Source organism: Ralstonia sp. 24A2, assembly GCF_051783885.1.
Lineage (GTDB): Bacteria > Pseudomonadota > Gammaproteobacteria > Burkholderiales > Burkholderiaceae > Ralstonia.
In genome coordinates this window covers 1889695-1947365 of record NZ_JBPVZD010000002.1, presented here as the reverse complement: position 1 = coordinate 1947365, position 57671 = coordinate 1889695, and the positions used below count along the sequence as shown (strand labels likewise).

Here is a 57671-nt window from a genome sequence, read left to right as displayed (position 1 = left end):
AGACAAACTCGCCGGCGTGGATATCCAGCGTGGTGTTCTGCACGGCGGTGTAGCGCTGGCCCGGTTTGTCGGGCGAGATAAAGGTGCAGGTGATCTGATCGAACGAAAGCGCGGGATGGGACATGGTGTCTGCCTGATGGCTACCAAGAATGCAATGCGCCCGGCTGAACCGGGCGCAGGATGGAAGTCCGCTGGACTCAAAACCAGTTCATGATCCGTAGCGAGCGGCCCGAGGTTGCCCCGAGAAGCGCAACCGTACGTGAGTACGGAGAGCATCGCAGGGGCAAGATCGGGACGCGCAGTAGGATCATGAGCTGGTTCTAGTGGTACTTGGCGTTGGCCTTTTGCACGAAGGTGTTGGTGAAGGTCTGGTCGAGCTTGATCTGCTTGCCCTTCACTTCGGCATCGAATTCCGACAGCGTACGCAGCGCCGTAGTCGGGCCGTCGGCAGGCATTGCGCCGTCCGGCGAGATCGCCTCGCGCACCTTGTCCCACGCGGCCAGATACAGCGCGCGATCCCCCAGCAGGTAGGCTTCTGGCACGGTCTTGACGATGTCCGACGGGCCCGCCTTCTGCAGCCACTTGAGCGCACGCACCATGGCGTTGGTCAGCGCCTGCGTCGTGTTCGGGTTCTTCTGAATGAACGCGGTGGAGGCATACAGGCAACCAGCCGGCATGTTGCCGCCGAAGACCGCCTTGGTATCCGCCAGCGTGCGGGTGTCGGAGACGACGCGCACTTCGTTCTTCTGCGTGAGCATCGACATGACTGGGTCCAGATTGGCCAGCGCGTCGATCTGCCCTGCACGCACGGCTGCAATGGCACCGTTGCTCGGGCCCACACCAATGATCGACACCTCGTTCGGCTTGATGCCGGCACGCGCCAGCACGTAGTTGACCATGATGTTGGTCGACGAGCCCGGAGCCGTCACGCCAATCTTCTTGCCCTTCAGGTCGGCGATCGACTTGTAGTTGGGCATCGTTTTGTTGTTGACGGCCAGCACGATCTGCGGGGCACGGCCTTGCAGCACGAACTCCTGATACATCTGGCCCTTGGCCTGCAGCACCAGCGTGTGTTCGTAGGCGCCACTCACCACGTCAGCACTGCCGCCCACCACAGCCTGCAGGGCCTTCGCACCGCCGGCAAAGTCGACGATCTCGACGTCCAGGCCTTCGTCCTTGAAGTAGCCCAGGCGCTCGGCAATCGTCAGCGGCAGGTAGTAGAACAACGCCTTGCCGCCCACGGCGATGGTGACCTTGTTCTTCTCTGGCTTGCCCTGTGCCAGCACGGCGGGGCTGGCTGCGAGCAGGCTCGTCGCGCACAGCGCTGCGCCCATCCATTTTGCCCAGCGGCTGATGCCTCGTGTCCCCATGCTTGTCTCCTGAATGCGTTGTTCTGCAGCGTTCGCTGCCTTGGCGGCGATATTACCGCAACGATTCTCTACACAACATGCGGGATCGTCCTAGCTCTTTAGCCCGCCACCTCGGCAATCACACCTTGCGCGGCAAGCGTGTCGATCTGTGCGTCGGTCAGGCCATAGCTGCGCAGCACGTCGCGTGTGTGCTGACCCAAACGCGGTGCGCTGGCCTGTACCGCACCAGGCGTACCGGAGAGCTTGGGCACCACGCCGGGCATCTCGACATCGATGCCCGATTGCGCACGCACGGTCTCGATCACGCCACGCGCGCGGTAGTGCGGGTCGGCGGCAATGTCGGCGATGGTGTAGATCGGCCCGCTGGGCACGTCGGCCTCTTGCAGCGCAGCCAGAACCTCCGCAATGGGAAGCGCTCCCGTCCATGCATTGATGGCGGCGTCGATCTCGTCGACGCGGGCGGCGCGGCCATCGTTGCGCGCAAGGCCTGGATCATCGGCCAGGTCCGGCCGGCCCATGCGCTGCATCAGGCGGCGGAAGATGTTGTCACCGTTGGCGGCGATCAGCACATATTCGCCGCCCGCGCAGCGGTACGCATTGGATGGTGCAATGCCTGGCAGGGCCCCGCCCGCCGGCTGGCGAATCGTGCCAAACACCGAGTACTCCGGCAGCAGACTCTCCGTCAGGTTAAAGACCGACTCATACAACGCCACGTCGATCACCTGCCCCTTGCCGCCGCGCGCGTCGCGTTCATACAGCGCGAGCAGCACGCCCAGCGCGCCGTGCAACCCGGCAATCGTGTCGCCCAGCGACAGCCCAGCGCGCGCAGGCGGGCGCCCCGGCTCACCGGTCAGGTAGCGCAGGCCGGCCATGGCTTCGGCAATGGCCGCGAAGCCCGGTTCATCGCGCTTGGGGCCAGTCTGCCCGTAGCCCGACACGCGCAGCATGATCAGCTTCGGGTTGATGGCGGACAGCGCTTCGTACGACAGCCCCCACTTCTCCATCGTGCCGGGACGGAAGTTCTCGATCAGCACGTCGGCCTCGGTGGCCAGCTTGCGCACCACCTCCTGGCCCTCGGGCACACGCAAATCCACGCAGACAGACTGTTTGTTGCGCGACTGCGCCTCCCACCAGACCGAGGTGCCCTCATGCAGCATGCGCCATTTGCGCAGCGGATCGCCCTGGCCCGGCGGCTCGATCTTGATGACTTGCGCGCCGAAATCGGCGAGCGTCTTGGCGGCAAACGGCCCGGCAATCAATTGCCCGAGCTCAAGCACGCGGATGTTCTGCAAAACCTGTGTCGACATGGTCGTACCGAGAACGTTGAATTCAGAGCGCGGCGGGATTGCCGAGCAGATGCGTCATCAGCAGACGCGCGGAACTGGTCAGCGCATCTGGGTCGCGCACGCCGACCAGCAGGCGGCGATGCGCCCATTCATCTTGCAGAGGCACCAGTGCAAGGCCCGCACCCGGCAGGCTCGACACATGCCCTTGTGCAGCAATGCGCGGTAGCACGCCCACGCCCAGGCCCGAGGCCACCATGCGGCAGACGGCTTCAAAGCTGCGCACCTGGATGCGCAGGCGCAGCGGCTTGCCCAGGCGCTGGCTTTCTTCCAGCAGTTGCGCGGCCAGCGACGTGCCTGGCGGCAGACTGACGAAATCGAACTCCACCGCATCAGCAAAACTCACCTGCTTGCGACCGGCCAGCGGATGGCTGCGCGGCGTGACGAGGGCAAGATCGTCCTCGCGGTAGTCGAACGATTGCAGTCCATCACACGGCGTGCCAGCGGCGAAGATGCCCAGGTCTGCGCGATTCTCACGCAGCGCGGCAACGATATCGCCACTGTCCTGCTCTTCCAGCGCGATGCGGATGGCCGGATTGGCCAGCATGAACGCGGCCAGGTCGTCGGCCAGGAACTGCGTGATTGACGAGGTGTTGGCCCACACACGCACCTGCCCACGCGTGCCAGCCGCAAAATCCGACAGCGCGCCGGCCATGCGTTCAACGTCCTGCAGAATGCCCACGGCGTGGCGGAAGCAGGCCTGGCCGGCCTCGGTCAGTTCCACGCCGGCGGCATGGCGGTACAGCAGCGGCGCCCCCACGGCGGCTTCCAGATCGGAAATCCGCTTGCTTGCAGCGGCCACCGCCAGGTGTGATTGCCGCGCCCCTGCGGAAATGCTGCCCAGCCGGGCCACCGCCACAAACAGGCCGAGGGTGACGAGATCGAAGCGGGCAAGGTTCATCGTTGGAGCCATCTGGCGGAGTTGGAGAAATGCGACAGGTCTGTGCAACCAGGCCGGTTTTCACCGTCTGGTCATGACGCGGCGTTTACTATCGCCGGGTTTTTGCCTATTCCGAGCGCACAAGCTCGGAATTCTAGCGGCTGCCCTCTCTGTTGCGCCCATGCCTTCGTCGTCTCCTCGCCTCGAATCTCGGTCTTTTCTCCGCCGCGCCAAGCGTGCCAGCACCGCACGGCATGTCCTGACGGCCATCCTGCTTGCGCTGGGCGTGCAAAGCGTTGCCCTGGCAGCAGACGCTGATGCTCCCGGGGCGCCCAACACGGACATCCCCGAACCGGAACGGTGGAACATCCACGGGCAGTTCACCAATGTGACGCAGTGGCACCCGTCGTTCCGCTCGCCTTACAGCGGCACCAACAGCCTGACGGCCGACAATAACAACAAGGAAACGACCGACGTCACGCTCTATCTCGGCCTGCGTCTGTGGAAGGGTGCAGAGCTGTATGCCAACCCGGAAATCGACCAGGGTTTCGGCCTGAGCAATACGGTGGGCCTGGCCGGCTTCTCCAGCGCCGAGGCCTACAAGGTCGGCAAGAACGATCCGTATCACAAACTGCCGCGCCTGTTCCTGCGGCAGGTGATTGACCTGGGCGGCGAACAGCAAGCCGTTGAATCGGGGCCCAACCAGCTTGCCGGCAGCCACTCGGCTAACAACCTGACCATCACCGTCGGCAAGTTCTCTGTGGTCGACATCTTTGACACGAACACCTATGCGCACGACCCGCGCGGCGATTTCCTCAACTGGGCGGTAGTCGACGCCGGCGCGTTCGACTACGCCGCTGATGCCTGGGGTTATACGCGCGGCCTGGCGGTCGAATGGACGCAGTCCTGGTGGACGTTGCGCGGCGGCCTCTTCGCTCTGTCGAAGGAACCCAACAGCGTGACCATCGACACGACGTGGAAGCAGTATCAGTGGGTGGGCGAATTCGAGGCGCGCCAGAACTGGTTCGGCCGCCCCGGCAAGGTCAAATTGCTCGCCTTCGCAACGCGCGGCCGCATGGGCGGTTACGGCGACGCGGTGAACCTCGCACAGCAGACCGGCAACACGCCGGACACCGGCCTCGTACGGCGGCTCGCCTGGCGCCCCGGCATTGCGGTGAACCTGGAGCAGGAAGTCACCGACGACCTGGGCGTCTTTGCCCGCGCTAGCATGAACGACGGCAGCAAGGAAACCTTCGAATTCACCGACATTAACCAGTCGGTATCGGCCGGGCTTTCGCTCAAGGGCACGCGCTGGGGGCGCCCGAACGACACGTTTGGCGCCGCTGTGGTGGTGAATGGCTTGTCAGGCGCGGCACGCCAGTACTTCGCGGCCGGTGGCATGGGCGTGCTGATTGGCGACGGTGCACTGAACTACGGCACCGAGCGCATCGCCGAGCTGTACTACAACTTCGCCGTCATCAAGCACCTGACGCTTGGCCTGAACTACCAGTACGTCGTCCACCCTGCATACAACCGGGATCGTGGCCCGGTGTCCATCGTGGGTGCACGCATCCACGCCGAGTTCTAAAGAGCGCATCGATAGATCAGAGCTGGCGCCGGTCCAGCACGGCGCGGGCGATGGTGCCCGCATCGACATACTCCAGCTCACCGCCCACGGGCACACCGCGCGCCAGGCGCGTCGCCTTGATGCCACGCGCCTTGAGCATCTCGCCGATGTAGTGCGCGGTGGCCTCGCCTTCGCTGGTGAAGTTCGTGGCGAGGATGACCTCGGTGCATGGCCCGCCCAGCGCAGGATCGGTCGCGCGAGCCAGCAGGCGTTCGAGATGGATTTCCTTCGGACCGATGTTGTCCAGCGGCGAGAGCCGCCCCATCAGCACAAAATACTGTCCGCGATACGTGAGCGTCTGCTCGATCATCATCTGATCGGCGGGTGTTTCCACCACGCACAACACGGAGGCATCACGACGCGTATCGAGGCAGGTTTCGCAGACTTCCTGCTCGGTGAAGGTATTGCAGCGGCTGCAGTGGTGGATCGATTCGGTGGCCTCGCTCAGCGCCTGCGCCAGGCGTTCGGCACCATCGCGATCATGCTGCAGTAGGTAATACGCCATGCGCTGCGCAGACTTGGGGCCAACGCCCGGCAGCACGCGCAGGGCCTCGACCAGCATCTGCAGCGCCGATGGCGTGCCTGGGCCGCCGCGCGTCATGCCTGCTCCACAACCAGCGTATGGTGCAGCACTTCCGGCATCGGATCGTAGAAGTGATGCAGCAGCGCACGCCAGCGCTGATACTCGGCGGACTGTCGGAAGCCAATGGTGTGGTCCTCCAGCGTCTGCCACTGCACCAGCAGCAGGTAATCGCTCGGTTTCTCCACGCAGCGCGAGAGCGTCAGCGAAATGAAACCCTGCATCGCACCGATGATGTGGCGGGCCTCGCCGAAAGCAGCCTCAAAGGCGGCTTCCTGGCCAGGCTTGACGTGCAGTAACGCAGATTCCAGCACCATGGCGCGATCCTGATTGGTCTAGCTTGGGCTTAGAACGGCAGCTTGAAGCCCGGCGGCAGCATGCTCGCCATGCCGCCCAGACCGGAGGTGAGCGAACCCATCTTCTCCTGTGCGGTGGCCTCAGCCTTGCGCACGGCATCGTTGAACGCAGCTGCGACGAGATCTTCCAGCAGTTCCTTGTCTTCGCCCTCGGCCAGCAGGCTCGGATCGATCGACACACGCTTCACGTCGTTCTTGCAGGTCATGACCACCTTCACGAGGCCGGCGCCGGACACGCCTTCCACCTCGATGAGGGCAAGCTGCTCCTGCGCCTTCTTCATGTTTTCCTGCATCTGCTGGGCTTGCTTCATCAGCCCGGCGATCTGGCCTTTCATCATGGTCGTTGCTCCTTGCAATGGGTCATACGAGGCGCGCCGCTTGATTGGGCGCGCCGGTGTTCAGTGTGGGATGGCGATTTTAGTGCGCGTGCGGTTGGATCGAACCCGGGACGACCTGCGCGGCAAAGTCCTGCACCAGTGCCTGTACGAACGGGTTGGCAGCGATGGCGTCTTCAGCGTCACGCTGGCGCTGGGCACGCAGCTCGGCATCGGCAGCAGCGGCTGTCGCACGTGCTGCGCCAATGTCACACGCCACGCGTACAGGCGTGCCGAAGTGTTCCGTCAGTGCAGCCTCCAGACGCTCCACGACACCCGCTTCGGTCAGTGCTGGCAGCGGCACGCGCAGGCGCACGGTGACGCCCTCCACGGCCACCAGTTCGCTCTGGTGTGCAAGCTGCTGGGCCAGACCGCGCATCGGCAGACGTGCCGCCAGCTTGGGCCAGTCGCCATCGAACGTGGTGAGGCTGCTGGCACTCAGGTCGGGCGGCGTGGCGGCAACCGCAGGCTCCGGCGCGACAGGCTTGGCCTGCTCCGGCTCCGGCACAGCAGCGGGCGACTCGACCTGCGGAGAGCGCACTGCAGATGCGGCCGGCGCCGAAGTGCCAGGGCGCGCATTCGAAGCCGAGTCCCAACCAGCGAACGCGGCGTCTATCTCTTCCAGCGACGGCGAAGCAAATTCGCCGGGCATTTCATCCCATGGTGGCGGGCCATCATCGGCGGATGCCATCGACGCAACTGGTGCCTCACGACGCTGCGGTGGCGACGCAGGCGCAGCCGCCGGATTCGGGCGTGGCCCCGCAGCAGCAACAGGGCGTGCGACTGGTGCGGGAGCGGCCACCGGCGTAGCGGCAGGTGCCGAAGCGCCACGACCGCGGCTCGACGCTTGGCGGGCTGCAGCCAGCGCCTCCATGGCCGGCGAACGGCGGGCCGGCGGGCTGGCGGGTGCTGCAACCGGCGTCGCGGGCGTTTCAGCGGCCGGCGCAGGCGGCGTAACTTGATACGTTGCTCGCGGCGTCTCAACCACCGGCTCCGGACGTGCCAGAGGTGCTGCCTGCGCGACCGGCACCGCCATGGGTGCACTTGCGGCCATGGTCGGACGCGGCGACGCAACCGACGCACCCGCCGACGGCACGACCCGCTTGCCACCGCCACCCGAAGGCGGCGCCGCATCCCCGCCCGACTGCCCGGGCTGGAACGCCAGCATGCGCAGCAGCGTCATCGTGAAGCCAGCGTATTCGTCGGGCGCCAGGGCCAACTCGTTGCGGCCGAGATTTGCGAATTGATAAAACAGTTGCACCGACTGCGCGTCGAAGCGCTCGGCTAGGCGACGCACATCGTCGGCTTCGGGCCAGTCGTCCTGCACGGCGGCCGGCACGACCTGTGCCAGCGCAATCTTCTGCAGCAGCGACGCCAGATCCTGCAACGCCCCCGAGAAGCTCAGGCTGCGCCCTGCCATTTCGTCGGCAATCTCGACGAGCACTGCGCCGTTCTCGTCGGCCAGCGCATCGAGCAGACGCACGAGGTAGCTCTGATCAATCGCGCCAAGCATGCCGCGCACCGCGGCTTCGCTCACCTCACCGGCGCTGTAGGCGATGGCCTGGTCCGTGAGCGACAGCGCATCGCGCATCGACCCCTGTGCGGCGGCAGCCAGCAGGCGCAGCGCATTCGCTTCGTGGGCGATGTGCTCCTCGCCCAGGATGCGTTCCAGGTGCGACACGATGTGCCCCGGCGGCATCTGCTTGAGGTTGAACTGCAGACAGCGCGACAGCACCGTCACCGGAATCTTCTGCGGGTCGGTGGTCGCGAGGATGAACTTGACGTGCTCGGGCGGCTCCTCCAGCGTCTTCAGCATCGCGTTGAAGGCGTGGTTGGTCAGCATGTGCACTTCGTCGATCATGTAGACCTTGAAGCGACCAACCGTGGGCGCGTAGACCGCGCGGTCGAGCAGCTGGGCCATCTCGTCGACACCACGATTGGACGCGGCGTCCATCTCGATGTAATCGACAAAGCGCCCGGCATCGATCTCGGTGCAGGCACGGCACACGCCGCACGGTTGCGCGGTGATGCCGCCCTGCCCGTCTGCGCCGACGCAGTTGAGCGATTTGGCGAGAATGCGCGACAGCGTGGTCTTGCCGACACCGCGCGTCCCCGTAAACAGGTAAGCATGGTGCAGGCGCTGCTGTTCGAGCGCATGCGTAAGCGCGCGCACCACGTGTTCCTGACCAACCAGCGTGGTGAAATCGCGAGGGCGCCACTTGCGGGCGAGCACTTGATAACTCATGCGGCGGATTGTAGCAAAGCGAGGTGGATTTCCGACGAGCTTTCCGAGGGTTCAAACACGGTGCACGCCGAGTGAATTGCAAGGATATTCAGGTGGGGATGCGTGAGTCGGTTACAATGCCGGTCGGACGGGCCTCCTCGCATGGTGGCGCGGTCAACCTGGTCAGGTCGGGAACGAAGCAGCCACAGCCGTTTTCCGCCAGTGCCGAGGGTCAGGCTCGTCCCCCTTCTCTTTTCTCGTCTGCATTGCCCCTCCCCTGTTTGCTTGTGTCGCCCGCGTCAGAACAGCGCGCCCTGACTGTCGTCATGTGACGTTCTTGCTGGCTTGGGTAGCGACTCCAGATCGATCCATTCTCCCTGAGCAGTCGCTACACCGGCACGCACCGTGCGACCCGGGTACATCGGCGTGACGGCAGCCACATAGCCGCGCAGTTGGTCAGCGTAGGCTGCACGCTCGATCGGCAGCAGGTGCAACTTGTAGTCCACTACGAGGATGTCATCACCACGCTCGATCAGGCGATCGATGCGCAGCAATGCGCCGTCAGGGCTGAACAATTCGATCTCGTTGTGGGCTGCGTCGAAGTGCGCCGGGTTGAACACGTGTGCCAGTGCATCGGCGGATAGCATACGGCGCACGGCTTCGGCAGCGCGGGTAGCATCAGCGTCTGTCACACCGGTCGCGCCGAACCAGCGCGCGATGGTTGCCGTGTCCGGTGCCTGCTCTGGCACACCGCGACGCGTCAGGCGCTCCAGTACGGCATGCAGCAGTTCGCCTTGCGCAACAGCCCCCTGATCGAAGACGGGATCGGCAGCTCCTTCCGCCTGCGCAACGGCGCCCCCCACTCGTACCGTTACCGTGAGCGGCGCACGGAAATCGTGATACGAGACAACCTCGGCCTCTGCAGCAAAGACGTCCGTATTGGCGGCAGCCTCAAGCACCGGCGCGGGTGAAGCCACACCCGCCGTTGCCAGCAACGTGTACCAGCTTGCAGTGCCATCCACGTCCGGCACGTCGCCCTCGTCCGTTGCCTGCGCGGCAGCCGTGTCGCGCTTGTTGGCGACGCCGGACACAATCAGCGCTTGCCGTGCGCGCGTCATTGCCACGTACAGCAGGTTCCAGTTCTCGCGGGCGGCAAGGTCGTCTTCCTGCTTGAACAGTGGGTCGCGTGCACGGCCACGTTCAGCCGTCTTGCCGAAGGCGGAGAAGTGCGTAGGCGCCTCGGCGCCGGGCGGCCAATCGATCAGGATGCCGGCGCTGTCGGCGCGCGTGTCGCTATGGTGGGTGTCGAGCAGCACCACGAAAGGTGCCTCCAGCCCCTTCGACGCATGCACGGTCAGAATCTGCGCGGCATCCAGGCCTTCGCTCGCGAGTTCCGCGTCGATGGCATCCGGCGCGTCGGCAGCATCGCTCTGCATACCTTCGTCGGGGCTTTCATCCTCGTCACCCTGACGAATCGCGCGCAGTTCGGCCATGAACTTGGGCAAACTCGGGTAGCGGCCACCATCCAGGTCGAGCGCGAGCTTAAGGAACGCATCAAGGTTGGCGAGCACCTGTTCGCGGTTGGCGGCGGGCGCGCATTCGGCATAGCGGCGCTTGAGTTCGCCGGTGTACACGATGTGGTCGAGCAAGTCGTGCACAGGCAGCGTAGGTGCCACCGCCAGCCAGCGAGACAGCATGCGATGCGCCTGGCGCAACGTCGGGGCAGTCTCAGCCCGCGGCGCCAGCGCGGTCAGGCGCTCCCACCATGTGCCATCGGCAGTTTGCGCAAGCTGGATCAAGTCATCGTCAGTCGCCCCAACAATCGGGCTGCGTAGCACATGTGCGAGTGACAGGTCGGCTTGCGGCGTCATCAGGAAATCGAGCAGTGCGCACAGATCCAGCGCTTCGAGCGTTGCCAGCAGGCCACCCCTGCGTGGGCTCAGGTATGGCACACCACCATCGCGCAGTGCCCGCTCGTAGTCGGCCAGGTAGCGCTTGCGGCGAACGAGCAGTTGGAAATCGCTCCAGCGTACGGGGCGTTCAACGCCGTTCTCGCGAATGTGCTCTCCGGCGTGCAAGGCGCGCAGGCACGCCGCAACTTGGCGGCCTTCTTCATAGCGCTGCGAATCGCCAGCGTCTTCGCGCGGCTCGGTGAGCGTGTCGCGCGGCGTGGTCTCGTCGACTTCTGCCGCCTCATGCACCGGCACCAGCGGCAGCAGCAACGCCTGCCCGATGGGCGCATTGACAGCAGTGCCTTGCTCCGCGTAGATCGGATAGTCGCCGCGCGCGCGCGCTTGCAGGAACACCGCGTTCACCCACTCCAGCACGGCCGGTGCATTACGGCGCGTCCGGTTGGTGCGCAGCACGGTGGCGTTAAAGTCCGCGACGAGCATCGCGCGCGCGGCGTCGAACAAGCGCGCATCTGCACGGCGAAAACGGTAGATCGATTGCTTCGGGTCGCCCACCAGAAACACGCTCGGCTGCGTGCCGGTGCCTGCGTAACCCGCGAGCCAGCCTTGCAGGATGCGCCACTGCATCGGGTTCGTATCCTGAAACTCGTCGAGCAGCAGATGCTTGTAGCGCGCGTCGAGTCGCACCTGCAGGTAAGCCGCCGTATCTTCGTCCTGCATCAGGCGGGCGGCTTCCCATTCCAAGTCTGTGAAATCCATCGCGCGCGCCTGGCGTTTGTAGGCTTGATAGCGGTCGATAAGCGCATCGCCCAAGGTGAAGAGCGCTGCGTTGACGGCGCGCACGTGCATCTCTTGGCGGCGTGCCTGATAGACGGTCAGCGTCTCGCACACGGTGGCATGCAAAGTAACCAAGGTTTGCGCCTGGTCCTCGCCAATCGTCTTGATGAGCGCCTTGGTCGGTTTGCAAGCGCGTGCCTTGCCAGCTTGTGTGTGGAACGCGCTGAACAGGCCATCGAAGGCCTGCGTGCGGGCGGATTCATTCGATACGTCGATCGAACGCGCAGACGTGACCGCCATTTCAATCTGCGTTGCGCGCTTGCCTTCGGTGGCGCCGCCCTGCCCCAACCAGCCGGAGACACGCAGCATGTCAGCCAGCAACGTTTGGTCTTGCAGCGCTTCGATCAGCGGATCGGTATGTGCGTCGTCGCCAAGCAGGTCATCGAGCGGACGCAACGGATGCTCGCCCGCTTGTGCCTTGTAGGCCCACCAGTCACTGCGCTGGTGAAACATCGCGTCGAGCAATCGCCCCGCCTGAAAATCGCCCACTAAGTCCGCAAGCGTCTCATATACCTTGCGCAACTCAGCGTGATCTTCGGCCAGCAGGCCGCGCCAGAACGGTGCCCAGGCCTCACGGCGCAACCGCCCGGCATCTTCACGCAGCGATGCCCCTTGCGGCACGCCAGATGACAGCGGTGCCCCGCGCAGCAACGAACCAAACCAACCGTGGAACGTATCGATCGCCATGCGCTGCGGGGATTCCAACACCCGCGCATACAACCCACGCGCTGTCTCGATCAGCGCTAGGGCATCGCGCTCGTCGACCGTGCGAGCGATCAGCTCGCGCACAACGCCTTCGTCGTCGGCGCTCGCCAGCTGTGCAAGGATGTCCAGCAAACGCTGACGCATCTCTTCGGCTGCCTTGCGCGTGAAGGTGATGGCGAGGATGTCCGATGGCGCCGCGCCGGCCAGCAGCAGGCGCAGCATGCGCGTGACCAGCAGCCACGTCTTGCCGCTGCCTGCACAAGCCTCCACCACGACCGAGCGCAGCGGATCGCACGCAGCGCGTGAGAAATCTTCGGGTGAAACGGGGGCGCCATCGCGCTCGTAGGCGTGATCGCTCATGCTTCGCTCCCGGGCTCGCGCTGCGCACCTTCGGTCCAATACCCCTTGCGGCACAGGCCACGCGCTGCGCAATAACGGCACGCCGACTCATCGCCGAAGGCCGGTAACGGCGCGCCGGCAGCCAGGGCGGTCATGTCCTTCTCCATCTGTTCGAGCAACCAGTCCACCACCTGCGTGAAGTCCGGCAGGGCAACATCACGCTTATCGCCACGGGCCTCGCCGTCGAGCGAGACCCAGCCACCCGCGTCGGCACGCGCATCGAGCACACCGTAAAACGGCAACTGGCAGTCTTCAAACGGTGTCTTGGCGCGACGTACCAGCACCATGGGCGATTGCGTCTTGTAATCCAGCACCGCCACGCCGTGCTCGTCATGCACGTCAACGCGATCGATGCGGCCACGCAAGCGCAGCGGGCGCTCGCCCGGTAACGTGATCGACGTATCGACATCGACCTCGCCGGCTTCAAAACGCCAACCGTCCGCCTCGCGCGCAGCCTGCCACGCCAGATACGACGGCATCACGCTCTGCCAGCGGCGATAGAAGCGCAGCGTGTTGCCATCCTCTGCCAGCATCGGGCCGAACTGCGCATCGGTAATGGTTTGCAGCAGCGCCAGACGATCCGCCGGATCGTGCACGGGCATATCGAGCAAGTGCCGATGAAAGCGGTGCAGGATCGCGTGCAGGACCTCACCAATGTCGCGCTTCTCCAACTCGTCGGACACCTCTTCCAGCTCTCCCAACCGCAGCATGCGCCCAACAAAGAACTGGTACGGACAGCGGCGCAGGCTGTTGTAGGCAGCAGCACTGAGCGTGGACGGCACCAACGCAGGCGCTGCCGGTGCAGGCATGTCGGTCGGTTGACTGCGGGTCTGCAGGTTCGGCAAAGCGACCGGCATGTCGATTCGCACGCCTGCCACAGCCAGCCGCCGCTGCAGACGTTCGAGCCAGCCCGAGAGGCGATTGGGTTCACCGCGCCCGCCGTGGCGCTGCCAGGTCAGCACAACTTCCGGCTGATTGAGCAGCACCTCCGCCAAGTCGCGCGCCTGTTGAGCAAAACGCTGCGCGCGGTCCGGCAATCCCAGCTCACGGCGCACGTCGTTCGAGAAGAACAGCCACTCGGGCTGCGCCGACGGCAACTGCGCATCGTCGCAACCGACCACCACCACGCCGTCGAAACGCCGCATGCGTGCGCCGTTCAGCGGCAGGATGACGACACGCCGATCCGACGGTGGCGCCGGTTCGCTGAAGACCGCCGATTCAAGCAGCATCGACAGCAGCGCGCGCCACTCCGTCAGTGAGAAGCGCGCTCCCGCATCGGTACTGCCGTGCACGGACACACGCAGCCGGTCGACCCAGTCGAGCAGTTGGCGACCCGCATCATCGTTCTGCAGGCCGGTGCGCATGTGCAAGCGATCGAGCGTGCCGACCAGCAACGTGACCCACGCCTCAAGCGTGGCGTTGCCGGCACGGCGCCATAGCGCGGCTTCGTCGGCCAGCAGGCCAAGGCGGTCCGACAGGCGGCTGACTTGCGGTTCCCCGCTGGCCTCCTCGGCGGGGCGGTCTGCCACCAGCCGGCGCAGCCGACCCCAGCCGCCTGACACGTTGTGCCTGCGGATGCGGCGCTCCAGCTCGGCAATCCACGCGGGCGTGGCCGTACCGGCATCCGCATCACGCAAACAGAATGGGCTCTTGATGAGGTCGAGCAAGGCTGCGGTATCGCCGTCGCCCTGCACCACGTCCACCCAGCGCATGAGCGCCGCGGCGGCGCGTGTCGTGGAGAGCTTCCAACCGGTTTCATCACGCACGGGCACATTCACGCGCGCCAGCAATGCCCGCACGCGCCGCGCGACGATGCGGTCCTGCGCCACCAGCGCAAGCGAGCGCCGCCCCGCATTCAGCCAATCGACCAGCGTGTGCGCGGCAAAGGCCGCCTCATCCTCAAAACGCGCCGCGCCTGCGATGTGCAGGACCGGTGCGGGAAGCTCAGTGTCGGAATCCTCGTGCGCAGCCAACGCCGGCGTGGCGCACTCGGGCCAGGCGTGCAGCAGCAGATCGCGAAAGTCCGCATGTGTGGCAGGACGGGCTGCCGACGCAACTTCCGACGCATTCCAGTCGTAACCGATGGTCAACACCGGTACGTGTTCGGCGGCACGTTGAAGGAAATCGAGATCAACGGCTTCAGGGTCGGTCGGGCTCATCCAGACTATCGGCCCGTGCAATGCATCCAGCAGACGTCGCATGGCATGCAGCCGCACCGGAATCGGGTCAGCCGCACCGGAGAGCAAGCGCCAGAACGTCAGCACGATGCGCGATTCGGTCCCGAGAAAGCGCTCGGACAACTGCGCGTACGTGCGCTCCAGCGCCTCGGCCAAGGCAGCTTCCAGCGCGTCGGGGCGCTCTTGTGCATCACTGTCGGCCGCATCCAGCGTGAGCCATCGCTGCGACAGCTCGTCCGACACGGTGACCATCACCTGCGCTACGCCCCATAGCGCTGCATCATCCTGCGCACCGAGGGCCTCGCGCAGCCATGCTTGTGTCTTGAGCGCCTGCTGCACAGCCAGCAGCCGCGAGAGCGTCGTGCGCGCCGCAGGCAAACCCGGCTCGGGCGGCAGATCGAGCAGCCAGTGGCCGAGCGTCAGAATGCGCGGCAGCAGACGTGGCGTGCCGGACGCCTGCGCGCTGGCATGCAGGGCGCTGCGCACACCCGGGATCTGTGCGGCAGTCGGTACAACAACGGTGCCTGTACCGGACGACTGCGCGTGCGCGTCCAGAAAGCGCCACGTCGCATCGGCGGCACGAGAGAGAAATGCTGGGCCGGGCGCAAAGGCAAACATCTGCATGCGGCGAGGGAAATGGGCGATGAACTGCGGCCGTGACTATCAGCGTGATAGCGACAATCAACGGTTGAAAATGGGGGCGCCGGTACTATATCAGCAGCATCCGCACTGGCAGTGGCCGTAATGCACGCCGGCTCGCGTAATCGTGTAATGTATGGGTTCGGCGCACGCCGCCAGCTTTTACGAAATAACAGAGGTTCCCGCCATGAGCGAACAGATCAAGTATGTGAGCGACGCGTCCTTCGAGGCCGATGTGCTCAAGTCCGACAAACCCGTGCTCGTCGATTTCTGGGCTGAATGGTGCGGTCCGTGCAAGATGATCGCCCCGATCCTGGACGAAGTCTCCAAGGACTACGGCGAGAAGGTGCAGATCGCCAAGATCAACGTCGATGAGAACCAAGGCGTGCCGGCTAAGTTTGGCATTCGCGGCATCCCGACGCTGATCCTGTTCAAGAACGGTGCGGTGGCCGCCCAGAAGGTGGGCGCTTTGTCCAAGTCGCAACTCACCGCATTCCTGGATAGCCACCTGTAAGTCGATATTCGACCGCGGCGCGGAGCGCATCCCGCCGCAAATGCACGCGCTGGCAATCTTCCGCCTGGAAGCCCGCCAGCGTTGTGCTAAGATTGCAGCCAATCTGTTTCCCCGAGCGTTCGCTCGACCTTTTCCCCCTCCCCCCGTTTCTCGTTTCGCTGCCCGTTCGGGCCCTTCCCATTCTTTCGTCTATGCATCTGACAGAACTGAAATCCCTGCACGTGTCCCAATTGCTGGAAATGGCGGGACAGCTGGAGATTGACAACGCCCAGCGCATGCGCAAACAGGAATTGATGTTTGCCATCCTGAAAAAGAAGGCGAAACAGGGGGAAACGATTTTCGGCGACGGCACGCTCGAAGTGCTGCCCGACGGCTTTGGTTTCCTGCGCTCACCAGAAACTTCGTACCTGGCCAGCACCGACGACATCTATATCAGCCCGTCGCAAATCCGCCGCTTCAATCTGCACACCGGCGACACGATCGAAGGCGAAGTCCGCACGCCCAAGGACGGCGAGCGCTACTTCGCGCTGGTGAAGGTCGACAAGGTCAACGCACAGCCTCCTGAAGCGGTCAAGAACCGCATCATGTTCGAGAACCTGACGCCGCTGCACCCGAACAAGCCGCTCACGCTCGAACGCGACATCAAGGCCGAAGAGAACATCACCGGCCGCATCATCGACATGATCGCCCCGATCGGCCGCGGCCAACGCGCACTGCTGGTGGCATCGCCCAAGTCCGGCAAGACCGTGATGCTGCAGCACATTGCGCACGCCATCGCGACGAACCATCCGGAAGCCGAGCTGTTCGTGCTGCTGATCGACGAACGCCCGGAAGAAGTGACCGAAATGCAGCGCACCGTGCGCGGCGAAGTGGTGGCATCGACCTTCGATGAACCGGCCGTGCGTCACGTGCAAGTGGCCGAAATGGTCATCGAAAAGGCCAAGCGCCTGGTCGAGCTGAAGAAGGACGTGGTGATCGTGCTGGACTCGATCACGCGTCTGGCTCGCGCCTACAACACCGTGGTACCGACCTCCGGCAAGGTGCTGACCGGCGGTGTGGATGCCAACGCTCTGCAGCGCCCGAAGCGTTTCTTCGGCGCCGCACGCAATCTGGAAGAAGGCGGTTCGCTCACGATTATCGGCACGGCGCTGATCGAAACCGGCAGCCGCATGGACGACGTGATCTACGAAGAGTTCAAGGGCACCGGCAACATGGAAGTGCACCTGGAGCGCCGCTTGGCCGAGAAGCGCGTCTACCCGGCCATCAACCTGAACAAGTCGGGCACGCGCCGTGAAGAACTGCTGATCAAGCCGGACATCCTGCAAAAGGTGTGGATTCTGCGCAAGTTCATCCACGACATGGATGAAGTCGAGGCGATGGAATTCCTGCTCGACAAACTCAAGTCGACCAAGAACAACGCCGAGTTCTTCGACATGATGCGACGCGGCGGCTAGGTCTCTCCAGACTGCCCCCGTACGTACAGAGAAGCGCACCCGAAACGGTGCGCTTTTTTGTTGCCGGGCCAATCGCTTGATTTTTGAGCGAACTTGTCCGGCAGCTTTGTGAAACTCGCTAGTTCATTTGCATTACAAGCAGCGCGCGCAACCGTTTGCACCCCTCGTCCTTAAACGTCATCGCAAAAGCGGAACCCGGCAACCATACTGCAAACCTGCCTGGGCTGAGCCGCGTGGTCACTGGCAGGAGGGAATCACCAAAAATCGAACGGGGGAAACCATGCGCGAAGAGTCGCTGGAATGTACTGGTGCGTGCCGAACCGTCGTAGTCGCGTCACGTGCGGGGATGGGGGAGATCGACGAAACAATTCTGGGGGCAGACTGGCACGTGCGGCGTGTAACGTCGATGCGTGAGCTTGGCTGCGCCATTCGTGACGGTGTACCCAAGGCCGGATTGATCGATTTCAGCAGCGCCTTTTCGGCCGCCGAGCTGGATCTGCTTGAACGCTGCATGCAGGTGTCACACGTGGGCTGGGTGGCCGCGCTGCCGCCCGCCATGCTGACGCATGAGCGCGTGCGCCAACTCGTGCGCGACTACTGCGTCGACTACGTGCAGATGCCGCTGCGCACCGAAGAGACCGCCTATTCCCTGCGCCATGCATGGGGCATGGCATCCCTTGCGCAGGAGGTCGCGCCGGCCCCCAAGGTGAACAATGCCCGCATGCTGGGGGAATGCCCGTCCATGCACAACCTGTTCCGCGCCATCCGCAAGGTTGCGCAGAACAGTGCACCGGCCTTCATCGCCGGTGAATCGGGCACCGGCAAGGAGCTGACCGCCCAGGCCATCCACGAAGCCTCCGCCCGTGCGAGCGGCCCGTTCATCGCGATCAACTGCGGTGCGATCCCGCCGCACCTGATTCAGTCCGAGCTGTTCGGCTATGAGAAAGGCGCCTTCACCGGCGCGCACCAACGCCATATCGGCTGGGTCGAGCATGCGAACGGCGGCACGCTGTTCCTCGATGAAATCGGCGATCTGCCGCTGGAAAGCCAGGTGAGCCTGCTGCGTTTCCTGCAACAAGGCACCATCACACGGCTGGGCGGACATCAGGCGATTCCGCTGGACATCCGCATCATCTCGGCCACGCACGTTGACCTGGAAGCCGCCCAGCACCACGGCGGGTTCCGCACCGACCTCTTTCATCGGCTGTGCGTGCTGACGTTGTCGGTACCGCCGCTGCGTGAGCGCGGCAGCGACATCGTCCTGCTGGCCGAGCACATCCTCGCGCAGCACGCCGGCGAAGCCTCGCACCGCATCCGCGGCTTCACGCCCTGCGCGCTGCACGCGATGATGCATTACCCGTGGCCGGGCAACGTGCGAGAGCTGATCAACCGCGTGCGCCGTGCGCTGGTAATGACCGACAACCGCAAGATCTCCGCCGCAGACCTCCACCTGGAAGGCTATGCATCCGTATCGGGCCAGACGCTGGAAGAAGCACGGGAAGGTGCGGAATCCGATGCTATCCGCACGGCCATCGCCCGCAACGGTTTTCACATGGGCATGACGGCGCGCGAGCTGGCGGTCTCCCGCGTGACGCTGTATCGGCTGATGCAGAAGCACGGCATCCGCGCGGAACATCCGTTGCATCCGGCCTCTGCTTGATCCCATCGTTTGGCCTTCCTCACCGTGTCGGGGCGTAGCCTGCGTGCTGCGCCCCGATTGTTTTGGGCGCCCGCCCGGTTCAATACGTGGTGCGACAGGCAACCCATGCGCGAAGCTGGTCGCCCAACACAATCCTGGTCACCGTATGAGCGGTGGCACCAAGGCAGCAAAAGCAGTCAGATTGGCTTGCATATCGATCTCCCCTTCCTGAATTGCCGTTATAAAAAAGTGCCCGCCGGGGGACGGAGCACGAAAGCGTTGGACGTGACACTCCTCGTCTGCGCCACCACGTCCGGCAGCGCGGCGCCAGCGGGTGGTTCAATCTGGTGACCCCGCGTGAATGCAATGGATGTTCGGCGCCGACAAGCACGTTGCGGCAACGCGACGCTTGCGAGACACGTTGACCGTGCCCCGGGCCACGCCAGCCGATGGACGGCGGTACATCCGCCCGCACCCCAAGCGTCAGCTTCGTCACAGATGCCCTTAAACCGGGCCCCCTGGGACCGTGCTGCGACGCTGCAAATCAACGTAAAAGCGACGCTCGGATGGCTTAACAGCGCGGCTTTCAAAACTGTCCCCAAATACGGCTGATAACACTGCATGCGCTTGCCTGCAACGACTGCACCTGCGATGGCTGGCGTGCCCTGCCCGCACACACTGTGAAGATCCGCCTGATGCGCGTTGAGCATGGCATCGGCCTGCCGCCCACCCCCCACTTCCGGGGGGATTGCGCCCTGCCCCCCGCGCGATGGATTGTTAAGCCACGCATGCGACGTACTCAGTTCGCCGTCGGAGAGCACCGACATGACAGAAGCGATGGAAAGATCGAATGCGCGGGTGGGATAAGGACCGAGCGCGGTTCGCACCGGCAACGTATCGGTGGGAACGCCTCGATAGGCGATACGCGGCGCGAATGCGCGCTGCCTGATGATGTCGCCGTCTTCTGCGAGCGCCGGCACCATGACGACCATGGCCGCATGACTCGCGACCATTCCGGTCACATCGATCGTCCACCAGAACGGCAAACGTCGAGCACAGCGCTGCGCGGATGTTGGCATGGCTCGCTCCTCCCCGAATGACGGTAGAGCGACATCCGTGCCAAGACGATTAAAGCCTTGTTTTTACGGGATATTCAGCACGTGGAAGACGAATCGCTCCGGTTTGGCGCGTGTTTTTGTGTCATGGCCGAAACAGCCATCGCCGCAAAACCCGGCCGAAGGGTCGAACCGCTTCCCTTGAGTGAATTACGCGCCCTGGCAAACACTGGTCTACAGTAGCCAGAACGCGTCAACGAGAGTCCCGAGGCATGGCCGTGGCGTCTGTCATTTTCGTGATACGCCACTAAAATGATTCGGAACGGGGGTCTGCTCCGGCCTGTTTCTCGCTTGGGGCGACGAAGGATGTTCGCAAGATCGGTAACAGGTCGAGAACAACGATGAACACTGTTTTGATCGAAGCCCATCCGTTGGTGCGTACGGGCATTGCGCACCTGCTGCGGACGCTCAAGGGCGTCACCGGCGTCACTGTCGTCGAACCGGACGACGGCATGTTTGACGCCATCGAAGCCAATGCCGACGCGGGCCTGCTGGTGATCGGCCTGCCGCTCCCACATTTGGACGAGCTCTCTGCCATCGGCGAGATCATGCACCGGCCGCACGCGCGCCACGTGGTCGTGCTGGCCGAGTCCGAATCCTCCGACATCATCCGAACGCTCATGCAGATGGGCTTGTCGGGCTATACGCTCAAGCATTCGCCGGGCGAGGTCATCGCGGCGTCGCTGGAGCTGGTGCTGGTGGGTGGGCAGTACATCCCGGCCAGTGCCCTGCTGCCGGAATCGCGCCTGGACGGCGCACCCAACCCCGCGCTTGCCGGTGATCCACAAACCGATCCCAAGCTGCTCGGCATCACGCCACGCCAGTACGAGATTCTGGTACTGCTCTCGCGCGGACACCCGGTCAAGACCATCAGCCGCATGCTGAACATCTCCGAGGCCACGGCCAAGGCGCATATCAGCACGCTGTACCGGCGCCTGAAAGTCCGCAGTCGCACCGAAGCCGTGTACGTCGCCAATCAGCGTGGCGCGCGCCTGCTGTCTGTGGCCTGATTCTGGCAGCCTGACCCCACCAGGAACGCAAGCACGCGCCGATATACTGGTCGCATGCTTTCGTCCGTCTTCCGCTGGTTCTCAGGCCGCGCGCGTTCGCGGCGTCTGGCGCGCTACGCCATCTCCGACACGCATTGGTCGCGCGCGCTTGCCGGCCTGCCCTTTCTGCTGGACTGGCCCGAGGTCGACCTCGCGCGCCTGCATGAAACGGCCACGCTCTTCATCGCTGAGAAGGAATTCACCACCGCGCACGACCTGCCGCTCACCGACGAGATGGTGATCAGCATTGCCGCACAGGCCAGCGTGCCGATCCTGGAGTTGGGCATCACGTGGTATCGCGGCTGGCGCGGCGTGGTCATCTACCCCGGCGAGTTCGTCATCCGCAAGGAGGTGATGGACGAAGATGGCGTCGTGCACAACGTGCGCGAAGAAGCCGCCGGCGAAGCGTGGGAGCACGGCCCGGTCATCCTCTCGTGGCAAGACATCGAGCTGGGCGGCGCCCTGGCCGAGCCCGGCGCCCAGCCGTACAACGTGGTCATGCACGAGTTCGCCCACAAGCTCGACATGCTCAACGGCGAGTCGGACGGTATTCCGGCGTTCTCCTCGCGCCTGCATGCCGGCATCGACCGCGAACAATGGGCTAATGACCTCTACGCCGAATACGATGCCTTTGCAGATCGCTGCGAGCAAACTCCGGAATATCGTTGGGATGCCGACCCCATTCTCTCGCTGCTCGACCCGTACGGCGCGCAGCATCCAGCGGAATTCTTCGCGGTGGCCTCTGAGGTGTTCTTTGTTGAACCGGCTTCGCTGCTCGATACGCTGCCCACGCTGTACGCGTTGCTGCAGGCGTTCTACCTGCAGGACCCGGCACGGCGCATGCTGCTTGCCGAGCAACGCCAGGAAGGATTCCCGTCATGACGACACGCCGCGCACTTCACGCCGTTCTGTTGCTGTTGTCGCTGCGCTTCGGTGCAGGTGCCGTGTTTGCACAGTCGGCCGTGCCGCTCATCTTCAGCGTGACGGCGCAGCTTGAGGGTCGATCGGAAACACAGCGGCTAACGTTGCCAGCAGATCTATCCACCTCGGCCCAGCACGTCACGTTACTGGAGCGCACCCACACATACGATGTCGGCGACACGATGCCGCGCCCAGAATGGGAAGCGCAGTTCGCCGCCGGCCAGCCTGATGACACCATTCCGCTTGGCTGTGACACCAACACCTGCAAATTCATACGCCATCGCTGGGCAAAAACAGGCGTAGACGTCACATTACGCCCATTGGCCGTATCGGTCGTGTTCCAGCCCTTGTCGATCGAGGTCACGTTGCACCGTTTCCAGCCCGCCACCGACGCGCAAACCCCAGCAAAGATCGACACGTGGACGCTGAACCTGGACACCTCGTTGCGCGTGGGGGACAGCAAAACCCTCGATCTGGACGGGCGCGGCGTCCTCACCATCGAGCGCCTGGCAGCGCCTTGATCCGTTAATGGCGGGAAAGCGTCCAATACGTCGCTTTTTGACGCGTGGCGGCCACGGATTTTGCAACCCGTGCGTTGCCCAAGCCCTTGTTTCTCTGGCATAATTGCCGTTTCTCCACCCGGCAAGTGACTCGACGGCTGGTCGCACGGTGCGGTTTCTCACCAGAGCACCTGAAGCGCGTCTCGAGTTGGCTACCTCAACACCAGGGCCCATCATGAAAGAAGGCATTCACCCGAATTACCGCGAAGTCGTGTTCCAGGACATGTCCAGCGACTTCAAGTTCATCACTCGCTCGACCATCCAGACCAAGGAAATGATCACGCTGGACGGCAAGGAATACCCGCTGGCCAAGATCGAAGTCTCGTCGGAATCGCACCCGTTCTACACGGGCCAGCAAAAGGTTCTGGATACGGCCGGTCGCGTCGAGAAGTTCCGCAACAAGTTCGGCAGCAAGATCGGCAAGGCTGCCAAGTAATACCGGCGCCGGAGACGGCTCACCACATGACCCGTCTCACTGGTCAGAAAAAAGGCAGCTCCGGCTGCCTTTTTTGTTTCTCGGCACAATGGCAGGCCTCTCACCTGCCGCGGCTCTTTACGATCTGCACGCCTCCGTGCAACTGCGGCCGGGTCCGCCCGGTCTGACACCCGATGAACACCACACGCGTCTCGCGCATCCGCCTGACTGCCGCCGCCACCCGTGAGCTGCCGCGCTGGCTGCTGCTTGCCATCTGCGTGATCTACGGCCTGTCGGGCCTGTTCTCACGCGACCCGTGGAAGAACGAAGACGCCGCCGGTTTCGGCGCAATGTGGACGCTGGCCACAGGTAACGCGCAAGACTGGCTGATGCCGAACATTGTCGGCCGTCCGGTCGTGCAGGCTGGCCCGCTGGTGTTCTGGATCGGCGGCGCGTTCATCCGCGTATTCGGCCAGTGGTTTGGCCCGTCAGATGCATCGCGCCTGGCGACTGCGCTTTTCTTCTTTGTCACCTGCGCCTGCATCTGGTACGGCGCCTACCTGCTCGGCCGCCGCGCCGAAGTCCAGCCTTTCGAATTCGTCTTCGGCGGACAACCGAACTCGCGTGACTACGGCCGTACGCTGGCCGACGGCGCGCTGCTGATCTTCCTCGCCTGCGTGGGCTTGGCGCAGCGCGGCCATGAGACCACGCCGCTGGTCGGCTCGCTGTGCTTTGTTGCGGTGACGGTGTACGGGCTGATCCGCGCGCTGGACAAACCCGTCCAAGGCAGCCTCACTTACGGCATCGGCGTTGGCTGCCTGGCGCTCGCCGGCGGGCCGATCCTTCCGCTGGGCATCACCGTTGCCGTGCTCGCCACTGCGCGAGCCACACATGTGCTGCCTCTGCGCCCGTTGCTGACCTTGGCGCTCCCCGCCTCACTGGCGCTCGGCTGCTCGTGGCCAGCCATGGCGTACCTGCTCGCCGCCAATCCGGACGATGTCGTGACCTTTGTGCGCGAGTGGGCGCGCTTCGACCGTCACCAGTACGCCGGCCCGACCACCCATTCGCTTGGCTACATTGCGCGCAACCTGCCGCTGTTCGCCTGGCCGGTATGGCCGCTGGCTGCGTGGGCCTGGAAAAGCTGGAGCGGCATGCGCACCGCGCCGCATATCGCGCTGCCGCTGGCGGTGCTGGTGCCGCAATTGCTCCTGCTGCTGATGCAACAGCAGCCAGGTGACGACGGTTTCCTGCTGCTCATCCCACCGATGGCCGTATTGGCGACATTTGCGTTGCCCACGCTCAAGCGGGGCGCCATCAGTGCGATCGATTGGTTTGCCCTGCTGGCCTTCACCGTTCTGGGCGGCACGGTGTGGCTGCTGTGGATTGCGAAGATGACAGGCTTTCCGCCGCAGCTTGCACGCAACGTGTTCCGCATCGTGCCGGGCTATCGCCCCGAGTTCAGTTGGACAGCGCTGGCCTGCGCGCTGCTGGTGACGGTAGCGTGGGTGCTCATCGTCGTATGGCGCACATCGCGCGCACCCAAGGCCATCTGGCGCGCAGTGGTGATCTCAGCCGCCGGCACCACGCTGATGTGGGTGCTGATGATGACGCTGTGGCTGCCCACCATCAACTACGCCAAGACCTATCGCGACGTCGCACAGTCGGCCGCGCTGGCCCTGCCACGCACCTACACATGCGTGCAGCCAATTCGCATGGGCGATGCACAGCTCGCCTCGTTTGCCTACTTCGGCCATATCCGCTTCGGCAGTCCTGAAGACAACTGCGACGTCCTGCTGCGCCACGACCCGTACGACTACGGCGCCCCTTCGCGCGTCTCGAACTACGAATGGCGCCTGATCTGGGAAGGCCGCCGCCCCGCTGACCGCGACGAGCACTTCCGCATGTACCAATTGACGGAAGCCGCCGCCGCCACGCATCCGCCGCCAACCCCTTCCACCTCACGCCGGCGCAAGCTGCGCCAGTAACACCGGCAGCGCCCAATGTTCCTCTCTGATGTCCGCCGTATTACCGCGCTGGCCTGGCCAGTTCTGATTGGCCAGTTGGCCGTGATCGCGTTCGGTGTACTCGACACGGCGATGGCCGGGCGCGCTTCTGCGGCAGATCTGGCGGCCATTGGGCTTGGTGGGTCCATCTACGTCACCGTCTACATCAGCCTGATGGGCGTGCTGCAAGCACTCTCGCCTATCGCCGGACAACTGTATGGCGCGCAGAAGCACAGCGAAATCGGTGAAGAAGTCCGCCAGGCCATCTGGCTCGGGATGGTGCTGGCCGCTATCGGCATGCTGCTCCTGTGGTTTCCCGCCCCGCTGCTCCATCTGGCAAACGCGTCACCAGAGCTGACAGGAAAAGCCACTGCCTACCTGCGCTATGAAGCACTGGCGCTGCCCGCGGCGCTCGGCTTCAGGATCTACTCGGCACTGAACAACGCGTTGTCTCGCCCGGTGATGGTGACCGTGCTGCAGCTCGGGGGCCTCGTACTCAAGTTCCCGCTCAACGCGCTGTTCCTGTACGGCGGCACGGGCATCCCGGCGATGGGCGGCCCAGGTTGCGCGCTGGCCTCCATGATCATCAGCTGGCTGTGGTTTGCCGCCGGCGCAGTCATCCTGATGCGCAATCCGGCATATAAACCGTTCGAGATCTTCACGCAGTTCTCACTGCCGAATCGTGCGCGGCTCTGGGCGCTGATTCGCCTGGGTGTGCCGATGGGCTTTACCTATCTGATCGAGATCACCTCGTTCACGCTGATGGCGATTTTCATCGCACGGCTGGGTACAGTAGTGCTGGCCGGGCACCAGATTGCCGCCAACCTCGGAGCAGTGGCGTACATGGTGCCGCTGTCGCTGTCGATTGCGACCTCTACGCTGGCAGCACAATCGATTGGCGCCCGTGATCGCGTGGCAGCGCGACGCATCTCGTTGAACGGTATCAAGCTGGCAGCGATATGCGCAGCCATTGTCGGCACTGCGGTACTGATCCTCCGCCACGATCTGGTCCGCCTGTACACGCATGACGCGGCCGTCCTGGCGATTGCGGTTCCGCTGCTGCCCTTCATCGCGTTCTATCAGATGTTCGACGCGCTGCAGGTGATGGCCGCATTCATCCTGCGCGCCTACAAGATCGCGCTGATCCCAACCGTCATCTACGCGCTCTCGCTATGGGGCGTTGGTTTGGGTGGTGGCTATGCGCTCGGCTTCGGGCTTCTGGGAGACGGTGCCGCAGCACTGCGTGGTGCCGCAGGCTTCTGGGCAGCCAATGGCATGAGCCTGATGGTGGCCGGCGCCCTGCTGGTCAGCTATTTCAATCGCGTCAGCCGCACCGCCAATTAAAGCCGCACGTTAAACAACGAGTTGCCCCAGCTTTAAAGCACAGGGGCAATCACGGCAATTGAATCGGAAGCGCAAAAGAAAAAACCCGCTGCAAGCAGCGGGTTTTGATTTGGCGGAGCGGACGGGACTCGAACCCGCGACCCCCGGCGTGACAGGCCGGTATTCTAACCGACTGAACTACCGCTCCGTGTCGGTTGCAAAACCAGCTAGAGACTGGCTTTGCGAATGAGCTTCTGGTTAAGCTCTTGTTATGGCGTCCCCTAGGGGATTCGAACCCCTGTACTCACCGTGAAAGGGTGATGTCCTAGGCCTCTAGACGAAGGGGACAGAAACTGTTTTGCAACGCTTTCCGTCTTACGCTGCGAAGTCCGCTATCATAACGTACTTCTTTGCGTTTTGGAAGCTTCTTTTCAAATTAATTTTTTGAATCGAATCTTCCGGCATTTTGGTGGAGCTAAGCGGGATCGAACCGCTGACCTCTTGCATGCCATGCAAGCGCTCTCCCAGCTGAGCTATAGCCCCGATGCACTACTCTGGGTACTGCCTTTTACTGCTTGCTTCTTACTGCATTTCGCTTCGTGTTGCAGCGAAAACAAGAGTATAGGGGAAGTGTTTAGCGCTTGGCAATACCCTTTCGCAAATTTTTTTGCGGTGCACGCATCACGCTGCCAAACGGCGCAGAACGACGTCGCGGCCGAACAGTTCCAGCACTGCGTCGATCGACGGCGTTTGCAGTTGCCCGGCCACCAGCAGGCGCACCGGCATGGCCAGCTTGGGCATCTTCCAGCCATGCGCGGCTAGCACTTCCTTGAAGGCGGCACCGATGGCCTCGCGCCTCCACTCGGGCAGCGCGCTCAGCTTCTCGGCCAGCGCGCCAATACCTGGGCGCACGTCGTCAGTCAGATGCTGCGCGGCAAGTTCCGGCTCGATGACCAGATCGGCGCGGTAGAACAGCAGCGCGGTCTGGGCGACGTCGCGCAGCGTATTGGCCCGGTCCTTCACCAGCGCAATCACATCCGCCAGCACGGGGCCACCATCAACCTTGCCACCCAGCTCTTCGATAAAGGGCTTCACCAGATCAGCCAGGCGCGCGTTGTCGGCTTGCTTGATGTAATGGTTGTTCAGCCAGGCGAGCTTCTCGGGGTTGTATTGCGCTGGCGACTTGCCCAGGTGCTCCAGGTCGAACCACTCGACGAACTGCTCGCGCGAGAAGATCTCGGCGTCGCCGTGTGCCCAACCCAGGCGGGCGAGGTAGTTGACGATGGCTTCGGGCAGGTAGCCGGCATCGCGGTAGCCAGTGACGCTCATGGCGCCGTGGCGCTTGCTCATCTTCTCGCCCTGCTCGTTGAGCACGGTCGGCAGGTGGGCGTAGACCGGCGGCGTGCCGCCCAGTGCGCGCAGGATGTTGATCTGGCGCGGCGTGTTGTTGACGTGGTCATCGCCACGGATCACGTGGGTGATGCGCATGTCCATGTCGTCGACGACCACGCAGAAGTTGTACGTGGGCGTGCCGTCCGGGCGCGCAATGACGAGGTCGTCCAACTCATCGTTGGAGATTTCGATGCGGCCCTTGACCGCGTCGTCCCACACCACGCTGCCGCCGATGGGGTTCTTGAAACGCATCACGGGCTGCACACCAGCCGGCGGGGTCGGCAGGACCTTGCCGGGCTCGGGGCGCCATGTGCCGTCGTAGCGGGGCTTTTCGCCGCGCTCGCGTTGCGCGTCACGCAGTGCGTCCAGTTCTTCCGTGCTCATGTAGCAGGGGTAGACCAGCTCCTGCTGGACCATCTGGGCAATCACCTCGCGGTAACGGTCCATGCGCTGCATCTGATAGAACGGGCCTTCGTCGATGTCCATGTCCAGCCAGTCCATCGCTTCCAGGATCACATCGACGGCTTCCTGGCTGGAGCGCTCGACGTCGGTGTCTTCGATACGCAGGATGAAATCGCCTTTCATCTTGCGAGCGAAGGCCCAGGGATAGAGAGCCGAGCGGATGTTGCCGAGGTGGATGAAGCCGGTGGGGCTGGGGGCAAAACGGGTGCGGACGCGCTGAGTCATAGGAATGGCGGAATGAACAAGGCCGCGCGATGGGATCATCAGCGGCCTCTGTCAAAACGCAAATTATAGCAACCGCGCCCTACTCCCTTGCCGTCGCGTTCGCATGGGGATCGCGCAGTTGGCGTCGCCGGCCGATGGCTTACCGGGCCAGCGGCAGCCACAGCGTGAAGTGCGTCCCCGCCGGCCCTGAACGCCAATCCACCGTGCCGCCAATGGCACGGGCGCGGCGCTGCTGATTGTGCAAGCCCCGCCCGGTGGTAGTGCCCAGCGCCCGTTTGACGTCAAAGCCCTCGCCGTTGTCGTCAATGCTCACGGCTACGCCTTCCCCCACGCATGCCGTGGCCACGCGAATCTCACTGGCGCGGGTGTGGTGCAGGATGTTGGCAATGCTCTCCTGCACGATGCGCAGGATGTGCAACGCGCTGGAAGGGTCCAGCCACGGCAGTGCGGGCAACTCCTGCACTTCCCATCGCAGGGCGATGCCGGAGCCTTCCAGCCGAGGCTCTAGGCGAAAGCGCAGCGTGGCCAGCAACAGCAGCAGGTCGGCTTCGATGGGCTCCATCGAATCGATGGTCAGCTTCAGATCGTCCAGGCAACCCTTGAGGATTTGCGAAACCTTGAGATCGCTCACGCCGTCGCGTTCCACCGAACGGATCGCGCTGATCAGGGATGCACCAAGCCCGTCGTGCATGTCCTGCATCAGGCGCTGCCGCTCGTCGCTGATGGTTTGCCGCAGCTCGGCCTCGCGCAACAGGCGGTGGCTCTCTTCCAGCTCCGCCTCACGCGCTTGCAGGCGATGCGCCAGATTCGCGTTGACCTGCTCGACCTCCACAATGGCGCTGATATAGCGCCGATACATCAGGAAGCCGAATACGCCAAAGGTGACGGCATTGGCATACGCGCCGAGAAACCAGCCTTCCACGCTGATCACATTGTTATAGAGCAGCCATTCCGACATCCCCAGCAGCGTGCAGACGCTCAGGCCCGCGGCAACCAGGAGCCCATCTGCCGAGCGCCGCCAAGAGCAGGTGGCCCCGACCACGCTAACCACCACGCCCTGCACAACGGCAACGCCGTAGATCAGCGGCACGAGAATCGACGTGCTTGGATAGACCGGCAACACGCCCACCGCCGGCAGCGACAGCACACTGACCACCAGCGGTATGCCGATCACGGCGCGAGTCAGCCATATGAGCCGGCGACCGTGCAACTGCCGCATGAACAGATGGATGACCGCCAGCAGCCAGAACAACGCGTTGCTGGTCAGCCAGGCAAACCAGTCGCTGACGATGGGCAAGCCCGCGTAGTAATGCAGATGCCCTGCAAACGAGACGGCGGCAAGGTGGAAGAACAGCAGATAGCGGCGTTCATGACCGCGCCGGAACCAGACAAACAGCGCAAAGACGCCCACCGCCAGAAACGCCGCACTGAGCGTCGCCGGCAGTTCCCGCTGCAGCCATTGCCGCAGGTAGTAGCGCCCGCGCAAGGCTTCAGCAGGCCCAAGCCAGAACGAGGAGACGGCTTCCCGAGTATGCGGCGGATGTTGGATGCGGATCAGGATTTCCGTCAGCGGCGCGTCGTCTGCCGCGCCGTCCAGCACCACCCACTGCGGCGTGAACAAGCTGTTCCATAGCGGGCCATGTTCCTGCGCACGCTGCACGAGCCGGCCGTTGGCATACACGGCGATCGTGCCCTCGGTCTTGATGCGAACGCCGTACAGCGCCAGCGGCCGACCAGGGTCAGGCAACCAAGGTACGGGCAGTCTGTACCAGTCTGTGCGGACGCCGCCTGCGCCATCGGCCTTCGCGTCGGACAGAGGGAATGGCAGCGCATAGGGCAACGCAACAGGTTGCCAGGCGCCTGACAAGGTCTTGCTGTCCACCGTTGCAGGCGGCGGCGTCCGATCCGGTGCATCGACCGTCAGCAAATCGGCCTGTGTGAAATGCAGCGCAGCGTCGGGCTGCTGGCGGCCATCCGCTTCCAGATACCAGGCGCCCACCGCCATCAGCAATGCCAGCGATAAAACAAATACGGCGTTGGCGAACAGAGAGGCGGGCAGGATTTTCATGCCGCAAGCATATCGCCGGCGACATCAAATCGAGTTTGCGTTTTACCCCCTCGAAAGGGGGAATGACACATGGGCGGCCTCGCGAAAAAAAACCGAAATCAAAGTTAACGCGTTAATCGTCCAATAATCCGAGCTTTCTCGCTTCGTAAATAGCTTCCGCCTTGGACGTCACCTTGAGCTTGCTATAGATGCGGCGCACAAATGAGCGCACCGTGAAGTGGGACACCTGCATCAGCTTGGCGATTTCCTGCGCAGTAAAGCCTTTGGTGATGAGGTCCAGCACCTCTTTCTCACGCGCCGACAGCAGATCCGGCGCCGCGGCAGCCAGTTCGCGTGCCCCTCCGCCACCCTGGCGAAAACGGGCCAAGATCTGCCGGGCAATGATCGGGCTGATCGGGCTGCCGCCGCTGGCGAGGCTGCGGATCTCATCGAGCATCCGCGCCGGCGAGCTGTCCTTAAGCAGATAACCCGCCGCGCCGGCCTCAATCGAGCGCATCACGTTCGTCTCGTCGCCAAAGTTGGTGCTGACCATGATGCTGCAGCCAGGCCAGCGTTGCGCGGCTGCCTGAATGACGTCAATGCCAGAGCCATCCGGCAAGCCCAGATCGACCAGCAAGACATCCACCGGAGCCCCCTGCAGTATCGCCAACCCTTCGGCTCGCGTGCCGGCCTGCCCGGCCAGCCGCATATCCGGCGCCGTATTCACTGCATGACTGACTGCCGCGAGAAAACCGGCATCGTCCTCGACGATGGCGACGCGAATATGCGGCGGGGCTGAATCGGTGCGTGCAGTTTCCATGGGGAAATAAATGTACGACGGTTCAGGGCCGGCGATTGTAGCGCCTTTGTTCTACAGACACCGGGTACCGCATCACCGATATTCACGCTGATTTTTGAGACTCGGGAAACGGTCTTATCAACCTGCGGCTGTCGGTCGCAACGGCAACAGGTTCTCTCTCAATGCGACCTTCTAGGAGTCAATACCATGACGCAAATCGTTGGCGGTTGGACCGAATTCGATTATGAAATCACTGCCGAAGCCAAGGCGGTACTCAAGGAGGCCATCGGGAATCTCGTGGGTGTGCAATACACCCCGACGGCCTTTGCAACGCAGGTGGTTGCTGGCACCAACTACGCCTTCCTGTGCACCGGCACGACCACCTACATCACGCCGCACACGCAATTCCCGGCACTGGTCTATGTGCACAAGCCGCTGTCGGGCGGAGCACATCTGACCGAGATCCGCCACATCAAGCCCTAACCTTCAAAGATCGCTCTCAAGCGACGCCTTCAGGAGCAGAGCACATGGCTGGTTTCAAAGTGTTCAATGACTCAGACCAGAACATCTGGGTGACGATCTACGATCCGTTCGGCCAGCAGATCGGCTACGGCAACGTGGATAAGGGCAAAAGCCACGAGTTCACGTCAGGGTTCTATGCGATCGGCTCGAAGTACAAGCTGCTCGCCGAGTATCCGACCGCGGAACCGCACCGCTGGACGACCACGACCAACCAATACCTGACCAAGACGGACTACGACTCCATCCACTTGCGGGGTGATCCGTCGGGCGGGCACTGGCACAACCCTTGACCCCCTGCGTCCCAAAACCTAAGGCACCGCGAGGTGCCTTTTTTGATGCCGCCGAAAACAACGCCGCACGGAAACCGGCATCGCCAACATCGCCATTGGAGTCAACGATGCGTACACCGCTTCCAGTTGCCGTACTGCTTGCGCTCGCCCTGCCATCGACCGCGGCACTCGCGCTCAACATCTCAGTCAAGAACGAGACCAACAACTGTGCCTGGATCACGGTCTACAGCGCCGTTAGCCTGATGCCCTGGAATCAGCAGGACGCTCGCTTTATCAAACCCGGCGCCGTCGAAGACTTTCGCATTGCCAGAAAGGCTGATCTCAGAGTGCGCGCGGAAGTCAAAAGCTCTGCCGAATGCGGCAACACGCCGAATGTGGCGGATGTGCACGACTGGCGCAAAGGCCTCAAATTCACCGATGGCCCCAACTTCGACGCACGGGTCGTCAAAACGGGAGACGGGAAGTTCCATCTCTGGATTCACGACTGACGGCAGCGGCGCGCGCAGCCTGCCCTCGATCTTTGGCACAATGGCGGCCGGCCGCACACCTTCGCGCGGCACCTGGGCCCTCCAAGTCAATCCATGCAACGCCGCCTCTTTTTGGGCGCCACCGGCGCCTCCCTGCTCTCCGCCTGCACCGTGACGGGCTTTTCGTCCGGCAAGACTGAAACACCCGTGACACCGCAGACGGCCGTGCTGCCGCCCACATCCCAAGCCACCACCCCGCCGGTACGCATTGGGCTGGCGTTGGGTGGTGGTGCCGCGCGTGGTTTCGCGCACATCGGCGTCATCAAGATGTTGGAGGCACAAGGCATTCAGATCGATTTCGTTACCGGCACGAGCGCCGGTAGCGTGGTGGCGGCCATCTACGCGTCGGGCATGTCTGGCCTGGAAATGAACCGCATGGCGCTCAAGATGGACGAGGCCATGATTGCCGATTGGGCCCTGCCGTTCGGCACGCGCTTCGGCGGCTGGCTCAAGGGCGAGGCGTTGGAGAAGTACATCAACCGCCTCGTCAAGCAGAAGACCATCGAACAGATGCGCATTCCGCTGGGGATCGTCGCCACGGATCTGGCCAGCGGCAAGCCGATCCTGTTCCGCCGCGGCAATACCGGCCAGGCGGTGCGCGCGTCGTGCAGCATTCCTGGCGTGTTCCAGCCAGTCACGATCAGCGGCCGTCAGTATGTGGATGGCGGGTTGGTGGCACCGGTGCCGGTCTCGTACGTCAAGCAGATGGGCGCGACGTTCGTAATTGCGGTGAACATCTCGGCAGACCCCTCCAACCAGGCGGTCTCGGGTCAGGCCAGCATGCTGCTGCAGACGACGGCCATCATGGGCCAGAGCATCAACAAGACTGAGCTGGCACAAGCCGATGTGGTGATCACGCCGTCCTTGCCGTTTGTGAAGGGCAGCGACTTTACCGCGCGCAACGAGGCCATCCTCGCCGGCGAGCAAGCCGCGCAGGCCGCCATGCCCCTGCTGCGCGAAAAGCTGCGCTTGCCGCAGACCGCCGTGACCGCCCCGCTGCCGGCACACTGACGCAGGCTCGACGGGCAACAAAAAAGACCGCCGTAGCGGTCTTTTTTGTTTGGAGACGAGCGGATCAACCGCCGTATAGTGCCAGCGGCTTGCCAGCGGCATTCGGATCCACGCGCTTGAGCTGCTCGACAAAGTTGTCAGCGCCTTCCTTGATCGGGGTACCGGAGCTGCTCTCGATGCGACGTGCACCGTTGTAGCGCGTCACCCAGTACGAGGCGGTCATGTCATCCACGCGGATCTTGCTGCCGGTAGACGGTGCGTGCACGAACTTGTTGTCGCCAATGTAGATGCCGACGTGCGAGAACGTGTGGCGCATGGTGTTGAAGAACACCAGGTCGCCGGGGCGCAGTTCGGCCATGTCGACGCTGGTGCCAACGCGACTCATTTCAACAGCGCGGCGCGGCAGCAGGAAACCAAAGGTGTCGTTGAAGACGTAGCGGACAAAGCCGCTGCAGTCGAGGCCCGATTCCGGCGTGTTGCCGCCAAAACGGTAGCGCAGACCAATCATGCCCAGCGCGTTCATGACGACGTCGCCGGTTTTGGTCATGACGTTGGAGATGAGACCAGGCTTGGCTTCCGGCTTCGCGTCGGCACGAACTTCCGTGTCCTTGAAGACCGTATCAGCCTGCACTGCATTCGACACGATCACGCCGCAGCCGATCACAACCCCTACCGCCAGGCGCGCCATGGAATGAAGTACGAAGTGCTGCATCGGTTCTCCTGGGAAAGTCGGAATGATCGGCTCTTTATGCGTGAATGCAAATGAGACGCGTCCGAATCCTGCTCAAAACAATCTCGCAGGATGATAAAAGTGACACATTGACTTGTCAAAGGTCGTTACAAATTTGCCTGAATTCATATGCGAATCAGGTACTTAGACATGACTTTAGAAGCGCACTCTTACAACGCAGACCCGTCAAAACCGCACCTTTCTGGGGCGCTTCCGACCGTTTTTACGGGTTATCCCTCGACGGGATGAGCGAGGCGGCGGCCATCAGCTTGCAAGTGTAGGGGTGCGAGGGTGATGCCAACACGGCTTCCGTATCGCCCTCTTCCACCACTTTTCCGTCCTTCATCACCATCACGCGATGAGACATCGCACGGATGACGGCGAGGTCATGGCTGATGAATAGATACGACAGGTTGTACTTTTTCTGAAGGGCGCCAAGCAGTGCCAGTACCTGCTGCTGGATCGACACATCGAGTGCTGAAGTCGGCTCATCCAGCACCAGCACCTGCGGTTTGAGGATGAGCACGCGCGCAATGGCAATGCGCTGGCGTTGTCCGCCAGAGAACTCGTGGGGATAGCGCCCCAGCGCCGTGCGATCCAGCCCCACTTCGCGCAACGCTTCGATCACGCGATGCCGGCGCTCGGTCGGGTTCACGTGCGGCTGGTGCAGCGCGAGCCCTTCGCCGACGATCTCCTCGATCGTCATGCGCGGCGAGAGCGAGCCATAAGGGTCCTGAAACACCACCTGCATGCGTGCACGCACCGCGCGGCGCTCATCGCGCGAGATGCGCAGCAGCGAGTTGCCAAGAAAGCGCAGATCACCGTCCTTGGGCGTCTGCAGCCCGAGCAGCGTCTGCGCAAGCGTGGTCTTGCCGGAGCCCGATTCACCGACGATGCCCAGCGTCTCGCCTTCGCGCAATTGCAGCGAGACGGCATCGACCGCGGTGAACGGATCAGTGCGGAACCAGCCGGCAAACCCAGGACGATGGCGCTCGTAGGTCACCGTCAGCTTGTCGGCCTCGAGCAGCACGGGCGCCAGCGGCACCAGCGGCAGCACGTCGCGCTGCGGGCGGCTCTCCAGCAGGCGCACGGTGTACGGGTGTTGCGGGGCAGCGAATACGGCTGCAGTGTCACCGGCCTCGACCAGCACGCCCCGCTCCATCACGCCAACGCGCTCGGCGAAGGCACGCACCATGTTCAGGTCGTGCGTGATCAGCATGATGGCCATGCCGAATTCGCCTTGCAGCTCGCGCAGCAACTGCAGGATCTGCATGCGCACGGTCACGTCCAGCGCGGTGGTCGGCTCGTCTGCCAGCAGCAACTTGGGCGAGCACGCCAGCGCCATGGCAATCATCGCGCGCTGGCGCTGGCCACCCGAGAGTTGATGCGGGAAGGCATCAAAACGGCGCGGCGCCTCGGCAATACCCGTGCGCTCCAGTAACGCAATGGCGCGTGCCTTGGCGGCGCGCTTATCCAGCCCTTCATGCAACTCCAGCGTCTCGACGATCTGGTTGCCGATGGAGTACAGCGGGTTGAGCGCCGTCATTGGCTCCTGGAACACCATGGCCACGTCGGCGCCGCGCAGGCCACGCATCTCGCGCTCGCTGACGGCCAGCAGGTCGCGGCCTTCGAGCAGGATGCGGCCGCTGTATTGCGCGTCGGCCAGCAGGCGCATGATCGACAGCGCTGTGACCGACTTGCCGGAGCCCGACTCGCCCACCAGCGCGAAACGCTCGCCGGCATGCAAGTCGAGCGAGACATTCTTGACGGCTTCGGTGGTCTCGCCGTGTTCGGATTCAAAGTGCACGCACAGGTCATCGAGCCGCAGCAGCGGGCCGTCGTACTTGGGCGCAGAGGAACGCAGATCGACGCGGGTCATTTCACCACCGTCGGTTTCTGGCGCGCGCGCAGCTGCGCGAACGACAGGCGCGTGTCGAAGGCGTCGCGCAGCGCGTCGCCCATGAAGGTCAGCAGCACGAGGGTCAGCACGAGCACCACGAAGGTCGACAGCGAAATCCACCATGCATCGAGATTGGCTTTGCCCTGCGCCAGCAGCTCGCCAAGACTGGGCGTGGATGGCGGCACGCCCAGGCCGAGAAAGTCAAGGCTGGTCAGCGCCAGGATGGCCGCACTCATGCGGAACGGCAGGAATGTAATGACCGGCGTCAGGCTGTTGGGCATGATGTGGCGCCACATGATCTGCCAACTGGACAGCCCCATCGCCCGCGCGGCCTTCACGTAGTCGAGCGAGCGGTTGCGATAGAACTCGGCGCGCACATAGTCGGACAGACTCATCCAGCCGAACAGCGACAGCAGGATGATCAGCAGTCCGAGACTCGGCGTGAAGATCGATGCAAAGATGATCAGCAGGTAAAGCTCCGGCATCGAGCTCCAGACCTCGATCAGCCGCTGCGCCCACAGATCAAAGCGCCCGCCAAAGAAGCCCATCAGCGCGCCGGTAAGCGTACCGACAACCACGCCGATCAGCGTAAGCGCCAGCCCGAACAGCACCGACACCCGGAAGCCGTATAGCAACCGCGCAAATACATCACGGCCGCGGTCGTCGGTGCCCAGCCAGTTCTCGGCAGAGGGTGGCGCAGGGTTGGGCTCCTTCGAGAAGTAGTTCAGCGTCTCGTATGAATACGGATTGGGCGGGTAGATCGCAAAGCTGCCCGGCTCCTTGAATTTGTCGCGGATGTACGGATCGAGGTAGTCCGTGGGCGTCGGGAAGTCGCCACCGAAGGTCGTCTCGGGATAGGTCTTCACAATGGGGAAATACCACGTGCCGTGGTACTTCACCACCAGCGGCTTATCGTTCGAGATGAGCTCGCCGCCCATGCTGAGCACGAACAGCACAACGAACAGGATCAGGCTCCAGTAACCCAATCGATGCTGCTTGAAGCGCCGCCACGCGCGCTTGAGCGGCGACGGGGAGTGGCGCACCGCATGCGGCGCCGCCACGTTGGATGGATGTGCGGAAGCGCGGGAGTACTGAGTCATATTACCTGCCCGCCTATCGCCCGACCGAGCCAAAGTGGATGCGTGGATCGACCAGCACGTAGCACACGTCAGAGATCAATCGCGTCGCCAGCCCGATCAGCGTGAACAGGTACAGCGTACCGAGCACGACGGGGTAGTCACGGCGCATCACCGCCTCGTACGACAGCAAGCCCATGCCGTCGAGCGAGAACAGTTGCTCGATCAGCAGCGAGCCCGTGAAGAACGCACCGATAAAAGCCGCCGGAAATCCGGTCACCAGCGGCAGCAGTGCGTTGCGGAAGATGTGCTTCCACAGCACGCGCCGCTCCGACAGACCCTTGCTACGCGCGGTCAGCACGTACTGCTTGCGAATCTCCTCCAGAAACGCGTTCTTCGTCAGCATGGTGATGACGGCAAAGCTGCCTACCACGGATGCCGTCACGGGCAATGCGATATGCCAGAGATAGTCCGTCACCTTACCGAGCAGGCTGAGCTGATCCCAGTTATCAGACGTGATGCCGCGAATCGGAAACCACTGGAAAAACGTGCCGCCGCCAAACAGCACCAGCAACAGCACGCCCAGCACGAAGCCCGGAATGGCGTACCCGACCAGCACGATGATGCTCGTCACCAGATCAAATCGACTGCCCGCCCGCACCGCCTTGGCGATGCCGAGCGGCACCGCTATCAGATACGTAAGGAAAAACGTCCACAGCCCGATCGAAATCGACACCGGCAGTTTGGACTTGATGAGCTCCCACACACTGCGGTGCTGGAAGTAGCTCTCGCCAAGATCAAAGCGCGCAAAGCGGCCCAGCATCAGGAAGTAGCGCTCGACCGGCCCCTTGTCGAAGCCATATAGCGCGCGGATCTCCTTGATCTTCTCCGGGTCGACACCGCGGCGGCCGCGGTAGTCGAACGCGCCCCCGCCACTGGCCTCACCCACACCGGTGCGCCCTTTCATCTCCAGCATCATCTGCTCGACCGGCCCACCGGGCACGAACTGGACCACCACAAAGGTGAGCGTGACCACGCCAATGAGCGTCGGAATCAGGAGCAGCAGCCGTTTGATCAGGTAGGCAAACATGATGTCACCGATGCGGTCATTGGGCGGCTCATTGGGCAGATTCAGGCTTGCGCCACCAGGCCGTCAGCACCCAGGCCTCGGCCGAGTAGTAGTACGGCAGGCGGTCCGGATACATCAGGTTCTTGTTGTAAGCGACGCGATGCACGGCCGAGTACCAGTGCGGAATCACGTAGTAGCCATGCATCAGCACGCGGTCGAGCGCGCGCGAGGCGATCACCAGCTCGTCGCGGCTGTTGGCGCGCAGCACGTCGTCGATCAGCGCATCCACGGCGGCCGACTTCAGGCCGATCACGTTGTCGGAGCCCTGCTCGTCGGCTGCCGCAGTGCCAAAGCGATCCTTCAGCTCGTTGCCAGGGCTCTGCGAATCGGGAAAGCGCAGCGAGATCATGTCGAAGTCGAATTCTTCCAGCCGCTTCTGGTACAGCGTGAAATCGGTCATACGCTGGTTGACCTGAATGCCGAGCTTCTCCAGATTGCGCACATATGCCGCCATGACACGGCTCATTGCCCCGCCATCATCGAGCATCTCGAAGACGAACGGCTCGCCACGGGCGTTACGCAGCGCGCCGTCAGAGTACATCCAGCCGGCCTGGGCCAGCAGGCGTCGCGCCTGGCGCAGGTTGTCCCGCAATGAACTGGGCGGGTCCGTCGATGGCGGTGCCGGCAGGACGCCGAACACGTCCGGATCGAGCTTGCTGCGCAACGGCTCCAGCAGCGCCAGCTCGCCCTTGCTTGGCTCGCCGGTGAGCGAATCGGAGGCGGCCAACTCGCTGTTGGTGAAATAGCTGTCGAGCCGGCGATACGCGCCATAGAACAGTTGGCGATTGAGCCATTCGAAATCCAGCGCCAACGTGAGCGCCTTGCGCACCCGCACGTCATGGAACAGCGGCCGGCGCAGGTTCATCAGGAAACCCTGCATGCCCGCACCGTTGCGATGCGGGAATTCGCTCTTGACGAGTTCGCCGCTGCGGAACTTCACGCCTACATAACTCTTGGCCCAGTTCTTGGCGAGGTACTCGACCATGGCGTCGTACTCGCCGGCCTTGAACGCCTCCAGGCGCGCGGTCTGGTCCTTGTAAAGCTTGTACTGGATGCGCTCAAAGTTGAACGAGCCACGGCGCACGTTCAGATCACGACCCCAGTAGTCCGGATTACGACGGAAGGTGATGCCACGCGACGGGTCAAAACGCTCGATGACGTAGGGGCCGCTAGCAATCGGGGGCTGAAACGTGAGCTTGTCGAAAACGACATCCTTGCCCCCATCCGGATCGTCCGGCTTGCCGCTGCCCTTGCCCCACTTGGGCGAGAACACCGGCAGCCCGCCAACGATCAACGGCAGCTCCTTGTTGCGGCGCTTGAAGTCGTAGCGGATGGTGGCGGCATCCACCACCGTGACCTTCGACACATCTGCAGTCATGCTGCGATAGGCGGGGCTGGCGCCCTTGCCCATCAGCATGTCGTAGGAGTACTTCACATCGGACGCACGTACCAGATCGCCGTTGGAGAAACGCGCGCGCGGGTTGATATGGAACGTGACCGAGAGTTCATCGGGTGCGACCGTCACGTCGTCAGCCAGCAGGCCGTAGCCGCTGGCGGTCTCATCCCAGCTCGTGATGAGCAGGGTCTCGAACACGAGCTGGTTGAGCCCCGGCGCAGACGTCCCCTTGATGGTGAACGGATTGAACTTGTCGAAGCTCGTGCGCCGGTCGGGGTTGCCGAGCAGCAGCATGCCGCCAATGGGCGCCTTCGGATTCAGGTAGCCGAAGTTCGAGAAACCGGCGGGATATTTGAGATCGCCGTATTCCGCGTAGCCATGTGCCGCCCAGGCCGGCGCGGCACAGAGGGTCGCCGCCAGGCAAGCCAGCGCCGCGAGGAGTGGTCTATATGGCCGCCAGTACGGCTTCTGTACCGCTGCAAGTACGTCCATTGCCCCCGTTGTCCCTACGCGTTGATCCGACGATCACTGTATGAAAGCCTGTTTCAGACGATTCTAACGCCCTCTCAGGGCTTTCCCGTCAATTCCGGCCCGGGGATCGTCCCGCATTGACAAGGTTGATATGGCAACGAATACAGCACATACGACAGCGCCCAAATGCGGAGGCGCCCAGCGCTTTCCGGTATGATCGCGCCGACCCTAATTGCCTCGCGCCCGGGATACCGCTGCTGAGTGACCGCAGTGACATACCGGCGCGACGTTGCCCCACATTTGTACGGAGAAACCATGGGATTCCTCGCTGGCAAGCGCATTCTGATTACCGGCCTTCTGTCCAACCGCTCGATCGCCTACGGCATCGCCAACGCCTGCAAGCGCGAAGGCGCCGAGTTGGCCTTCACCTACGTCGGCGAACGCTTCAAGGACCGCATTACTGAATTCGCCAACGAGTTCGACAGCAAGCTGGTGTTCGACTGCGACGTCGGCAGCGATGAGCAGATCGCCAAGGTGTTCGAAGACCTGGGCCAGCACTGGGGCCACTTCGACGGCCTGGTGCACTCGATCGGCTTTGCACCGCGCGAAGCAATTGCCGGCAACTTCATGGATGGTCTGTCGCGTGAGTCGTTCCGCATCGCGCACGACATCTCGGCGTACAGCTTCCCGGCGCTGGCCAAGGCTGCCCTGCCGATGCTCTCGCCCAATGCCTCGCTGCTCGCCCTGACCTACCTGGGCGCCGAGCGCATCGTCCCGAACTACAACACGATGGGCCTGGCCAAGGCCTCGCTGGAAGCCGGCGTGCGTTACCTGGCCGGCGCGCTGGGCCCGAAGGGCATCCGCGCCAACGGCATCTCGGCCGGCCCGATCAAGACGCTGGCCGCCTCGGGCATCAAGGATTTCGGCAAGCTGCTCAAGTACATGGAAGACGTGGCCCCGCTGCGCCGTAACGTCACCATCGAAGAAGTCGGCAACGTGGCTGCGTTCCTGCTGTCGGACCTGGCAAGCGGTGTGACCGGTGAGATCACCTACGTCGACTGCGGCTTCAACGTGACCGCGGGTGTGCCGGAGAGCGTCGGCCAAGGCTGATTACCCGACACGGGTAGCGGCCATCTCCAGATGGCCGCGCAAACAGGCTCGCCCTCAGCGGGTCAAGCGCGGCGAGACTGAACGAAGAATCGGAATATTCTCGATTTCAGCCTCAACGCAAGAAATTTGTAACTGCGCAGTTACAATCTGAGGCCATCCAAGCCTGGTAAACAGGAACCACGATGCGCCTCACCATTCGCTTTCTGGACGAAGCTGGAAACATCGTTTTCCGATACCAGTTAGCCACCTCCTCAAGCGCGCTGCATCAAGCTGCGCGAGCACATACCCTCCGCTATCGCAAGCATGGCGTCAACTGGGCGCTCGATTTTCTATCCGAGCTTGGCGCGCAATGCGCATTGGCCATCGAAGCTGGCAACGGGCAAGACGAGATTGCGCAATCCGCGGTAGACATCGCGATGTCGGCGTTTCTCATCGACACACTCTTCGGCGGCATTGCACCGCAGGCGTTCTTGCGCGGCGATTTGCTCATCACCATCCTCGACGATCACACCACAACGTTCCAGCGCATCACTTCTGGCCCGGCCATATCCGACGTCGATTCGCCCTACCGTGCGGGTGCACGTGCCTGACGCCACGCGCGAGCCCATATGCAAACGGGACCCGATTGGGTCCCGTTTTTGTCGATGGCCTTGATGGCTGTCAGTCTGCAGCAGGCATCTCTGCATTGCCCCGCGCATTGAGTCGATACCCAATGCCCACCACCAGCAGCGCACCCATCGCACCCGCCACATAGGGAAGCCACGGCTGCGAAGGAACCCAGCGAGCGACAAATGCGTCGCCGAGAATCAATCCAGCGGCAATCCAGCCCAGCAACGCAGCACCCAGCGTGACCACGCTCGGGAAGCGATCGAAAATCTTCAGCACCAGATGGCTGCCCCAGACGATGATCGGGATACTGACCAGCAGGCCAAACACGATCAGTGCGTAGCGCTGCGCACCGCTGGCGGCTTCAGCGGCGGCGGCCACACCAATGACGTTGTCCAGGCTCATCACGGCGTCGGCAACCACAATCGTCTTGATGGCTGCCAATAGCTTGCCGGAAGACGGGATATTCGGGTCACCCTCATCGTTGTCCGTGATCAGCTTGATGCCGATCCAGAGCAGCATCAGCCCGCCGGCCAGCTTGAGCAACGGCACGTCGAGCAGCAGTACCGCCACCGAGACAAACGCCACGCGCAGAAGAATGGCACCACCCGTGCCCCACCAGATGGCACGACTGCGCTGATGCACAGGCAGGTTTCGGCAGGCCAGCGCAATGATGACGGCGTTGTCACCGCCCAATAGGATGTCGATGAGGATGATCTGAAGCACCGCGCTCCATTGCGTGGCCATCAGAAATTCAGATACGAGGTCGAACATGACTGTCCTTCAAGAATCGTTGTCCTGGGCGATTGTGGTCGTGCCCGCTTGAATTGCCGATGGGACACGCACCAAACCGGCACATACTTGTACTAATTTCGTCTCGCACGGTGGCGGCCTGCCCAGCGGATGAGCGTACTGACGCGACAGTGTTTAGCCTGTGTGATGCGGAGGCTGCTCAGCCTCCAGCAGCACTACGTCGCTATAGATGTGCAGATCACCGTACGAATCCACCTCAGACAATGCTGCGGACTGAGACAGTGCCTCATGGACAGCCACCTCATCGAGTGGCAGCAAGACATCGCTTTCGGCTTGCCCGCCGCCGTCAAGAACTGGCGCCCAGCTGTCGGCCAGCAACCCGTCCAGGCGCAATGCGTCCAAACCGCGCTCCGTTGAGGGACCTTCTGCGGCAGGCCCTGTGCCCTCGGCTTGAGTCAGCCGCATGGCGAGGCCGCTGAAATCCATCGCGAGATCCTGTTGTGTCAGATCGACGAGCAGGCTGACGGTGGGAGTCACAGGTTCAACCTGCCGTTGCGCATCGGCTTGCTGGCCGTGCAATTCATCATGACTGACGTGCAGGCCGGTCTGGGCGATGCCGTGATCTTCAGCACGGGGGTGGAGACTGTCGGCGACGGCTTCGGGTTCGACAACAAGTCGCATGGGGGCTGTGGGCTGGCCGCCGTTGATCCGCAGCATCAACTCGTGTGTACCGGCCGAGAGAGGCGCGTCAAGCGGGTACGCCCAGTTGCCATCAGCATCAGCGACTGTGCTGCCAATCGATTCGCTGCCGTCAAGGATCTGCACGATGGCACCGCTTGGTGCGCGCCCGGTCAGGTGTGGGATGGCATGTTCCAATTGGATGGTGCCTTCCGATACCGAGGCGGGGTACTCCATCGAATGCGGTCCGACACCTCGCGAGTCCGCCGTTGCAGGTAGCGCTGGCGCCCCCCTCCTGTCGGTTGTCGCTGCCGGCAGGATTTCGTCCAGCGCGCTGCGTTGCTCCAAACTCCAGGCACGCGTTGCATTGAGCCGCTGCGCTTCGATTGGTCGATTGTTGCTCTCTCGAACGCCCGCCTCAGCGGGTGGTAGCGCTGTGTCCTGAACCTGGGAGACGGAGATATGTGGAGGCAACTCTGCTTGCGACACATCAGCCGCCTTCAGCACGCTGGAAGTACTAGCCGGGCTTGGGCTGGCTACCGTCACCTCCCCCTGCTCTGCGGCCAGCCGGTCCTTGCCATATACCGTCAGCGCGTGGACGTCGGCGACATGAGGCCGGGTGGCCAGGGGCACCCAGTGCCCGGCCACATAGGCGCGCGTGCTACCGGTCGGCAAGGTGTTGTCGTAAGTGTCAAAGCCACCGTCGAATGGCGCTGCTTCGGTCAAGTGCGGCCAGCCATTCTCCTGGTTCAATTGATTGCCGGTGCCATAAGGCATGTTGAATGCCGCATTGTGCGCTGCATCGTCCTGCCTGTTCTGCGGTGTGCTGGCCACATCTTTCTTCATGAGTGTTCCTCTGCGCCAAGACTGGATAGGTCGTAGGTGAGCCGGGGAATGGTCCTGCTTGTGAAGGGTGTGTCCTGCCAGCTCCGTAGCGGTGGAAATGTGTATTTCCCCCGTTCGGCGATATTTTCTTTTTCGAGCGGGGTCCCGTATCTATGACTTGAACGAAACAACATCGGACCAGAACGAATCTCTGATCGCATTGCAGTCAAGACTGCCTACAGGTAAAGCCGTCGACTACTGAGGCCATATGAGGGCAAAACCCCGGCCCGTAAGCGCCGCATCAGCAGGTTCCACGTCAAGCGCGCACAAGGTTGGACTTTGGGATGCTCACCCCGAGCAGTTTCATACCCGTCCTATCCATCTCCAGTTCTGTCCCATTTCCTCAAATGGGTTCCACCGAGAGAATCCCTCACGTACTAAAGGCCCGCAAAGGGTCTCCCTCATCTCTCGGGCCGTGGCATCAGCAAACGGGCACCCATTCAGTCAGGATTCGCTGTGGAAACAAACACCATCAAACTGGCCGTCATTCAAGGCAAGACCATCACCGAAACCGCTGAGCTGCACGGCGGCAAATCAGGTTCGGTCAAAGTGCGCGCCCCCAAAGGCGGCAAGTTCGTCCTGGTGGATGCGCAAACAGCACACGCGCCCGAAAACATCACGATCAAGCGCGTGGGCAAGAACCTGCATCTGGCCCTGGAAGGCGACGAACTGGATGTGCCGTCGTTGATCGTGGAAGACTTTTACGGCAGCGAGGGGCAACTGCTCGGCCTGGGCGAGGACGGTTCGTACTACGAATACGTCGCGGCCGATGGCGAAGCGGACCACGAGGCCGCCATGCTGCCCGATGGGTCGGATTCGGCACAGGTGCTGGGCACCGACAAGCTGGACGTGGCTGCGGCGGCAGAGTCGACAAACAACGCCTTCGTTCCACTGCTGCTGGGCACCAGTGCATTGCTGGCCGCGCTGCTGATTCGAGGCGGCCACTCGGATGAGCCGGCACCGCCACGGCCGACGATCGAAGAAGTGCACGTGCAAACAGCGGCAAGCCCCGCGCGCATTGCCAGCGGAGATCTGACCAACGACAACGCGCCTGCCGCGATGGGCAACGGCTCGCGCGCCGCCAACCTGATCGAGGTGTCGGTCGATGGCCAAACCGTCGGCCAGACGGTCGTGGATGCGGACGGCATCTGGCGCTTTACGTTTGATCCGCCGCTGGCCGATGGCCACCACAGCGTGACGGTGCGCGAGCAAGGTCCGAACGGTAAATGGAGCGAGCCCTCCGCGGCGTTCGATCTGGTGGTGGATACGATCCCGCCCGACGCCCCCGTCATCGAGACCGTGATGGACAACACCGACCCAGTGACCGGCGACGTGCCAAACAACGGCTACACGAACGACGTGCGCCCGGTGCTTTCAGGCACGGCAGAGAAGAACAGCATCGTGACGATTTACAACGGTACCGAGGCGCTGGGCACAGCCATCACCGATGAGAACGGCCAGTGGACCTTCACCGTGCCGTCGGACCTAGCTGACCGTACGCATCAGTTCACCGCAACGGCCACCGATGCAGCGGGCAATGTGTCCACGCCGTCTGACGCGTACACGGTGATCGTGGACACGACGGTGGACGCCCCCGTCATTGCCGGTTGGCTTGATGACGTGACGGGTGGTCTGATCGGCAACATCGCCTCCGGTGGCCTGAGCAACGACAACCGACCAGTGATCAGTGGCACCGGCGAGGCTGGTGCGGTGGTGACGATCTACGACAACAACACCGTCATCGGGTCTGCCATCGTGCAAGCGGATGGCACATGGTCGCTTGAGGTCACCGTGCCGCTGGCTGAAGGCAGCCACACGCTGACAGCGACCCAAGTAGACAAGGCGGGCAATGCCAGCACGGTGTCGGCAGGTTATGAGATGACCGTCGACACGATGGTGGACGCCCCCGTCATTACGGGTTGGCTCGATGATGTGGCCGGTGGACTGGTTGGCAATATCGCTTCCGGTGGTCTGAGCAACGACAACCGCCCGGTGATCAGTGGCACGGGCGAGGCTGGTGCGGTGGTGTCGATCTACGACAACGGTACGGTCATCGGCACGGCCATCGTGCGGGCGGATGGTTCGTGGTCGTTTGAAGTCGGCACGCCGTTGGCGGACGGCAATCACGCGCTGACCGCGACCCAGGTAGATCAAGCAGGCAACGCCAGCCCGGCGGCGTCCAGCTATGAGATGACCGTCGACACGATGGTGGACGCCCCTGTCATTACCGGTTGGCTCGATGACGTGGCCGGTGGGTTGGTCGGCAACATTGCTTCCGGCGGCCTGAGCAACGACAACCGCCCAGTGATCAGCGGTACGGGCGAAGCCGGTGCGGTGGTGTCGATCTACGACAACGGTACGGTCATCGGCACGGCCATCGTGCAGGCGGATGGTTCGTGGTCGTTTGAAGTCGGCACGCCGTTGGCGGACGGCAATCACGCGCTGACCGCGACCCAGGTGGATCAGGCAGGCAACGCCAGCCCGGCGGCGTCCAGCTATGAGATGACCGTCGATACGACGGCGGACGCTCCTGTCATTACCGGTTGGCTTGATGATGTGACGGGTGGTCTGATCGGCAACATCGCCTCCGGTGGCCTGAGCAACGACAACCGACCAGTGATCAGTGGCACGGGCGAGGCTGGTGCGGTGGTGACGATCTACGACAACAACACGATCATCGGCACGGCCATCGTGCAGGCAGATGGCACGTGGTCGTTTGAGGTCACCATGCCGCTGAGTGACGGCGACCACGCGCTGACAGCGACCCAAGTAGACAAGGCGGGCAATGCCAGCACGGTGTCGGCAGGTTATGAAATGACCGTGGATACGACGGTGGACGCCCCTGTCATTACCGGTTGGCTCGATGACGTGGCCGGTGGGTTGGTCGGCAACATCGCCTCTGGTGGTCTGAGCAACGACAACCGCCCGGTGATCAGTGGTACGGGCGAAGCCGGCGCGGTGGTGTCGATCTACGACAACAACACGATCATCGGCACGGCCATCGTGCGGGCAGATGGCACGTGGTCATTTGATGTCGTCACGCCGCTGAGTGAGGGCAACCACACACTGACCGCGACCCAGGTGGATCAAGCGGGCAATGCCAGCACGGTGTCGGCCAGCTATGAGATGGCCGTCGATACGACGGTGGACGCTCCTGTCATTACCGGTTGGCTCGATGACGTGGCCGGTGGGTTGGTCGGCAACATTGCTTCCGGCGGCCTGAGCAACGACAACCGCCCGGTGATCAGTGGTACGGGCGAAGCCGGTGCTGTGGTCTCGATCCACGACAACGGCACAGTCATCGGCACGGCCATCGTGCAGGCAGATGGCACGTGGTCATTTGACGTCGTCACGCCGCTGGCTGAAGGCAATCACACGCTGACCGCCACCCAGGTAGATCAGGCTGGCAATACCAGCGCAGTGTCGGCGGGTTATGAGATGACCGTAGATACGGTGCCGCCGACCGCTCCGGTAATCGTGACAGTGATCGACGACACGGCCCCGGTAACTGGCGACGTGCCAAACAACGGCTACACGAACGACGTGCGACCGACCCTCTCAGGCACAGCTGAGAAGAACAGCGTGGTCACCATCTATGACGGCGTGAATGCGCTGGGTACCGCGATTGCGGATGCCGGTGGCAACTGGACCTTCAACGTACCGGCCGATTTGGAGGACAGCACCCACCAGTTCACCGCCACAGCAACCGATGCTGCAGGCAACATCTCGGACCCGAGCGCTGGGTACGCGGTCATTGTCGACACGGTGATGCCCGACGCCCCGGTCATCACGTCGATGGTGGATGGAAGAGGTCTGCACACCGGACACGTCGATAGTGGCGGGGCCATGGACGACACGTCGCCCGAAATCAAAGGCACGGGAAATGCCGGCTCCGTGATCCATCTCTACGATCAAAACGGATTGCTGGGCTCGACCATTGTGGCGTCAGATGGAAGCTGGACGTTCACGCCGAGCGCCCCCGGTTTGGCATCCGGGGCGCATCAAATCTATGCGACTGCAACGGGTCCTTCCGGGCTAACGAGCGATGCCTCGACTGCGTATGCGATGACCATTGAACCGGATTTGACCACCTGGGGTTTTGATGACGGCACCCTGCAGGGATGGACCGCGCATGGTGAATATGCGAAAGACGATGGGTGGACCACCGTAGAGCCCGGATACTTCTATGCTCGAACAGGAGGCGGCTCAAATTGGGGTGGCCCCGTGCTTTCAATCACGGTGGATGTCATCGCAGGAGAAACCTACACGTTCTCGTTCACCTCGTGGAACCCGTCCGGTGTCGGCCGTTCGTTGGCGGATCTGAGTCTCGTTGTCGACGGCGTGGATGTGATCACAGGCGTGCGCCCCGTTTCGGGGGCTCCACGCGTTACCAGCGAAGGCACCTTCACCGCCACTACAACCGGGACCATCACGGTCCAGTTTGTGAATGGTGAATCCGATTTCTGGGGCAATGACTTCGCCATCACCGACATCACCATGAGGGGCCCTGACGTTGGCCCGGGAACCCACAGCGTCGACTCAAACGCTGCCGCACATGACGACGTCAGCGCCACCAGTGATGCGCAGTCCATCGCAACAACAGAAACCGACGGCAATGATGCTGCGGACGAAACCCATGCACCGGGGCTGCCTGAAGACGACAAAACCACTCACACCTTGTCTGGCCAGGCAGTAGTTGAGGACTCTACTGACGTATCCGACGGAAACCGCATCCTCAACTTGTCTTTGGGCGATGTGCTGGAGCAAGGCAGCCCCAACCTGTTCGTCAACGACGGCCGCACGCAGATGATGGTCAAAGGAAATGCGGGAGATGTCGTCCAGTTGTCAGATCTGCTGCCTGATGGCGGGGACGTTGGCGATTGGGCGCAGCAGTCAGGTACCGTCACCGTGGATGCCGTGCAGTACAACATCTACTACCACAGCGGTTTGAACGCGGAATTGCTGGTGCAAACGGGTGTCCAGACCACCCTGGACAATCACTGATATGGACGGTGGATGTCCTCCTCCCCGATATGGTTGCGGGAGGACATCCGTCCCGCTCTGACATGAAACGCACCACGACCGCAATCACTGCGATTCTGTGAGGACAAAAAAGGGCCGCCCCAAGCAATTCGGGGCGGCCCTTTTTTTTGGTGAGCACACAACTGTGTGGCGTCTGGGTACAGCTTTCACCTTCTGCGACTAGTCACTCCAGCTCAGCGGTCACGCCCTGCACGGCAGCCTGGCGGGTGCATTCGCGCCACAGCTGCGCCAGCTTGCGCCGCTGCGCCGGCGAGGCCAGCAGGTAGTCATTCAGCGCACAGTTGAAGCCGCGCTGGCCATCCTCCTTCAAGTCAATGAAGGCGCACAGGACTTCCATGACTGCGGGCGGCAATCGCCGGTTGCTCTCGCATATCACTCAGGTCTCCCGTTCCTGGTTTGTTCTTGCGGACACGCGCTGCTGCCTGGTGTCCTGGCAGCTGCGCTTGCCCTGCTCTCTCTCAGTTGGCCGCTGCGCTGGTGACGTCTGCCCGCACGACCACGCGCCGGTTCGGCGCGTAGCAGGCGACCAGCTGCTGGCGACTGCCCTTGCAGTCGGTGACCACCGGTTCGCTGTTGCCCGCGCTCTGCACTTCGACGCGCTCGCCCGGCAGCCCGCGCTCAATGAGCACGCGACGTACGGTCTGGGCGCGCTGCAGGCCAAGCGCTTCGGCGGCGGCAGCCGAGCCGATCTGGTCTGCGTGCCCCACCACGACGATGCGCTTGGTGGTGGTGCCTTCTCGTTGCATCTGCGCGACGAGCCCAGCGATGGCATCCCGCCCTGCTGCGGTGATGTCGCGATAGCCGGACTTGCCGAAGGCGAACAGCAGGTCACCCTGGAGCGTGTAGTCCTTGTATTGCACTGCTGCGGGCTGCGCGGTGACGCGGCAGGCTTCCACGGTGGCGGCACGCGAGAGTGCGTGCACCTGGGCGTGGGCGCCCTGCAGCTCTTGCTCGGCCTGCTGGCGCGGGACGGCAACCGGGGCGCCACTGGCACCGCCTTCGCTCACCTTGAGGAAGTAGGTGTTGCCCGCTTTGAGGTCTGCGCGGTAGATGTCCTGGGTCTTGCCGCGGTAGGCGGGCGCGTCGTTCTGGTAGGCACCCAGGGTATGTACGCCAGGCTTGACGCAGAAGCTGGTGTAGCCGTTGGGCAGCAAGCTGGTCTGGTAGTGGCCGTCGATGTAGACGTTGGCGGCCGGACGCGCGACGCCTCCGCTCACCTGCTGGCGGTAGTAGATAACCTGGACCTGGTCGGCTGCGACCTGGCCGGCGGGTGCGTACACGGCGCCGAAGACGCGTCCGGCTTGTTGCCCGGCCTGGTCAACGCTGAGGCTTGTGTCGACTCGCCCTGCTGTGGCGGGTTGCGACGCTTGGGCCAGCACCGGGGCGCTGGCGAGGCTGGCGAGCAGTGCGCTCGCCAGGGCCAGTTGCTTGATCGATGGATGGAGATTCATGTTGGGTCTCTGCGCTTGGCGCAGGAAGCCAGACCCAGGCAACTGGGTCGCCCGGGGCCGGCTTCCTTTGCTGGCTTAGTGGTTGTCGAGGTTGGCGGTCACGCCCAGTTGGACGAGCAGCTCGACGTTGGTGGCTTCGTGGTAGTAGACGTTGTACTGCTCGCCTTCCACCGTCACCGTGCCCGCTTGCTGGGCCCAGTCGCCGACGTCGCTGCCGTCCTTGAGCAGGTCCGACAACTCAACCGTGTCGCCTTCGTTGCCCTTGACCATCATCTGCGTCTTGCCGTCCGCAATGAACAGGTCTTTACCGCCCTGCTCCAGTACGTCTGACAGATTCAGCTTCAGGGTGTTGTCGCCCGTGCCGGTGATGTCGATCACCTCCACAGATGACACGCCTTCCAGCTTCGAGAGGTCGAGCACGTGGCTCTCGCTCAGCAACAATGCTGCCTTATCGCTTTCTACGTCTGCGTCTGCATCCGATGCAGCGGCTGCCGAATCCTTCACGGCAGACTCGTCACGCGGTGTTTCATGGTCGACGCTGCTGAGCGCCTCGCTGCCAACGGCCGTATCCGGCGCAGCGTGAATCTCGTCAACCGACGCCGTGCCCACTCCGCTGGTATCCACATTGATCGGGTACAGGCCGGTCGGCGGCGAGACCTCGTCATCCAGCTCAGCTGTCACCCGGAAGCTATGACGGCCGTCACTCAGCGCTTGATCTTCGGTCAAGGTGTATGTCCAGTCACCATCGGCATTGGAAATCACCGAACCCACCAACACATCGCGTCCGCCAACGAATTCGTAAATGCGCACGATGGAATCGGGTTGCGCCGTGCCGATCAACGTCGGGCGCGTGTCGTCCGTCACACCGTCCGGTCGCACGTTGCCGGTCACCGGACCGACATTGTCACGCACGTTGGTAATCGCCGGGGCCGATGGCACACCACCGGTTCGCACCGTGAAGTCGTACTCGTTGCTCGGTTCGCTGGTGTTACCGGCAGCGTCAGTCGCCTTCGCCACCAGGTTGTGCGCACCATTGAGCAACTCGGTCGTGGCCGGGATTTCCCAAGCGCCCGTCGAATCGGCAATCGCACTGCCCACTACGGCGATGCCGTCGTACACGGTCACCAGGCTGCCCGGCTCGGCCGTGCCGCGCACCGTCGGACGGGTGTCGTCCGTTGCGGTGCCTGGTGCCACGACACCGGTTACCAGACCCACGTCGTCATACACCTCGGTAATCACGGGGGCGTCCGGGCTCTCCGTGTCGACCACAAAGTCGATCGGGTCAGTGATCGGGCCTGCGTTGCCAGCCGGGTCCACCGGTTGCGCCGTGAACGAGTGATCACCGTCGGCCAGCGGGGCTTCCGGTTCGAACGTCCAACTGCCGTCGTCCTTCACGATGGTCGTGCCGATGACGGTACCGTTGTCGCGCACGACGATGGTGTCGCCAGCTTCGCCGCCGGTGCCAGAGAAGGTCGGAACGTTGTCGTCAGTGATGTCGCCGCTGTGGATCGGGCCTTGGATGCTGCCGACGTCATCGATCAGCTCCGGCGGGTTCAGTGCACCCGGAGGCGTGCCGTCAACGATCACGGTGACGGGGTCGGACTTGGCAGATTCATTGCCGGCCGGGTCGCGTTCAACCACTTCGAACTTGTGTTCGCCGTCTTCCAGGTCAACCGGCGGCTCGAACGTCCACTTGCCATCGTCACCAACAATGGCCGTGCCAACCGGCTCGTCGTCGATGATGACGATGATGGTGTTGCCCGGCTCGCTGCCCTCGCCACCGATCACTGGCGTGCGATCCTTGGTCAGGTCGCCGTCTGCGATCGGGATCAGGTGGCTCGGGTCGGTGTTGTCCGAGATGTCACCGATCGATGGGGTCGCAGGCGCCGTGGTGTCCACGATCACCGTCCAGATCGGCGAAGGTGCCGACTCATTGCCTGCGGCGTCGCGCACCACGATGTTGAAGTCGTAGGAGGCGTCCGCCAGCGGGTTGTCCGGGGTAAAGCGCCAATTGCCTGCGCCATCGGCCACGGTCGAACCGATCACGGTGTTGCCGTCGCGGATGAACACCAGGCCATTGGGCTCAGCCGTACCCGACAGCGTCGGGGTGTTGTCGTCGGTGGCTGTGCCCGAAGTAACCGTGCCCTGCACTGCACCCACATCGTCATGGACGTCCTTGATCTCGCCGGCCGCCGGGGCGGTGGTGTCGATCACCAGACCGAAGCTGACCGGGGCGCTTTCACCCGTAGCTGGCAGCGTAACGGTGGCGTTGAGCGTATGCGAGCCTTCAGCCAGGCCAGGGGCCGGGACGTCGAAGGTCCAGTGGCCCGCGGCATCGGCCACGACGCTGCCCAGCACGGTCGTGCCGTCATACAGCGTAACCAGGCCGCCCGGCGTGGCCCGGCCATTGATCGTCGGCATCGTGTCGTCGGTCACGCCATCTGGGGCGATCGGGCCGGTGTAGACGCCTACGTTGTCCACCACCGAAGAGATCGAGATGGTGACGGCACTGGTGTCCACCACGAAGTCGATCGGTGCGCTCTCGGCGCCCTTGTTGCCGACCGCATCCACCGGCTGCGCCGTGAAGGAATGCTTGCCGTCGTCCAGCGGGGTGCTCGGCTCAAACGTCCAGTTGCCGGCGTCGTCTGCCTTGACCGAACCGATGATGGTGCCATTGTCGCGGATGATCACGGTTGCACCCGGCTCGGTCTTGCCCGCGTAGGTGGGACGGTCGTCATCGGTCGTATCGCCCGAGTGGATCGGGCCGGTGATGGCGCCGATATCGTCGATCAGGGTCAGGTCAGTGATGGCGCCCGGGGGCGTCAGGTCAACCTCGATCGGGTACAGGCCGGTCGGCGCGCTGACATTGCCGGCCACTTCGGCCGTGGCCTTGAGGTTGTGCTGGCCTTCGGTCAGCGCGTGTGCATCGTCTGGGCGGAATTCCCAGCGGCCCGAGGCATCGGCCACAACACTGCCCAGCAGCACGTCGTTGCCGCCAATCACGTCATAGACCTTGACCAGCGAGCCGGCTTGCGCCGTACCAACGATGGTCGGGCGCGTGTCATCGGTGGCGCCACCCGGCTGGATGTTGCCGGTGATGTCGCCCACGTTGTCGATCACGTTCTGGATGGTAGGAACACTCGGTGCGCCACCCGTGACCAGCGAGAAATCGAACGCATTGCTCGGCGCACTCGCGTTACCAGCCGGGTCGGTAGCCTTGGCGATCAGTTGGTGCGCACCATTGAGCAGGGTGCTGGTGTCCAGTTCCCACTTGCCGTCTGCACCGGCAATGGTGCTGCCAACGGGAACGCCGTTGTCATACACCGTGACGAGGCTGCCCGGCTCGGCCGTGCCGCGCACGGTCGGGTTGGCATCGTCGGTCACGTCGCCGGACATCAGCGCGCCTTGGAGACCACCAACGTCGTCCCACACTTCGGTGATGACTGGGGCTTCCGGAGCTTGCGTGTCAACAATCACCGTCACGGGATCGGACTTGTCGGATTCGTTGCCTTCCGGATCACGCTCGACCACTTCGAACTTGTGCTCGCCGTCTTCCAACTCAGGGACTTCGAATTCCCACTTGCCGTCGTCACCAACGATGGTCGAGCCCACGATCTCGTCATCCACGATCACGATGATCGTGTCACCCGGCGTGCTGCCCTCGCCACCGATCACGGGGGTGTTGTCTTTGGTTTCGCCACCGTCTGCGATCGGCGTCAGGTTGCTCGGGTCGGTGTTGTCCCACACCTCGCCAATCGACGGGGTCTCGGGGCGAGTGCCACCTGCGCCGTCACCAACGATCACGGTCACGGGGTCAGACTTGGCGCTGTTACCCGCCTCGTCCTGCTCCACCACTTCGAACTTGTGTTCGCCGTCGGCCAGATCCGTCGGGGTCTCGAACTCCCACTTGCCGTCATCACCAACGATGGTGGAGCCCACGACTTCGTCGTCAATGATCACGATGATCGTGTCGCCCGGCGTGCCGCCTTCACCACCGATCACGGGGGTGCGGTCACGGGTCAGGCCACCGTCTGCGATCGGGATCAGGTTGCTCGGGTCGGTGTTGTCCCACACGTCACCAATCGACGGCGTCGGAATGTCCGTATCGATGATCACGGCCCACGGGTCGGACGGGGCCGAGCTGTTGCCTGCGGGATCACGCACGATGATGTTGAAGTCGTACTCGCCATCGGCCAGCGGGTTCTCCGGCGTGTAGCTCCACTTGCCTTCGCCATTGGCGATGGTCGAGCCGATCACTTCGTCGCCGTTGCGCACGATGACGGTCGCGCCGGCTTCGGCCTTGCCCGACAGCGTGGGCGTGGTGTCGTCGGTGGCGCCGCCCGGGGCGACCGTGCCTTGCTTGGTGCCAACGTCGTCATACACGTCGTCGATCGTGCCCGGCTGTGGGGCGACGGTGTCCAGCACCAGGCCGAAGGTGGCGGGGTCGCTTTCGGCTTGGCCAGGAACAGTCACGGTGGCGCGCAGCGTGTGCTCGCCCTCGCCTTCGAGCTTCGGCTCGGTAACGGTGAACGTCCAGGTGCCGTCCGCATTCGCAACGGTCGAGCCCAGCAGCGTCTCGCCGTCGTACAGCTTGACGATGCCGTTGGGGGTGGCGCGGCCGTTGAGGGTCGGGGTGTCGTCGTCGGTGAGGCCGCCCGGGGTAATCGGGCCGGTGATGGCGCCCTGGTTGTCAATCACGGACGTGATGGAGATCTCGACGGTGCCGGTCTCGACTCGGAAGTCGATCGGGTCGGTCTGCGGACCTGCGTTGCCCACCGGGTCGACCGGTTGGGCGGTGAACGAGTGGTCGCCGTCGGGCAGCGGGGTGGCGGGGGTGAATTCCCACGAGCCGTCTTCCTTGACGATGGTGGTGCCGATGATGGTGCCGTTGTCGCGGATGACGATGGTGTCACCCGGGTCGCCGCCCGTGCCCTGGAAGGTGGGGTTGGCGTCGTCGGTGGTGTCGCCGCTGTGGATCGGGCCTTGGATGCTGCCGACGTCGTCGATCAGCTCCGGCGGGTTCAGCGCGCCCGGGGCGGTCAGGTCGACTTCGATCGGGTACAGGCCGGTCGGCGGGCTGATTTGGCCGCCCAGTTCGGCGGTGGCCTTGAGGTTGTGCTGGCCTTCGGCCAGGGCGTGGGCTTCGTCGGGGGTGAACTCCCAGCGGCCGTTGGCGTCGGCAATCGTGCTGCCCAGCAGCACTTCGTTGCCGTCAACCACGTCGTACACGCGCACCACGGCGCCCGGTTGGGCCGTGCCGACAACCGTGGGGCGTGTGTCGTCCGTCACACCACCCGGGGCGATGTTGCCCGTGACGCTACCAACGTCGTCGATCACGTTGATGATCGCCGGCGCCGTCGGGATACCTCCGGTCACGACGGTGAGGTCGAACGGGTCGCTCGGATCACTGATGTTGCCAGCAGCATCGGTGGCCTTGGCCACCAGTTGGTGCGGGCCGTTGAGCAGTGTGTCGGTGGCAGGAATTTCCCAGGCGCCGGTCACGGTGTCGGCAATCGCGCTGCCGATCACGCGGGTGCCGTCGTACAGCGTGACCAAGCTGCCCGGCTCGGCCGTGCCGCGCACGGTCGGGTTGGCGTCATCCGTCACATCGCCAGGGTTGAGCGCGCCTTGAGACGGGCCCACGTCGTCAATCACCTCGGTGATCGTCGGGGCGTCCGGGGCTTGCGTGTCAACGATCACCGTCACCGGGTCGGACTTGACCGACTCATTGCCGGCCGGGTCGCGCTCGACCACTTCGAACTTGTGCTCGCCGTCGTCCAGCTCGTCCTTGAGCTCGTACTCCCACTTGCCGTCGTCGCCGACGATGGTCGAACCCACGATCTCGTCATCCACGATCACGATGATCGTGTCGCCCGGCGTGGCGCCTTCACCACCGATCACCGGGGTGTTGTCCTTGGTCTGGCCGCCGTCTTCGATTGGCACCAGGTGGGTCGGATCGGTGTTGTCCCAGACGTCGCCGATCGACGGGGTCGCCGGCGCTTCGGTGTCTACGATCACCGTCACCGGGTCTGATTTGGCGGATTCGTTGCCCGCCGGGTCGCGTTCGACCACTTCGAGCTTGTGCTCGCCGTCGGCGAGCTCGTCCTTGAGTTCGTATTCCCACTTGCCGTCGTCGCCAACGATGGTCGAGCCCACGATCTCGTCATCCACGATCACGATGATCGTGTCGCCCGGCGTGGCGCCTTCACCACCGATCACCGGGGTGTTGTCCTTGGTCAGGCCACCGTCAGCAATCGGGATCAGGTTGCTCGGGTCGGTATTGTCCCAGACGTCGCTAATCGACGGCGTGCCAGGACCGGTGCCTTCGCCGGGACCAGTGCCTTCGCCGGGACCAGTGCCTTCGCCGGGACCAGTGCCTTCGCCGGGACCAGTGCCTTCGCCAGGACCAGTGCCTTCGCCAGGACCAGTGCCTTCGCCAGGACCAGTGCCTTCACCGGGGCCAGGGCCTTCGCCAGCGCCGGTCCTGTGGTCATCGCCATTGCCGTTATTGGAGTTACCTTCAGCAATGGCTGCGCCGATGATGCCGAGCGCGCCCAGGCCAAACAGAGCCGCAGCCCACGGGAAGGCAGCCACAGCGGGTGCCGCCACAAGTTCGCCAAAGCCGGCCAATTGCTGTGCGCCAAGCACCAGCGGCGAATCGCCACCATCCAGCAGGAAGGCAGCCTCATGATCCTTCTCGCCGTCGGCAGCAATGTACTCGTGGTATGCGCCATCCTCCCCCAAGCCGACCAGC

The 57671-nt window shown here is 63.3% G+C and carries 41 protein-coding genes, 3 tRNA genes and 1 other RNA gene (2 of these 45 only partly in view); 18 read left to right on the top strand and 27 right to left on the bottom strand.

Annotated features, from left to right (window positions below):
• The 4 genes from ACS13N_RS13995 to ACS13N_RS13980 form a co-directional block, all read right to left on the bottom strand.
• On the bottom strand, positions 1–124 hold the start of the coding sequence (locus ACS13N_RS13995; protein ID WP_438932192.1) for an ABC transporter ATP-binding protein. Its footprint begins 689 nt before the window's first position; 124 of the gene's 813 nt are visible here — the first part of the coding sequence; the start codon lies at positions 122–124; its stop codon lies off the left edge, out of view.
• A 196-nt stretch (positions 125–320) separates the two neighbouring features.
• Positions 321–1370, bottom strand: coding sequence for an ABC transporter substrate-binding protein (locus ACS13N_RS13990; protein WP_438932191.1), 1050 nt, complete (start codon positions 1368–1370; stop codon positions 321–323).
• Between the two features lie 98 nt (positions 1371–1468).
• Complete coding sequence (locus ACS13N_RS13985) at positions 1469–2677, bottom strand: CaiB/BaiF CoA transferase family protein (protein WP_438932190.1); 1209 nt, start codon at positions 2675–2677, stop codon at positions 1469–1471.
• A 22-nt stretch (positions 2678–2699) separates the two neighbouring features.
• On the bottom strand, positions 2700–3614 hold the full coding sequence (locus ACS13N_RS13980) for a LysR family transcriptional regulator (protein WP_438932189.1): 915 nt from the start codon (positions 3612–3614) through the stop codon (positions 2700–2702).
• 160 nt (positions 3615–3774) lie between these two features.
• On the opposite strand from ACS13N_RS13980, the gene ACS13N_RS13975 reads away from it, so the two are divergent.
• Positions 3775–5181 (top strand): carbohydrate porin, encoded by a 1407-nt coding sequence (locus tag ACS13N_RS13975; protein WP_438932188.1) that lies wholly within the window; start codon positions 3775–3777, stop codon positions 5179–5181.
• A gap of 16 nt (positions 5182–5197) precedes the next feature.
• Here ACS13N_RS13975 and recR read toward each other — a convergent pair whose 3' ends face one another.
• The 4 genes from recR to ACS13N_RS13955 form a co-directional block, all read right to left on the bottom strand.
• Positions 5198–5821: a recombination mediator RecR gene (recR, locus tag ACS13N_RS13970; RefSeq protein WP_438932187.1), complete on the bottom strand. Its 624-nt coding sequence runs from the start codon at positions 5819–5821 to the stop codon at positions 5198–5200.
• A complete protein-coding gene (locus ACS13N_RS13965; protein ID WP_438932186.1) occupies positions 5818–6117 on the bottom strand; it encodes an antibiotic biosynthesis monooxygenase family protein in 300 nt (99 codons plus the stop codon). Before ACS13N_RS13965 ends, recR begins: the two co-directional genes overlap by 4 nt.
• A 29-nt stretch (positions 6118–6146) precedes the next feature.
• Positions 6147–6494, bottom strand: a complete 348-nt coding sequence (locus ACS13N_RS13960; protein ID WP_438932185.1) for a YbaB/EbfC family nucleoid-associated protein — start codon at positions 6492–6494, stop codon at positions 6147–6149.
• Positions 6495–6573: 79 nt separating this feature from the next.
• Positions 6574–8775 carry a DNA polymerase III subunit gamma/tau gene (locus tag ACS13N_RS13955; protein WP_438932184.1) on the bottom strand — a complete coding sequence of 734 codons (2202 nt, stop codon included), beginning with the start codon at positions 8773–8775 and terminating at the stop codon, positions 6574–6576.
• 126 nt (positions 8776–8901) lie between these two features.
• On the opposite strand from ACS13N_RS13955, the gene ffs reads away from it, so the two are divergent.
• An RNA gene (gene ffs / locus ACS13N_RS13950) (signal recognition particle sRNA small type) lies at positions 8902–9000 on the top strand.
• Positions 9001–9053: 53 nt separating this feature from the next.
• On the opposite strand, the gene ACS13N_RS13945 is transcribed toward ffs, so the two are convergent.
• Both ACS13N_RS13945 and ACS13N_RS13940 read right to left on the bottom strand, forming a co-directional pair.
• Positions 9054–12566: a UvrD-helicase domain-containing protein gene (locus ACS13N_RS13945; RefSeq protein WP_438932183.1), complete on the bottom strand. Its 3513-nt coding sequence runs from the start codon at positions 12564–12566 to the stop codon at positions 9054–9056.
• On the bottom strand, positions 12563–15406 hold the full coding sequence (locus tag ACS13N_RS13940; RefSeq protein WP_438932182.1) for a PD-(D/E)XK nuclease family protein: 2844 nt from the start codon (positions 15404–15406) through the stop codon (positions 12563–12565). The genes ACS13N_RS13945 and ACS13N_RS13940 overlap by 4 nt, the downstream gene beginning before the upstream one ends.
• A 202-nt stretch (positions 15407–15608) precedes the next feature.
• On the opposite strand from ACS13N_RS13940, the gene trxA reads away from it, so the two are divergent.
• The 3 genes from trxA to ACS13N_RS13925 all read left to right on the top strand — a co-directional run bounded on the left by trxA (position 15609) and on the right by ACS13N_RS13925 (position 19049).
• A complete protein-coding gene (gene trxA, locus ACS13N_RS13935; RefSeq protein ID WP_004626253.1) occupies positions 15609–15935 on the top strand; it encodes a thioredoxin TrxA in 327 nt (108 codons plus the stop codon).
• A 191-nt stretch (positions 15936–16126) separates the two neighbouring features.
• The gene (gene rho, locus ACS13N_RS13930) at positions 16127–17389 is read left to right on the top strand and encodes a transcription termination factor Rho (RefSeq protein WP_039596074.1); all 1263 of its coding nucleotides are present in this window, start codon (positions 16127–16129) and stop codon (positions 17387–17389) included.
• 280 nt (positions 17390–17669) lie between these two features.
• A complete protein-coding gene (locus tag ACS13N_RS13925; protein WP_438932181.1) occupies positions 17670–19049 on the top strand; it encodes a sigma 54-interacting transcriptional regulator in 1380 nt (459 codons plus the stop codon).
• Between the two features lie 218 nt (positions 19050–19267).
• Here the strand turns inward: ACS13N_RS13925 and ACS13N_RS13920 are convergent, their stop codons facing one another.
• Positions 19268–20107: a hypothetical protein gene (locus tag ACS13N_RS13920; protein WP_438932180.1), complete on the bottom strand. Its 840-nt coding sequence runs from the start codon at positions 20105–20107 to the stop codon at positions 19268–19270.
• A 377-nt stretch (positions 20108–20484) separates the two neighbouring features.
• Between ACS13N_RS13920 and ACS13N_RS13915 the strand changes: the two genes are divergently transcribed.
• The 6 genes from ACS13N_RS13915 (at position 20485) to ACS13N_RS13890 (ending at position 26435) form a co-directional block, all read left to right on the top strand.
• Entirely contained in the window at positions 20485–21153 is a 669-nt protein-coding gene (locus ACS13N_RS13915; protein WP_039596076.1) for a LuxR C-terminal-related transcriptional regulator, read from the top strand.
• Positions 21154–21207: 54 nt separating this feature from the next.
• Positions 21208–22074 (top strand): zinc-dependent peptidase, encoded by an 867-nt coding sequence (locus ACS13N_RS13910; protein WP_438932179.1) that lies wholly within the window; start codon positions 21208–21210, stop codon positions 22072–22074.
• Complete coding sequence (locus ACS13N_RS13905) at positions 22071–22634, top strand: hypothetical protein (RefSeq protein ID WP_438932178.1); 564 nt, start codon at positions 22071–22073, stop codon at positions 22632–22634. Before ACS13N_RS13910 ends, ACS13N_RS13905 begins: the two co-directional genes overlap by 4 nt.
• A 214-nt stretch (positions 22635–22848) precedes the next feature.
• Complete coding sequence (locus ACS13N_RS13900; protein WP_004626237.1) at positions 22849–23109, top strand: type B 50S ribosomal protein L31; 261 nt, start codon at positions 22849–22851, stop codon at positions 23107–23109.
• Between the two features lie 173 nt (positions 23110–23282).
• A complete protein-coding gene (locus tag ACS13N_RS13895) occupies positions 23283–25073 on the top strand; it encodes an ArnT family glycosyltransferase (protein WP_438932177.1) in 1791 nt (596 codons plus the stop codon).
• 15 nt (positions 25074–25088) lie between these two features.
• Positions 25089–26435, top strand: a complete 1347-nt coding sequence (locus tag ACS13N_RS13890; RefSeq protein WP_438932176.1) for an MATE family efflux transporter — start codon at positions 25089–25091, stop codon at positions 26433–26435.
• A gap of 110 nt (positions 26436–26545) precedes the next feature.
• Here ACS13N_RS13890 and ACS13N_RS13885 read toward each other — a convergent pair.
• The 6 genes from ACS13N_RS13885 to ACS13N_RS13860 all read right to left on the bottom strand — a co-directional run bounded on the left by ACS13N_RS13885 (position 26546) and on the right by ACS13N_RS13860 (position 31360).
• Positions 26546–26622: transfer RNA gene (locus ACS13N_RS13885), tRNA-Asp, on the bottom strand.
• Between the two features lie 64 nt (positions 26623–26686).
• Positions 26687–26762, bottom strand: a tRNA-Glu gene (locus ACS13N_RS13880).
• A 119-nt stretch (positions 26763–26881) separates the two neighbouring features.
• A tRNA-Ala gene (locus tag ACS13N_RS13875) sits at positions 26882–26957 on the bottom strand.
• A gap of 138 nt (positions 26958–27095) precedes the next feature.
• The gene (gene gltX, locus ACS13N_RS13870; protein WP_438932175.1) at positions 27096–28493 is read right to left on the bottom strand and encodes a glutamate--tRNA ligase; all 1398 of its coding nucleotides are present in this window, start codon (positions 28491–28493) and stop codon (positions 27096–27098) included.
• Between the two features lie 139 nt (positions 28494–28632).
• Positions 28633–30561, bottom strand: a complete 1929-nt coding sequence (locus ACS13N_RS13865; RefSeq protein ID WP_438932174.1) for a sensor histidine kinase — start codon at positions 30559–30561, stop codon at positions 28633–28635.
• Positions 30562–30673: 112 nt separating this feature from the next.
• Positions 30674–31360 (bottom strand): response regulator, encoded by a 687-nt coding sequence (locus ACS13N_RS13860; RefSeq protein WP_438932173.1) that lies wholly within the window; start codon positions 31358–31360, stop codon positions 30674–30676.
• A gap of 186 nt (positions 31361–31546) precedes the next feature.
• On the opposite strand from ACS13N_RS13860, the gene ACS13N_RS13855 reads away from it, so the two are divergent.
• From ACS13N_RS13855 to ACS13N_RS13840, 4 genes are all read left to right on the top strand, one after another.
• Positions 31547–31822 (top strand): hypothetical protein, encoded by a 276-nt coding sequence (locus tag ACS13N_RS13855; protein ID WP_438932172.1) that lies wholly within the window; start codon positions 31547–31549, stop codon positions 31820–31822.
• 44 nt (positions 31823–31866) lie between these two features.
• Entirely contained in the window at positions 31867–32151 is a 285-nt protein-coding gene (locus ACS13N_RS13850; protein ID WP_438932171.1) for a hypothetical protein, read from the top strand.
• A 107-nt stretch (positions 32152–32258) separates the two neighbouring features.
• Positions 32259–32639, top strand: coding sequence for a hypothetical protein (locus ACS13N_RS13845; RefSeq protein WP_438932170.1), 381 nt, complete (start codon positions 32259–32261; stop codon positions 32637–32639).
• Positions 32640–32732: 93 nt separating this feature from the next.
• On the top strand, positions 32733–33689 hold the full coding sequence (locus tag ACS13N_RS13840; RefSeq protein WP_438932169.1) for a patatin-like phospholipase family protein: 957 nt from the start codon (positions 32733–32735) through the stop codon (positions 33687–33689).
• Between the two features lie 64 nt (positions 33690–33753).
• Here the strand turns inward: ACS13N_RS13840 and ACS13N_RS13835 are convergent, their stop codons facing one another.
• The 5 genes from ACS13N_RS13835 to ACS13N_RS13815 all read right to left on the bottom strand — a co-directional run bounded on the left by ACS13N_RS13835 (position 33754) and on the right by ACS13N_RS13815 (position 40412).
• Positions 33754–34401 carry a C40 family peptidase gene (locus tag ACS13N_RS13835; RefSeq protein ID WP_438932168.1) on the bottom strand — a complete coding sequence of 216 codons (648 nt, stop codon included), beginning with the start codon at positions 34399–34401 and terminating at the stop codon, positions 33754–33756.
• A gap of 241 nt (positions 34402–34642) precedes the next feature.
• Positions 34643–36298, bottom strand: a complete 1656-nt coding sequence (locus tag ACS13N_RS13830) for an ABC transporter ATP-binding protein (RefSeq protein WP_438932167.1) — start codon at positions 36296–36298, stop codon at positions 34643–34645.
• Positions 36295–37419, bottom strand: a complete 1125-nt coding sequence (locus tag ACS13N_RS13825) for an ABC transporter permease (RefSeq protein ID WP_438932166.1) — start codon at positions 37417–37419, stop codon at positions 36295–36297. The genes ACS13N_RS13830 and ACS13N_RS13825 overlap by 4 nt, the downstream gene beginning before the upstream one ends.
• 13 nt (positions 37420–37432) lie before the next feature.
• Positions 37433–38485, bottom strand: coding sequence for a microcin C ABC transporter permease YejB (locus ACS13N_RS13820; protein WP_438932165.1), 1053 nt, complete (start codon positions 38483–38485; stop codon positions 37433–37435).
• A gap of 28 nt (positions 38486–38513) precedes the next feature.
• Positions 38514–40412 carry an extracellular solute-binding protein gene (locus ACS13N_RS13815; protein WP_438932164.1) on the bottom strand — a complete coding sequence of 633 codons (1899 nt, stop codon included), beginning with the start codon at positions 40410–40412 and terminating at the stop codon, positions 38514–38516.
• 294 nt (positions 40413–40706) lie between these two features.
• Between ACS13N_RS13815 and fabI the strand changes: the two genes are divergently transcribed.
• Positions 40707–41501, top strand: a complete 795-nt coding sequence (gene fabI / locus ACS13N_RS13810) for an enoyl-ACP reductase FabI (RefSeq protein ID WP_438932163.1) — start codon at positions 40707–40709, stop codon at positions 41499–41501.
• Positions 41502–41683: 182 nt separating this feature from the next.
• The gene (locus tag ACS13N_RS13805) at positions 41684–42091 is read left to right on the top strand and encodes a hypothetical protein (RefSeq protein ID WP_438932162.1); all 408 of its coding nucleotides are present in this window, start codon (positions 41684–41686) and stop codon (positions 42089–42091) included.
• A gap of 70 nt (positions 42092–42161) precedes the next feature.
• On the opposite strand, the gene ACS13N_RS13800 is transcribed toward ACS13N_RS13805, so the two are convergent.
• Together ACS13N_RS13800 and ACS13N_RS13795 are read right to left on the bottom strand one after the other, a co-directional pair.
• Positions 42162–42881: a YjbE family putative metal transport protein gene (locus ACS13N_RS13800; RefSeq protein WP_438932161.1), complete on the bottom strand. Its 720-nt coding sequence runs from the start codon at positions 42879–42881 to the stop codon at positions 42162–42164.
• 153 nt (positions 42882–43034) lie between these two features.
• Positions 43035–44384, bottom strand: coding sequence for a hypothetical protein (locus tag ACS13N_RS13795; RefSeq protein ID WP_438932160.1), 1350 nt, complete (start codon positions 44382–44384; stop codon positions 43035–43037).
• Positions 44385–44879: 495 nt separating this feature from the next.
• On the opposite strand from ACS13N_RS13795, the gene ACS13N_RS13790 reads away from it, so the two are divergent.
• Positions 44880–49427, top strand: a complete 4548-nt coding sequence (locus ACS13N_RS13790) for an Ig-like domain-containing protein (RefSeq protein WP_438932159.1) — start codon at positions 44880–44882, stop codon at positions 49425–49427.
• Positions 49428–49629: 202 nt separating this feature from the next.
• Here ACS13N_RS13790 and ACS13N_RS13785 read toward each other — a convergent pair whose 3' ends face one another.
• From ACS13N_RS13785 to ACS13N_RS13775, 3 genes are all read right to left on the bottom strand, one after another.
• On the bottom strand, positions 49630–49803 hold the full coding sequence (locus tag ACS13N_RS13785) for a hypothetical protein (protein WP_438932158.1): 174 nt from the start codon (positions 49801–49803) through the stop codon (positions 49630–49632).
• Between the two features lie 121 nt (positions 49804–49924).
• Entirely contained in the window at positions 49925–50917 is a 993-nt protein-coding gene (locus ACS13N_RS13780; protein ID WP_438932155.1) for an OmpA family protein, read from the bottom strand.
• A gap of 75 nt (positions 50918–50992) precedes the next feature.
• A protein-coding gene (locus ACS13N_RS13775) for an Ig-like domain-containing protein (protein WP_438932157.1) crosses the window boundary here: on the bottom strand, positions 50993–57671 show its 3' portion. Its footprint extends 266 nt past the window's final position; 6679 of the gene's 6945 nt are visible here — the last part of the coding sequence; the start codon falls outside the window, past its right edge; the stop codon is at positions 50993–50995.

What these genes read in the sequence shown, in the direction of transcription:
- ACS13N_RS13990 (WP_438932191.1), bottom strand. Translation starts at nt 1,370, where the DNA reads ATGGGGACACGAGGCATCAGCCGCTGGGCAAAATGGATGGGCGCAGCG.
- ACS13N_RS13985 (WP_438932190.1), bottom strand. Translation starts at nt 2,677, where the DNA reads ATGTCGACACAGGTTTTGCAGAACATCCGCGTGCTTGAGCTCGGGCAA.
- ACS13N_RS13980 (WP_438932189.1), bottom strand. Translation starts at nt 3,614, where the DNA reads ATGAACCTTGCCCGCTTCGATCTCGTCACCCTCGGCCTGTTTGTGGCG.
- ACS13N_RS13975 (WP_438932188.1), top strand. Translation starts at nt 3,775, where the DNA reads ATGCCTTCGTCGTCTCCTCGCCTCGAATCTCGGTCTTTTCTCCGCCGC.
- recR (WP_438932187.1), bottom strand. Translation starts at nt 5,821, where the DNA reads ATGACGCGCGGCGGCCCAGGCACGCCATCGGCGCTGCAGATGCTGGTC.
- ACS13N_RS13965 (WP_438932186.1), bottom strand. Translation starts at nt 6,117, where the DNA reads ATGGTGCTGGAATCTGCGTTACTGCACGTCAAGCCTGGCCAGGAAGCC.
- ACS13N_RS13960 (WP_438932185.1), bottom strand. Translation starts at nt 6,494, where the DNA reads ATGATGAAAGGCCAGATCGCCGGGCTGATGAAGCAAGCCCAGCAGATG.
- ACS13N_RS13955 (WP_438932184.1), bottom strand. Translation starts at nt 8,775, where the DNA reads ATGAGTTATCAAGTGCTCGCCCGCAAGTGGCGCCCTCGCGATTTCACC.
- ACS13N_RS13945 (WP_438932183.1), bottom strand. Translation starts at nt 12,566, where the DNA reads ATGAGCGATCACGCCTACGAGCGCGATGGCGCCCCCGTTTCACCCGAA.
- ACS13N_RS13940 (WP_438932182.1), bottom strand. Translation starts at nt 15,406, where the DNA reads ATGCAGATGTTTGCCTTTGCGCCCGGCCCAGCATTTCTCTCTCGTGCC.
- trxA (WP_004626253.1), top strand. Translation starts at nt 15,609, where the DNA reads ATGAGCGAACAGATCAAGTATGTGAGCGACGCGTCCTTCGAGGCCGAT.
- rho (WP_039596074.1), top strand. Translation starts at nt 16,127, where the DNA reads ATGCATCTGACAGAACTGAAATCCCTGCACGTGTCCCAATTGCTGGAA.
- ACS13N_RS13925 (WP_438932181.1), top strand. Translation starts at nt 17,670, where the DNA reads ATGCGCGAAGAGTCGCTGGAATGTACTGGTGCGTGCCGAACCGTCGTA.
- ACS13N_RS13920 (WP_438932180.1), bottom strand. Translation starts at nt 20,107, where the DNA reads ATGCCAACATCCGCGCAGCGCTGTGCTCGACGTTTGCCGTTCTGGTGG.
- ACS13N_RS13915 (WP_039596076.1), top strand. Translation starts at nt 20,485, where the DNA reads ATGAACACTGTTTTGATCGAAGCCCATCCGTTGGTGCGTACGGGCATT.
- ACS13N_RS13910 (WP_438932179.1), top strand. Translation starts at nt 21,208, where the DNA reads ATGCTTTCGTCCGTCTTCCGCTGGTTCTCAGGCCGCGCGCGTTCGCGG.
- ACS13N_RS13905 (WP_438932178.1), top strand. Translation starts at nt 22,071, where the DNA reads ATGACGACACGCCGCGCACTTCACGCCGTTCTGTTGCTGTTGTCGCTG.
- ACS13N_RS13900 (WP_004626237.1), top strand. Translation starts at nt 22,849, where the DNA reads ATGAAAGAAGGCATTCACCCGAATTACCGCGAAGTCGTGTTCCAGGAC.
- ACS13N_RS13895 (WP_438932177.1), top strand. Translation starts at nt 23,283, where the DNA reads ATGAACACCACACGCGTCTCGCGCATCCGCCTGACTGCCGCCGCCACC.
- ACS13N_RS13890 (WP_438932176.1), top strand. Translation starts at nt 25,089, where the DNA reads ATGTTCCTCTCTGATGTCCGCCGTATTACCGCGCTGGCCTGGCCAGTT.
- gltX (WP_438932175.1), bottom strand. Translation starts at nt 28,493, where the DNA reads ATGACTCAGCGCGTCCGCACCCGTTTTGCCCCCAGCCCCACCGGCTTC.
- ACS13N_RS13865 (WP_438932174.1), bottom strand. Translation starts at nt 30,561, where the DNA reads ATGAAAATCCTGCCCGCCTCTCTGTTCGCCAACGCCGTATTTGTTTTA.
- ACS13N_RS13860 (WP_438932173.1), bottom strand. Translation starts at nt 31,360, where the DNA reads ATGGAAACTGCACGCACCGATTCAGCCCCGCCGCATATTCGCGTCGCC.
- ACS13N_RS13855 (WP_438932172.1), top strand. Translation starts at nt 31,547, where the DNA reads ATGACGCAAATCGTTGGCGGTTGGACCGAATTCGATTATGAAATCACT.
- ACS13N_RS13850 (WP_438932171.1), top strand. Translation starts at nt 31,867, where the DNA reads ATGGCTGGTTTCAAAGTGTTCAATGACTCAGACCAGAACATCTGGGTG.
- ACS13N_RS13845 (WP_438932170.1), top strand. Translation starts at nt 32,259, where the DNA reads ATGCGTACACCGCTTCCAGTTGCCGTACTGCTTGCGCTCGCCCTGCCA.
- ACS13N_RS13840 (WP_438932169.1), top strand. Translation starts at nt 32,733, where the DNA reads ATGCAACGCCGCCTCTTTTTGGGCGCCACCGGCGCCTCCCTGCTCTCC.
- ACS13N_RS13835 (WP_438932168.1), bottom strand. Translation starts at nt 34,401, where the DNA reads ATGCAGCACTTCGTACTTCATTCCATGGCGCGCCTGGCGGTAGGGGTT.
- ACS13N_RS13830 (WP_438932167.1), bottom strand. Translation starts at nt 36,298, where the DNA reads ATGACCCGCGTCGATCTGCGTTCCTCTGCGCCCAAGTACGACGGCCCG.
- ACS13N_RS13825 (WP_438932166.1), bottom strand. Translation starts at nt 37,419, where the DNA reads ATGACTCAGTACTCCCGCGCTTCCGCACATCCATCCAACGTGGCGGCG.
- ACS13N_RS13820 (WP_438932165.1), bottom strand. Translation starts at nt 38,485, where the DNA reads ATGTTTGCCTACCTGATCAAACGGCTGCTGCTCCTGATTCCGACGCTC.
- ACS13N_RS13815 (WP_438932164.1), bottom strand. Translation starts at nt 40,412, where the DNA reads ATGGACGTACTTGCAGCGGTACAGAAGCCGTACTGGCGGCCATATAGA.
- fabI (WP_438932163.1), top strand. Translation starts at nt 40,707, where the DNA reads ATGGGATTCCTCGCTGGCAAGCGCATTCTGATTACCGGCCTTCTGTCC.
- ACS13N_RS13805 (WP_438932162.1), top strand. Translation starts at nt 41,684, where the DNA reads ATGCGCCTCACCATTCGCTTTCTGGACGAAGCTGGAAACATCGTTTTC.
- ACS13N_RS13800 (WP_438932161.1), bottom strand. Translation starts at nt 42,881, where the DNA reads ATGTTCGACCTCGTATCTGAATTTCTGATGGCCACGCAATGGAGCGCG.
- ACS13N_RS13795 (WP_438932160.1), bottom strand. Translation starts at nt 44,384, where the DNA reads ATGAAGAAAGATGTGGCCAGCACACCGCAGAACAGGCAGGACGATGCA.
- ACS13N_RS13785 (WP_438932158.1), bottom strand. Translation starts at nt 49,803, where the DNA reads ATGGAAGTCCTGTGCGCCTTCATTGACTTGAAGGAGGATGGCCAGCGC.
- ACS13N_RS13780 (WP_438932155.1), bottom strand. Translation starts at nt 50,917, where the DNA reads ATGAATCTCCATCCATCGATCAAGCAACTGGCCCTGGCGAGCGCACTG.